Source organism: Flavobacterium sp. W21_SRS_FM6, from assembly GCF_052119645.1.
Lineage (GTDB): Bacteria > Pseudomonadota > Gammaproteobacteria > Enterobacterales > Alteromonadaceae > Paraglaciecola.
In genome coordinates, this window is the sequence record NZ_JBGQOM010000005.1 from 173,015 (window position 1) to 230,685 (window position 57,671).

Below are 57,671 nucleotides of genomic sequence, written 5' to 3' on the forward strand. Positions count from 1 at the left end.
TTTGTGTAAGAAATATTGACAGGTGGTCTCATAAATTTTGACTTAATTTTTTTGTTCAATTTATAAAGTTTATGAAATTGGTTAAATAGAAACTGGATATTGTTATGACTTAACAATTTGATCTTGCATCAGATATCAAGCATTGGGCGCATCATTGAAAACATTGACAGCCGCCTAAACTCTTTAATGATTACCAGTCAAAATGAATACATCAAAAAGTATAATATGTCTTATTAATATCAGATAAGAAGAATGTGGCGTCTTTACAAAGCAATATAATACACATCTTTCTTAACGACGATGATAGATAATAATATGGCGGTTTAATTAATCTAAATACGGACGATGTCTTAGCCTTTACATGCTGCCCCGAGACCATTCAGAATTTAAACAAGTAATAATGATAACCCTGTAGGGTATTATAACTGTGTTTATAAGCTTTGTGCCGGTTTAAGCCGGCGGTGAGCGAACTGACATTTGGTTGGATGCTAAACCTTTAGTCTGTATTATGGGAAAAGCGAATTGAGGGTCAGCTGATCGGGCAGCCCAGATACAGGGATCGATAGCGAGGCCTGATATTTGCGAATAGCGTCAGCCATTGCATCGGTATATTTATTTGTTTCGGATCCAGCGTCAAATCCAGCAGCAGCCAATGCAGCGTGGAGTCGAGGAAGCAATGTCTGATAAAAATATATAGCTTGGCTACCAGCGCGCAGCCTTACAACTTGGCTCTCTTTAGAGAGCCTATCCTCATAGAGGACTTGGGCTAAACTAACCAGCGCAACGTTGAAGACTTGCTTGGGGGATACTTCGCAATATTTGGCGAGCTTCGCCAACAACAATTCAACGCTTTGCCAGCCCGTCAGATCATAGGTGTCTTTGTTGAAATGATTGAAGGCGGTAATGTAGCCATCAACCCAGCCAGCGAATACTCGTAAATTGTCCCCATTCTCTTTTCGTGCAGTTAGAAAGTCAGCACAACTTGCCCTTCCGGCGCCGTCGATTGCGTATTTTCCATCGCGATCAGCTGCTGTTGCAGGGGTGCTCATGGCGGCAAAAACACAGCAAATAAATGTTGTTCGCATTGATAAGGTTATAAAAGCTAAAATTCTTCGTGCCACGCTCTTCTCTCCATAGATAGGCTTTCAGTCATAAAATCATATCGTGTTGTAATCAGAAATAACACATTATTAATAATAAACTTCCATAAATATTCATTTATCTGGGAGAAACTTTAGGTTACCTCTTAAATATTAGATTTAATTAGACCTGCGGGGTCACCCATAAGTCAGCCGGTGTCAATACTGCGAAACAATCCGGAGCGCTCTTTAGCAAACATTCATGTTTGTGCACTCTGAAGCGTTTTCCGGTTTTCATTCGCTAATATGTTTTTCTATTGGTTTTGCTGGATAATTTATCCGCAACAGTCACCCATCTGGCTCTAGTCCTTGGCCTGTTAAGGCCAATTTCCCACGCACCTTGTGCGCCACAAAAACGTCAGTTCCCCATGTTATCCAATGCGATAAACGCACAGAGGTTGTGGCTAGGCTTTTGCCTTCCAGACCCAACTTGGCTTAACATGAGGGCGAACAAAATAAGTCCGGTATCACTCTCCATTCAGAGAAACACTGGTTTGTTATCCAACCCCGCAAACTGGCTGAATGACACCGGGAAACTAGCTAAAAGCGCGTTCGATATCGAAGACCTGTTTGTTCTTTAACATGTGAAATACCGCCCTGGCGATTTTGTGAGCCACAGCCCTAATGGCCACAATGCCATTGAGTTTTTGCTTCTTACGCTCGTAAAAACGTTTGGCTTTGGCATCGAACCGCACAAGGTAATGAGCTGCTTCTGAGAAGGCCCATGACAAATATTTATTACCTGCTTTACGGTTACCAGTCCCTTTCTTCTTGCCGTTACTTTCACGCACACTGTTGACACAACGACAATAAGAGGCGTAATTACCAGCAGCTTCAAATCGCTTGATGTCACCTGTTTCTAACATGATAGTTAAACCCAAAATCGGACCAATACCGGTTACGCTAGTCAACAGTTTGAATTCATCTTTAAGCTCCACCGCTTCCAGTGTTTGTTGCTCTATGATGGCAATCTGTTTGTCTAAGGTCTTGAGTATCATGAGATTGCTATGGGCTGAATGATACAAAAAACTGCCTATCTCGAAAGGTAATTTAAAGTCTTTTTTACGGATATCGACACAACTAACCCGATATCCTAACGAACGCCAGATTTGATTTTGAATGCTTATCACATGGCTGGAAGCATGTTTCACTAATTGCCGACGACGACGTAATAAATCTCTCACTTGTCGATATTCAGGAGGGTAAATATGACCTGTAGGTAAAATCCCTAAGCGCATTAAATGCCCCAGGTGAAAGGCGTCCTGATGGTCACCACTGTATTTTAATCCTTCGTATTGTTTAACTGCTGCTGTGTTGACCAACTTCACTTGATAGCCCTGTTCAATTAAGCCATCAACCAGCCAATACCAATTGAATGTTGATTCAATTGCCACCGCTTTTATCTGCTCTTTGTAAGGCGCGAGCAGCGCAAGTGTGGCGTTCAAATTGTTGTCGATACGCTTATCCACAACCTTATTATCCTCTTCATCGATGACAACCACGACGTGATTGTTTGAATGTAAGTCAATGCCGCAGTAAAGTGACATAACAGCCTCCCGTTTGTGATGGTTTGAGCACCTTTCAGCATAGCTGAACACAAGCTCGGAGGCTGACTTGAGGATTTTCAGAGCCCCTGAAAGGTTGGATTTCATGGCCCACATGCCGTTGTTGTTTTTTAAACTGATAGCACCTGTATCGACCGTAATGCCTTTGCCAGCCAGTGCAATAGGGGCATCGGTGCGGTTACCGCCTGAATATTCCACCACGATTAAACGAAGATCATTAATTGAACCTTTACTTACACCTGTTAACGCGCCCATATTAAGCTTTTGAATGGCAGCTACATCCAGTACGCGAATTTTCACATTGTCGATGCCGTTGAATTTTTGCTTGATAACCTCGACAAAAGCTTGTGGGTATAGGCTTTTTCCGGGTTCAGTCGCAAAGTCTCTGGCCATGTGAACGCCTTCTGCTAGGTATTTAAGATCACTGTTATAGTGATCAATTGCTGCAGTGGCATGCGGGGTAATAAGCTCAATCGTCGAGCTGCGGTCTTCTTTTTTGCTTTTATATTTATCAAAACGGTAATGTCGCATATGGTAGCCATGGACTAGGTGAGCACTGGGGTATCAAGTGCGGTCGCTAACTTATCAACCTGTATCGACAGTGCAAGATCGTTTGATGTATATGCCACACTACTGGCTATTTTTCCGCCCAAGTCTTGTAACTCAGGAGCACTTAATCCATCGTCGTCTTTGCTCTCTACAACCAGTAACGATTTGGTATCGCCGACCAGTTGAAGCGATTAACCAGTGCCTTTTTCGGCATCGAATTTATTTAAGCTAAGTAAGGCCGTGAGCTGACCATTAGATATTTGGTCGACTTTAGCTGCGGCGCCTTCTACGTTATTCGCATCGTTTACAAAAATGACATGCGCCGCTGGGGTTGTTGCGGGTTTGGTTGCTAAAGGTAAACCTTACATTTGCGTGATAAAAGCCAGAAAAGCCAAGAGAACTCAGGGTTAATAGGCCTAAACTCAAGCCATATATAGTGTTGTTTGTGAATATTTTCATCCAGTAATATCCGCAGTCAAGGCGGTGAACCGTGTGCTAAACAGATATTTAAAAGGGAGTGTAAAAGAGGCAAATAATAATAAAAATTCTGTTTAAACTGTTTGATTCATTGGTTTTTTCGAATATTGGGCGCAGGCAAAAGATGGCGGGTTAATCCAGATGTACGGTTATCAGCTTGGTTGTTTTTTGTAGGCTATTTCATCACCATAAGCAGCCCAAAAAGGGGGATCAATAAACCTGCATTTTTAAACAATATGATGCAACCTTCGTGTTGTGTAATTGTCTTATCCTCGATTTTTAAACTATTCATCCAATTTCTATTATTTTTTGTACACATACACGTTTTATTCGATTTGAAATGTGATGAATGAATAATGAGAGAAGGCGTACACATGCAATTAACCGAACAACAAGGCTTCAATGAGGCATTAATTAAACTATCCGTTTTACTCTATCAGGTGGATGGTAAGGTCAGTTTGAGCGAACAAGACTACCTTGATCACGTCATCGATGAGCTGGATTGGGGAAGTACAATTTCCAAGTCGGCGTTTCTGACTGATGCAATATTTCGTGCCCGTGAAGCGGTTGATAACGATGATTGCCAGGGCTTTATTCGCAAGCTCAGTGACGACTTAAATCAAAATGCAAACAAAACCCTAGAAGTGGCAATGACACTGACCGGAATAGATGGGGAGCGCAGCGAACGAGAGGTCGAATTATTGGCTTTTTTGACTAATCGTGTCTTGGCTAAGTCGCTAATGGCACAGGTTGAAGAATTTGATTCTGCAACGCCGATATCCTGATCCTGGCATTGTATTTTTTTGGCTAAATTCAGCCAGACTTTTCCGGCTCTAACCTTAGCGATCCAAATCAGTAAACGGGAAGACAATCATGTGATCTAGCTGTAAGCGAATACCAAAATTTTCGCCCACCTGATGATCATGGTGACTGGGTGTTAAACATAATAAGCGCTGGGGATAATGGGTGTTACTCTCGATAAGCTCGAGGGTATAGAGTATGTGTGAGCCTCGGAATACCCGCTTGATAATGCGGGCCTTGAAGGGGCTCGCATCGTGGTGCTCAATGTCATCAGGACGCACTAATAATGAAAAATACTCTTGGTTTTTAAGATCAGCAGTGTCAGAAAAATGTGCTTTTGATGCGTCGAAATCGCCAATGACGGTATGTAAACTTGCATCATCACGCTTTGCTGCTGGTAAAAACACACTCTCACCAATAAATTTGGCCACAAAGGCGGTAGCTGGTCGATGATACAAATCATAGGCGCTGCCCCATTGCTGCAGTTTACCGCCTTCAAGTACGGCAATTTTGTCGGCCATGGCAAACGCTTCTTGTTGATCATGGGTGACCACAATGGCGGTGATATTCACCTGTTTTAATAGCTGCCTAACCGTCATTGCCAGTTGTTCTCTTAGTTCAACGTCCAGACTTGAAAAAGGCTCATCTAATAAAATAATGGCCGGTTGCGGCGCGATAGCCCTAGCCAAGGCAACCCGTTGTTGTTGACCACCGGACAGTTGGTGAGGAAATTTATCGGCAAAGGCTGCGAGTTCTACTAAGGCCAAACATTCTTTAATACGCGCACGTTTGTCAAGCTTGTTCATGGCGGCTAAACCAAAGCCAATGTTGTCTGCCACTGACATATGTGGAAAGAGGGCGTAATCTTGAAACACCATGCCAATTTGGCGCTCAGTAGCCGGTGTATTGTGTTTGGCTGAACCAACACATTGGCCGGAAATAATAATTTCTCCACCACGGGGTTGGTGAAAACCTGCGATGGCTCGAAGTAGTGTGGTTTTGCCGCAACCTGATGGACCTAGTAAACAGCCAATTTCCCCTTGTTCAAGGGAAAAACTTACTTGTTCTAACACTGCCTTATTCGCGGTGTAACTAACAGAAACATCATTGAGCGATATCACTAAGACCCCTTATTTACGTTATCGAGTGCTTTTGTCAGCCATAAAATAGGCAATAGGCCAACTAGCACAATGGTTAAGGCAGGCAGAGCCGCATCCACTAGCCGTTCATCTGACGCCAGTTCGTAGGTGCGCACCGCCAAGGTATTAAAATTAAAGGGACGCAGTATAAGAGTGGCGGGTAATTCTTTTAGTACATCTACAAACACCAATAATAAAGCACTTAATAAACTGGCTCTAAGTAGAGGGGAGTGGATGGTAACTAAGGTCTTTAATCGACTCGCACCCAATGTCGCAGCGGCATCATCAATTGTGGGGGTAATTCTGCCAAAACCTGCTTCAGTATTTTGTAAAGCAATACTTAAAAATCGCACGCAGTAAGCGAACATGACAGCAAATAAGCTACCTGAAAATATCAGCCCAACGTATTCACCGCTAATTAAGTGACTGAGTTGATTTACCTGACGATCGGCAAAGCCAAACACCACTAATACACCAACCGCGACCACCATGCCCGGCAGGGCATAACCCAAACTGAGAAGGCGAATTTGCCAATAACTGAAGCGGTTGTTGGCCCAGCGCTGCTGATAGCTAAACAGCAGAGCAATACAAACCACCAGTATTGCCACACCAACACCAAGGGAAAACGTTGAGGTGACTAAAGTGAGGTAATCAGCACTCAATAGCGTGTCGAGCTGGCTCATGGCCCATACCACTAATTGCAATACCGGTATAAAAAAACCAAACAACACCGGTAAAAAACAAATAAGGCTCACGGTGATATTTTGCGCGCCTCTGAGCTTTATCCGATCATGACGGCTGTCAATGACAGTGGATGCTTGATAATACTTAATACGCCTGCGGCTATGCTGCTCAAGCACCAGTACCACCAATACAAATAAACACAGAATCCCTGCCAATTGAATGGCTAATAATTGATTACCCATGGCATACCACGAACGAAAAATACCCGTAGTAAACGTATTGATACCAAAATAAGCCACCGTTCCGTAGTCAGCGAGGGTTTCCATCATGGCCAGCGCGACACCGGTAAAAAGGGCAGGGCGAGCAAGAGGTAATACGATGCGATAAAAGTGCTGACTTGCTGATAGTCCTGCCAAGGCAGATACTTCTTTAAAACGAGGAGATTGTTCACTAAAGGCAGTGCGCGCCAAAATATACACATAAGGATAGAGCACTAAAGACATGAGCAGGATGGCTCCGCCAAGGCTGCGAATTTCTGGAAACCAATAATCACCAAATTGCCAGTCAAAAGCCTCTCTTAACGTTGACTGCAAAGGGCCTGATACATCCAATATGCCAGTATAGGTATACGCGATAATATAGGCGGGAATAGCAAGGGGTAAAAGCAATAACCAGCGCATGACTTGGCGTAAACTAAACTCATATTGCGTCATGCACCACGCCGTGGCGGTACCGAGCAGTAAACTGCCACAACCTACGCCGAGGGTGAGTACAATACTATTGAATACATAATCAGACAGTACGGTGTTTATTAAATGCTGCCACGCGGCGCTATCGGGCCATAACAGGCTGGCGATAATAATGACTAGAGGGCTACACAAAAAGGCGCACAATATCAATAATACTGTGCGCCCTGTTAATGCTTGTAGTGTTCTAAGCAACGGTTATTTCCAACCAGCGCGATCCATCAGGCGTAAGGCATCAGCATTACCTTCTCCTACTGCGTCAAGTGACACAGATTGGGCTTTAAACTCACCAAAACCTTGCATCAACTCGCTCCACGGCACGTCTTTATGTACAGGGTATTCGTGATTTTCTTGGGCATACCATTGCTGACTACTTGGCAATAACATATAGGCCAAAAGTTGTTTAGCAGCCTCTGCGTTAGGAGCATGTTTAGCGACTGCTGCGCCAGAAATATTCACGTGGGTACCAAAACTGTTTTGATCTGTCCACAACACCTTAACTTTGCTAGCTTGCTCTCGCTCACTTGCATCGTCTGAGCTTAACATTCCCGCGAGATAATAGGTGTTAGCCACTGCGATTGAACATTGCCCTGCGGCCACTGCTTTTATTTGATCGCGATCTCCGCCTTTGGGCGATCTTGCCATGTTGGCCACCAGTCCTTTGGCCCATTTTTCTACAGCTTCTTCGCCAAGCTCAATTGTCAACGCTGCAATCATTGATTGGTTGTAGATATTACCTGAGGAACGAATACAAACTTGCCCTTTATATTTGGGTTTGGCTAAGTCGAGTATGCTGCTTAAACCATTGACATCAGCTTTGTCAGGTGCATACATGATAGGGCGGGCACGAAGGGTCAAACCAAACCAATGGTGGTCCGTATCACGCAGATTTTGCGGCACAATGTTATCGATGTCAGCAGACACAACTGCCTGAGTCAGACCCGCGTTTTTCGCTCTTACTAAACGGCCCGCGTCAGTGGTAATGAGGATATCAACTGGACTAAATTGCCCCTCATTTTGCATACGTGTAATCAAGGCATCCGCTGAGCCAGTAACCAAATTGACTTTTACGCCTGTTTCATTAGAAAACTTATCTAATAAGGGTTTGATTAATGCTTCTTTACGGGCAGAGTAGACGTTGACTTCCCCAGCCTGGACTGGCGTAACGATACTTATCAATGTGGTGGTGATAATACTAAAAGCAACGAACAGCTTCACATGAACTCCAAATTATTGACCAAAGAGTAATTGATAATAATTCTCATTAAGTTCAAAGGCAACCCTTAGTGAGTCTTGTTTGTAAAAATATGTAACCTTGCCCTCCTTAGTTAACAAAACTCAATTATTTCAAAGGGCTTAGCGAAATCAAAACAGGTGATACGCCCTATAGCAAGTACCTTAAAAAACATCAAAAAAGAGTTTGCTGGCTTTTTTGTGTTTCCATAGTGATAAATATTTTACAGAAGCACTAAGGCTTTAGTTACAATCGTGCCCCGTCTTTTGGGTTTCTGTTACTGTTGGTCATTATGCAGCTTATTAAAATTGATAAATCTCGTTACCGTCGCCATTTAAACATCGTTATTGTAAGTTGTATTGCCGCTTTGTTACTCGGCAGTTTAGTTATTTCACAAAGCCTTATTGCTCTATTTCCTGATGAAAGTGGGAGACATTTCCATTGGAACGCACTCGGCGTATTGTGTTCGAGTATCGCCATTGCTTGGCTGTTGAATACCTACCGATCACATGATTTTATGACCGAAGTGGTTTATGTATGGGAGCTTAAAAAAGCACTGAACAAAATAACCAGAAAACTCTCTAAGCTCAAAGTGGCTGCTGAAACAGGTAATAAAGATGCCTTAATCGCGATGCAATACAGCTATGCTGGCTCCCGTTTGTTATGGCAACTGGACGACAATACGATCATCATGGATGACTTAGCCATTGCCCAAGTTGAGCTGGATAACCTAGCGGCTAAATACCACCTTAGTCTCAATGCCGATGATTACCGTGAGGCGATGTTAAAACAATTTTGATTCGAGCAAGCAGCGCGAAGCCGCCTAAAAAAAATTCCGTCAATAATCGAGCGAGAAGCTGATTGTTGTAACCAACATTAATAGGACATCACCATGACCAGACGTTTACTCCTGCTATTTAAATGCTGCGCACCACTAAGTTTTGTATTATTTTTTTGTAACCAAGCGATAGCAGGCGCAGCCATGACCAATAGTGAATCCATCGTTATTAGTACTCAGTTGGGCGAAGTAGAAGGCAAACGTGCAGGCAATGTTGCGACATTTTACGGCCTGCCTTACGCTAAAAACCCTTTTACTGAAGCTCGTCGCTTTCAAGCGCCTCAGGCAATTGAAGCATGGAGTGAGCGTTATGACGCGAGAACAATGACGCAGCCTGTTCCACAACCGAGCCGAGGTAAAACGACCACCCTAGTTGGTGCCCCCGGTGATTTGACGGTCAATATATGGACACCTGCATCAGCCATTAATACCCAACAAGCGCTACCTGTCATGGTATGGCTACCAGGTGGCGCCTTTATTCGTGAGGATGCCGCTGAACAAGCCTATGATGGCTCGCACTTCGCACGGCACAACGTCGTGATAGTGACCGTTAATTACCGAGTGGGTGTTGATGGGTTTATGCATATTAAAGGGGCACCAGACAATCGAGGCATCTTGGATCAAATCCTCGCTTTGCAGTGGGTACAAGACAATATTCAAGACTATGGCGGTGATCCTGCTAATGTGACCTTATTTGGTCAATCTGCCGGTGCGGGCAGTGTGGCTATTTTACTCGGCACTAAACAAGCCAATGGCCTATTTCATAAAGCGATTATGCAAAGTCCGCCCATGCAAGCGATGACTCAGTCGCAAGCCGCTAGAGTCAGTCACGTTTTTGCAAGTAAACTCAAGGTACCAGCTACTATTGAGGGCTTATCTAGCGTCAAATTCGACGCGCTCGTGGCAGGTGTGGTTGACATGGGTAATAGCATTACCGATAGAAGCGAGTGGGGCATGTTGTCGTGGGGTTGTACTGCATTTTTACCGGTAATTGATAAAGCGCTCATACTGAACTCACCGATGGTTAATTTAGCCGATAACGCCAATCCATCTATGCCCATTATTGTTGGTAGCACTGACCAAGAGTCGAGACTATATCTAGTGCCTGGCGGTGAAATAGATCGAATTAGGGAAGATCAGGTTTCGCTATTTTTGAGGGATTTACAACTAGGTAACGAGGCCGCTAAGGTGTATCAGAAAACTGATGATGCCTCGCACGGGGATATTTATGCTGATATTCAGTCTGACTATACCTTTAGAGTGCCAGCGCTACGCATTGCTGAACTGTTATCAAACAAGGGCAACCCAGTGTGGAAATACAATTTTTCTTGGCAATCTCCTGCCTACGATGGCCGTCTCGGCGCAGGGCATTTTGTTGATGTACCTTTTACTTTTGGCACGATACACAGCGAAGAGGCGGCTAATTTTGTCGGCCAGCAGCCTCCTGAAACGCTAAGTACGCTTATGCAAACGCAATGGCTTCTGTTTGCCAAAACGTCCCAGCCACAGTGGGGCCGTTATAATCAAACAGAGCGTCTAACATTGAGGTTTGATACGCCATCAAAGGAGCTGAAAGATCCAAACAAAGCCGTAAGGACACTGTGGCAAGACTACCCTTTTTAATCCACTAAACTGAGCGACAACTAGGGCCGTTGACCTTGATTTATTGACCCGGCTAACGGCTTTATTATTGGCTGATTTTTCCTAAGTTTTTTAAAATTGTGGGTCTTAACATGGCAATATTAACAGGCTTAGTTAAGTAGTCGTCCATGCCCGCTTTTATACATTTGTCTTTATCACCTACCATGGCATTGGCCGTTAAGGCGATAATAGGAATGTTTCTAACCTTGTTAAAACGCTGATGATGTCGAATGATGTGTGTGGCTTCGAAACCGTCTAATTTCGGCATTTGGCAGTCCATAAGAATAAATGAAAAATTAAATTCAGCTTGCCGCGCCAAATATTCCAATGCTTGTTCGCCATCCCCCGCTATGACGCTCTTTATTCCTAGTTTAGATAGTTGAGATTCAATCACCACTTGGTTTATCTCGTTATCTTCGGCCACTAAGGCTATGCAATTTTCACACAACGTTGATTCAGTCGCAGTAGGACTAGTTTCTTCATCGATATCGCTGGTTTGTGCAATTGGTGTGCTCAAACCCAGTGGTACTGAAAAAGTAAATCGTGAGCCCTTGCCTAGTTCACTCTCTACTGTGATGGTGCCATTCATTAATTCGATTAAATTACGGCTAATAGACAAACCTAAACCGGTACCTTGAGATTTTCTGGTGGCACTTGAATCCACTTGTGAAAAAGGCATAAACAGCAAAATTTGTTGGTCTTTAGCAATGCCAATACCGGTATCAACTACCGTGCACACCAGCGTGGCGGTATCATCTTCATGAGTACTTAACTGCACATCAACATTTACACTACCTTTTTGAGTAAATTTCAGGGCATTTCCGAGTAAGTTATATAATATTTGCTTGAGTCTTAGGGGGTCACCAATGAGTTTTATGGGTTTGTCTTCATTGGTTTTATAATGAAAGGCGATCTGCTTTTCTGCCGCGCGCCGAGCAAAATCAGTGATCAGGTTTTCAGTAAGATCATTAAAATTAAAAACATCATGGGTGATGATGATTTTGTCTGCTTCAATCTTAGAAAAGTCTAAAATGTCTGAAATGATACTGAGTAAATGCTCTGAACTGCTCTTAATTAAGCGCAAGTAATGCTGTTTTTCGTGAGGCTCTAATCCGCTAATTCGAGTATCTTCAAGTAACAAGGTCACTAGGCCTAAAATTCCTGAAATGGGGGTGCGAATTTCATGGCTCATGTTGGCTAAAAATACGCTTTTTTGTTTGTCGGCAGCTTTGGCTTTTTCAGCCATCACTTGTGCCAATTTCGCACTTTCTTGAGCCGCTTCATACGTTGAGGTTAACTCGTTTTTAGTATTTTCAGCGTCAGTGTCATCAATATTGATCCCCGTGGCTTTGATGGGACTGTTATTTTCATCGTAAATAAAATCCGCTAAACCCAGTATGTAACGAGTTTCACCGGCTTCAGTGACAATTCTAAATTTATGCTCAAAGTAAGTATGGGTGCTTATTGCCTTAGATAAAGCGGCTTGTGCTTTCTCCACATCTTCAGGGTGAATACTATCAATCCAATCTTGCGTTTTACCGCGGAAATTTTTACGGCTTATACCGTAGATTTCAAACAAGCGATCATCCCAAATTAGGGTGTCGGAGAGTAGGTCTAGCTCCCATACGCCTATTTTAGCCGCCTTAAGAGCTAAAATAACCCGTTGCTCGAGGCGCTGACGAGCGATATCGTCTTCTTTTTGTTTGGTTAAATCTTTAAATGTTCCATAGTTTCTGACTACCCGACCGTTCATTTTTTCGGAAAAGCCGGTCGCATTAACAATAAGTTGTTTGCCCTGGCTGGTGATAAAGTTTAAATCTTTCGAGTAGGGTTGGCCGGTTTTTTCTAAGTTTTGTAAGGCGTCTTTTAAAGTTTGGATGCAGTCTGGTTGGTAATAGTTAATGCCATCCTCGAGCTTTGGCCGATAGCTACTGGGATCGGTTTCATGCACGCGATGCACCACGTCAGACCAATACAAATAATGGGTATCTAAATCAATTTCCCAATAACCGGTATCGGTTACGGTCTCTAGCGCTTCCAATGCGCGTTTTATGCGTCTAGGTTCAGAAACATCTTCTCCCATAAAATAGATGTCAGTTGAATCTTCATCGGGTACCAGTTGCCACTGGCACCACAAAAAACTGCCGTCGGCTTTTCGCCAACGATGGGTTTGATTTGAGGTAGATAGGTCGTGACCAGAATCGAGAAGCGCTTGAACATTTGCTTGATCATCAACATGAAAATATTGCACGAGAGCTTGCCCCAATAATTCGTTTTTATTCAGCCCTACTACCTGCAGAGTAAAAGCGTTGCAATGCTTAATTTTAAAAGCAGGGTCACATTGAATAAACAAATACGCTAGGTTGTCAAAAAAACGGATGGGGCTGGTCATTATGTATTACCTTAAAAATGCAAAATTAAAGGCGTAAAAACGTCAACACGACCTTCACTTTTAGTCGGTTTATGGCGAATCAAAATGATCGCTTTAGATCAAGTGTAGCTAAAAACCCAAAATTAGTTTTTATATCTAAAAACAAAGGTTTATTTATCCCCTTAACCTAGCAGCTCTAAAAATAAAGCAATTAGAGCGCTAGATGTCAAACCTCCTATCGCTAAGCGCTGATGCTCAAGGATAGCGGACATCACTTAATGAACGGTTAGCCAAGGGCATAGCGTCTGATACAAGCTCAATAACGCTTACGCCTGAACCTTCAGTTTGGCTCAGATTCTGACAGGGTTAATGTCGTGATACTGCTAAGTGCGCTGTCGTACCGACTTCGTCTCTCCCTATCTTTACTCTCTAAGCTTGTGATTTGTAGCGAAAGGTGGGGTAATCATCTAACTGATATTCATACCTGCCTACGTTAAACATTACCCCATCTTTAGTTAATGAAAGGGCTATTATGTCATACCCGTTGGATTCTTTATTCGGCTCTGTTTTTTCCACCCCACCTTGGAATAGCGTACTTCCGGTTCGAGAAGAACTGTTTGGCTTAGAGCGGCTTGAGCAGCACGCAACTAGCTTAGCCGCTGCGCAAACGGTGGCAAAATCAACTCCCCGCGTGGTGCCATTACAAGCTCGACTAAAGCAAAATGCTGCAGTGTTACTTGGGGCCTATCAAGCCAGCGCAAAAGAACTTGAGGCTGGTCACAGTGTGGTGCCTGCCGCGGAATGGTTATTGGATAATTATCATTTGGTCGAGCAACAAATCCGTGATGTGAAAGAAGATTTACCGCCCCGTTATTATCGTCAGCTGCCTAAATTAGCTACCGGCCCATTTGCTGGATACCCACGAGTATTTGGTCTGGCTTGGGCTTTTGTAGCCCATACAGATAGCCGCTTTGATGCAGATAATTTGTGTCGATTTATAAAGGCGTATCAAAAAGTACAGCCACTCACTATTGGTGAGCTTTGGGCAATAGCGATTACCCTGCGAATAGTCTTGATTGAAAACTTACGTCGTTTGGCTGATCAATTTACCGTGGGCCGACTTGCCAGAGCTGATGCCAATCAACTGACGGATAGATTACTCGTATCGGGTTGTGCACATTCAGTATTAGCCGCCGACATTGCTAGCCGTTCAGCAGAGCCCTTAGCAGAGGCCTTTGCGGCGCAGTTAGCTAAACGTTTGCGTGACCAAGATCCTAAAACCACACCTGCTTTAGAATGGTTAGAGCAACGCTTAAATGCGCAAGGTTTGTCGGTAGAAGACGTTGTGCAGCATTCACAACAGCGTCAAGGCGCGTCAAATGTCAGTATTCGCAATGTGATAACGAGCATGCGTTTAATCTCTGATATTGATTGGAGTGTGTTATTTGAGCGGGTCAGTCTAGTCGATCAACATTTACGTAAGGCCAGTGACTTTGCAGCCATGGACTTTGCCACTCGCAATTTGTACCGCAGTGCTATTGAGCAGCTAGCGCGTGGCTCTCTGTATTCTGAACTGGATATTGCCGAGCTGGCGGTGCAAACCGCCCATGAAGCAACAAAACTGACTGACGTTGAAACGGAAAAGCGTCGGTATGGCGACCCCGGCTATCACTTGATTGATCAGGGTCGCCGCAGTTTTGAGCATTCCCTAAAATTCAAAGCCAATTTTGCTCTGTGGTTTAGCCGCTTGCATATCCAAATTGGTCTGGGAGGGTATATTGCTACTATTTTATTGACTGCGTTGGGCTTTGTGGCCCTGTGTTTATATGCCTTTGGTTTTGAACAACTCTCTTGGCCTTGGCTTGTGCTATTAACATTATTTGGATTTTTACCCGCCACTGATGTATCTACCGCTATCGTGAATCGGTCGGTAACGTGGCGTTTGGGCGCTCGTGTATTAGCCGGATTAGAACTTAAAAATGGCGTACCGACATCCTTACGTACCTTGGTTGTGGTACCGACTTTATTGTCTAATGAACAAGACTTAAATGAGCAAGTTGAACAGCTCGAAGTGCATTACTTAGGCGGGATAGAAGGGGATATCAGCTTTGCTCTGTTAGTTGATGGCCTTGATGCTAAACAAGAGAAGCTCGACAGCGATGAACCTTTGTTAATCAATATTGCGCAAAAAATAGAGATTCTGAATCAGCGTTATGGAGTAGGGCCTGCGGGTAAACGTTTTTTACTGTTGTATCGTCGACGACTTTTTAATAGTAAAGAAAACTGTTGGATGGGCTGGGAGCGAAAACGCGGTAAGTTGCATGAGCTTAATCGCTTACTTAGAGGCGCTAAGGACACCAGTTTTAGTCCGCTTTCAGGCTTTGTGTTTGAGGTACCACCAAAGGTGCGTTACGTCATTACCTTAGATGCCGATACTCGCTTACCCCGTGATACTGCGCAACATCTTGTCAGTAAAATGGGTCATCCACTTAATCGTCCTTGTTTTAATTCCCTCACTCAGCGGGTTGAAGCAGGCTATGGGATTATTCAACCAAGGGTAACGCCCTCATTACCTATTGGTGCGGAAGGTTCATTTTATCAACGGGTGTTTTCAAGTCCTGGAGGCATGGATCCTTATGCGGCCGCTACCTCTGATGTGTATCAGGATTTATTCGGTGAGGGCTCTTATACTGGTAAAGGTATTTATGACGTTGATGCCTTCGAAGCCTCATTGGCAGGGCGAGTGAAAGAAAATACCTTGTTGAGTCATGACTTATTTGAAGGGGTATTTGCGCGAGCAGGATTGGTTTCTGACGTCGAGGTAGTGGAAGAGTTTCCTGCCCGTTACGATGTGTTGGCTAAGCGGCAGCATCGATGGATCCGCGGTGATTGGCAATTGCTGCCGTGGATCCTAGGGCGGTTTTCTGGTGCACAGGCTGTGTCGTGGATAGGCCGCTGGAAAATGATAGATAACGTGAGACGCTCATTGGTTGGGCCATTTACGTATTTGGGTTTGATATTGTCGTGGTTTTTGCCGATGCCACTGGCTTTGATAGCCAGCGCATTTCTCATTACTTGTATGATTATTCCCGCATTTATGCCTTGTGTTTTTTCTCTGTGTCCACCCAAGATCAGTGTAAATTTACAGAATCATTTGCGCATGTGGCTACGGGATATCCGGCTGGCGAGTGGGCAAGTATTTTTTAATCTGGCTTTTTTAGCGGATCACAGTTGGCGTACTTTGGACGCAATAAGCCGTACCTTGGTACGGTTGTTTGTCTCTCGTCGCCAACTATTAGAATGGACTAGTACCGCACAGTCGAATGGCCATCCACGCCTAAGTCTGCGCGGATTTTATCATACCATGTGGGCAGGTACGTTATTTAGCCAACTCACATGCTTACTGGTTTTGAGTGTAGTGCCAATGGTTTGGCCAGTGGTATTGCCCTTTGCACTGCTGTGGTTAGCGGCACCACTTTTAGCTTTTTACAGCAGTCGCACTCGGCGCAGAGCCAGTAAAACGGAACTTGCATACTACGCAAGTGAGTTACGCATAACAGCAAGGCGCACATGGCGCTACTTCGAAACCTTTGTCACCATTGAAGATAATATGCTTCCTCCTGATAATTTTCAGGAAGAACCAAAGCCGGTGATTGCTCATCGAACATCCCCCACCAATATCGGTTTGTACCTACTCTCAAGTGTCGCAGCTCGTGATTTTTCGTGGGTGGGATTACTTGAAATTGTCGAGCGCATGGAAGCCACGTTTACAACGCTAAAAGCCTTGCCTCGCTACAAAGGGCATTTTTATAACTGGTACTCCACTGATACTTTACAAACATTAATGCCTGCTTATGTCTCATCGGTAGACAGCGGAAATTTAGCGGGCCATCTGACTGCGTTTGCCAATGCCTGTGATGAATGGCGGGCGCAACCAATACCCAATAATCTTGATGCAGGCGTGCAGGATAATCTGTTTTTACTGCGTGAGGCGATGGTTAAACACACCATGAACAACTTGGCTAATACGCAATTGCTTAATAGCGTAGTGAATGACATTAGCAGCCACGTAGCAAGCTCTCAAAGTGCGGATGTGTATGCGCCTATCGTGATTAGACTGACAGAAAAAGCGGTTAAATTAGTCCAAGAACAGGGACCCGCTCAGCAAGATGACGATGCTCAAGATGTTTGTTTTTGGCTTGGCGCAATCGGCCGTTTATTACGAGAGCAACAACGCGACCAACAAGCGAGTGTGATTGATAATAGTGGCGAGAGTTTACTTGATCATCGACTCAGTCATTTGGCGAAAACAGCAAGAGAGATGGCCAATGCCATGGATTTCGCTTTTTTACTCGACCCCGAACGCAAGTTAATGTCTATCGGTTACGCTGTTGCCGAAAATAGTCTTGATCAGAGTTGTTATGATCTATTGGCGTCTGAAGCACGCTTAGCCAGCTTGTTTGCCATTGCTAAGGGTGATGCAATGACCAAACATTGGTTTAGATTAGGACGCACGGCTACTCCCTTAGGTGCGGGCTCAGCATTGATTTCTTGGTCAGGCTCGATGTTTGAGTATCTAATGCCTTCCTTAGTGATGCGCGCACCGCTGGGCAGCTTATTAGAACAAACAAACCGCTTGGTGGTTGAGCGTCAGCAACGTTATGGACAGCAACTGGGTATTCCTTGGGGGATATCTGAATCAGCTTACAATGCCCGTGATATTGAGTTTACTTATCAATATTCGAACTTTGGCGTACCCGGTTTGGGCTTAAAGCGGGGGTTGTCTGACAACCAGGTTATTGCCCCTTACGCCACGGGTTTAGCCACCATGATAGAGCCTGTAGCGGCCTTACAAAACTTCCGACGCTTGCACAAAATGGGCGCCTGTGGACGTTATGGCTTTTACGAAGCACTTGATTTTACACCGTCACGGGTTCCGCTTAAATCAAACCTTGTGATTGTGCGCAGCTTTATGGCCCATCATCAGGGCATGACCATTGTGGCGATTCTTAACTGTTTACAACAGGGGATTATGCGTGCACGGTTTCATCGAGAGCCCAGTATTCAAGCGTGTGAGTTGTTGTTACAAGAAAGGATGCCCAGAAATGTGGCTATTGGTCACCCTCGAGCCGAAGAAGTAAAAAGTTCAGCCGTGGTCAACACAGCTGAATCTGACACTTTGCGCCGCGTAGACCCGCTGAGTACTCAAGCGCCGCTTACCCATTTATTGTCAAATGGGCGCTATGCCTTAATGTTAACTAATGCGGGGGCGGGGTACAGTCGCTGGCGCGAATTTGCAATTACTCGCTGGAATGAAGACAGTACCTGTGACAGTGCTGGCTCGTACGTATTATTACGGGATATGGACAGCGGTAAACAATGGGCAGCTACCGCTCAACCCTTGGGCGCTCAGGGAGAATTTGCTGCGGTATTATTTGCAGAAGACCACGCTGAATTTTGCATGCATCACGGTAAGCTCAGCACCAAAATGGAGGTGGTGGTGTCTGCTGAAGATGATGGCGAAGTAAGGCGTATATCGGTGACCAACTCTGGGCATTTTAGCCATCAAGTAGCGTTTACCTCCTTTGCTGAATTGGTGCTAGCCAAACCTGCTAACGACAATGCCCACCCGGCCTTTGCTAAAATGTTTGTGCAAACAGAATTTGTGCCTGAGTTTGGTGCATTAGTGGCCACCAGACGTAAGCGCTCTGCTGATGACAGTGATATATGGTGTGCGCATTTTGCCATTGTGGAGGGAGACATTATCGCCGACCCTCAATACGAAACCAGTCGCAGTGCTTTTCTTGGTCGAGGTAATACTATTGCTGATGCAGCAGCGATAAAATGCGCCCTTGCATCAAGTAAAAGTACCTTGTCAAATACCGTTGGTTGCGTACTTGACCCTATATTTTCTTTACGTTATCAACTCAAGATACCACCCGGTCAGGTAGTGCGCGTAGCGTTTTGGACGGTTGTTGCGTCTTCTCGGGCTGAACTTATGGCAATGATCGACCGCCACAATGATATCAGTGCCTATGAGAGAGCAAAAACCTTGGCTTGGACCCAAGCGCAGGTACAACTTCGTCATTTAGGTATAAAAGACGCAGAGGTCAGTGATTTTCAAGCGCTAGCTGCCCCTATTATTTATGCTGATCCGCGCTTTCGATCGTCATCACACACCATCACGCAAGGTATGGCTTGCCAGTCAACCCTGTGGCCTCACGCCATATCCGGTGATTTACCTATTGTGTTAATCCGTATTGATGACATTGAAGATATGGCTCAGGTGAAACAACTGCTGCGGGCGCATGAATATTGGTGCATGAAAGGGCTAGCGATTGATCTCGTTATTATTAATGAACATCCTTCTAGTTACATTCAAGACTTGCAAGTTGCATTAGATACGGCTGTGCGCAGGAGCCAATCGCGCCCGCGTTTCAACAGTGACATTGTAAAAGGCCAGCTTACGTGTGCGGTATATGTATTACGTGCAGATTTAATTTCCAATGCAGTGCGCAAATTGCTCAATGCAGTTGCTCGGGTAGTATTGGTGGCAAGGCACGGGGCAATTAACAAACAAATACGTTTGCGTGCCCAAATCGAGGCCGGGCAGGTAAAGACCGCGACGTGGATAAAACCCCATGGTGTGGCTAAACCAAAGGTTGACCTTACCTTGCCAGCCTTAAAGCGAGCTGAACTAGAATTTTTTAATGGCATCGGAGGATTTGCGAAAAACGGCACTGAGTATGTGATGTATTTAGATAAAGGCAAACATACTCCAGCCCCTTGGATCAACGTTGTGGCCAATCCTCACTTTGGTTTTCATGTTTCAGCCGAGGGAAGTGGTTATACCTGGTCAGAAAACAGTCGAGAAAATCAATTGAGTGCTTGGTCTAATGATGCAGTGTCTGATCCTATCGGTGAAATAATCTATGTGTGTGACGAAGACAGTGGTGATATTTTTACTGCTACCGCACAACCCATTCAAGATGGAGGCCATTACACCGCTTCTCATGGCTTTGGATACAGCTGTTTTGAGCATGACGTTGACGGCTTGAGCTTATCCTTATTGCAATACGTGCCCGTAGCAGATTCGATTAAGATTTCTCGTCTGACAATCCATAACGATTCGGGTCGCAGTCGCAGACTGTCCATCAGCGCTTATACTGAGTGGGTACTAGGCACCACGCGCAATCATACCAGTGCGTTTATTTGCACTGAACTTGACCCAAATACCAACGCTATTTTATTGCGAAATCGCTGGGGTATGGCGTTTCCTGAGCGGGTTGCCTTTGCCGATATGGCTGGCCGGCAAACTCGCTGGACCACCGATAGAACCGAGTTTTTAGGTCGAAACGGCCATAAAAGTGCACCCAAAGCACTCGTGGAGCACAGTCCACTTTCTGGTTTAGTGGGGGCTGGGCATGACCCCTGTACTGTGCTCCAAAATGTTATTGAATTGGCTGAAGGTGAAAGCATTGAATGCGTTGTTTTCATTGGCCAAAGTGACAATCAGCAACAAGCGTCTGAACTGATTTCTCAATACCGCAAGGCTGACTTAAATACGGTTTTTGCTGAGGTTGTGACTCACTGGCAAAACCTATTACAAAAAGTCCAAGTCAAAACGCCCCAACGCGCAATGGATATTATGTTGAATGGCTGGTTACTTTATCAAACCTTAGCCTGTCGAGTGTGGGCACGTTCATCCTTTTACCAAGCCAGTGGCGCCTTTGGTTTTCGCGATCAATTGCAAGATGGGATGGCTCTGACATTTAGTCGCCCCGACATGACCCGAGCGCATATTCTTCACGCCGCCTCGCGGCAGTTTGTAGAAGGTGATGTGCAGCACTGGTGGCTACCACATTCAGGGCAGGGCGTTAGAACTCATATTTCTGATGATAGGGCCTGGTTGGCGTTCGCTACAGCCATGTACATAAAAACCTCGGCCGACATGACTATCCTCACTGAAGACGTCACGTTTTTGGAAGGGCCACTGTTAAAATCCGAGCAACACGATGCCTTTTTTAAACCACAGTTAGCAGATGAGTCTGCCAGCTTGTTTGAACATTGTGCAAGAGCCTTAGATCAGAGTTTGCTGCTAACGGGTGAACATGGCTTGCCACTAATGGGGACGGGTGACTGGAACGACGGCATGAACTTAGTCGGCGCTAAAGGTAAGGGAGAAAGCGTTTGGCTAGCTTGGTTACTGATCCGCACCATTGATTTATTTGCTCCTTTTGCTTTGCAGCAAGGCACCGAAAAAGACAGTCTTCGGGCTACACGCTGGCAAGAGCATGCCAAACGCATTCGTGTCAGTATTGATGAACACGCTTGGGATGGACAATGGTATCGCCGGGCGACCTTTGATGATGGCACGTGGTTAGGTTCGAGAGAAAATGAAGAATGCAGAATTGATTCTATCGCGCAATCTTGGGCAGTATTAGCTCAGGGCTCAGAATCGGAGCGGCTTGTGCTGGCCATGTCTCAGGTTGAAGAACAGTTGATCCGCCATGATGAAGGGCTGGCGTTATTATTTACTCCAGCGTTTGATAAAACTGATCTAAACCCCGGTTATATCAAAGGCTATCCACCCGGTTTGCGAGAAAACGGTGGTCAATACAGTCATGCTGCTATGTGGTTGATTTTCGCCTTTAGTCAACAAGGCGAAGGCGAAAAAGCCACAGCACTTTTTTCTATGCTTAACCCTATTAATCATGCGCTAAACCCAATACAAGCTGAACAATATAAAGTCGAACCCTATGTGGTCGCGGCTGATATTTATTCACGCAAGCCCTATCGCGGCAGAGGAGGTTGGACGTGGTACACCGGTGCCGCAGCGTGGATGTATCGTGCAGGGATTGAGGGTATTTTAGGGCTGCGCCGAGAAGGAAAAATGCTGATTATTCAGCCTTGTATTCCTGCCGATTGGCCCGCTTACAATGCGAGTGTAGAGCTGGAAAACGCACACTTTGAGATATACGTTAATAACCGGCCTCCTTTGGCTAAGCGCAATATTCAGGGCCGGTTAGACGGCGTTTTGCTCGACGGTGTAGAACCTTATTTGCGCCTTGAGTTTGAAGCTGGGACGCATCGTTTAAGCATCAATGCGGTTGAAGTAAAGGCGTAAGTGGAGTGTGCTCCAGCGCACAGAAAAGTAAATCCAGCTATCCAATACTTTGACTACACCTGATTGGATTCACTATGTAACTGTTTATAGAATGCTTTTTACCTTTGGTGAGGCTCGTTCTGCAAAACATCTACGCGTAAGAGGACAGCAGCACCATGATAATTAAGCCTATAAAGGTATTATTAGTATTACATGAACCCTTGCTAGCAAAACGTATTCGCTATGCACTCGCTGATGAGCGGCTGATTAATTTCACTGTTGTGTGGGTGCAGCAATTGGCTGATGGTGCACAGCGGATGAATAACGCACAGATAGATGTCGTGCTGCTTGACTTGTCTTTATCCAATGGGCAAAGCGCCGAATTTGTTGAACACCTGTTGTACCTCAATCCTAGTGCTCTGATCATTTTGTTATGCACCAGTACTGATAGTGTTTATGCCCATGAGGCCATGGCGCAAGGTGCCTGTGATTGTGTCGATAAAAAAGGCTTAGACAAAAACTGGCTTAGGCGCGTAATTGGCTATAATTTGATGCTTGATAAAGCAGATAAAATACACAATATTAACGTGGCAAAACTAAGGGCGATTGGTAGCGCCGCTTCACATGGTATTATGGTTTCTGACGTGTGTGGCAATATCACTTATACCAATCAAGCCTATCAACAACTTACCGGATTCAGTGCCGATACCTTGCACCATCAGCATTGGGCTAGTGCTATTCATGCTGACGACCGTTCACGATTGAGACATGAATGGCGAAATGCCTTACAACGACAGCATGTTTTTCACTCCGAGTTACGGCTGACGTGTCAAGATAAGTCTAGTTGCAGAGTCACCATGACCGGCGCGTTTATAAAAGATGCCAGAGGGTTTTATGGCCATGTGCGAACTTTTGAGAGGCTTGAAGACTTGTCAAGCGATGTGCCTTTACAACTGCCTTTATTGACCACAAATCAGACTCGTTTGCCCTTATCCGCAGCACAATTGACGTTAGATGATATGAATAATGCTGTGTTGTGTACGGATATCAATGGCAATGTGGCGTATTTGAATCATGCAGCAGAGCGACTTACGGGTTGGAAGAGTAACGATGCGCTTGGCTGCGTATTAGCTCAAATATTACACATTAAAGCATTAGACAATACTAAGCCTCCCCTTAAAAAACGAAAACTTGAGCAGGTCAGTGACAGTCTGCTTATTCGTAAAGACGGTGGAGAAACCTTAATTGAGGAATCTGTTTCGCCCCTACACAATGAGTATGGGCAAGTGGTTGGCGATGTATTTGTTTTTCAGGATGTGAGTAAGTCGCGGGTGAAGAGTATCAAAATGACTCATTTGGCCCAACATGACTCGCTAACCGGCTTGCCTAATCGAATCTTATTAAATGAACGGTTAACTCAATCGATAAAATTAGCTAAAAGGCATAATAAGTTATTGGCTTTGTTGTATATCGATATTGATTCATTTAAACAAGTTAATGATCAAAATGGCCATGAAATGGGCGACAAATTACTGTGCTCAATCGCCAAGCGCATGAGTGATACGGTCAGAAATAGTGATACGGTGTGTCGCCAAGGCGGGGATGAATTTGTCTTATTGCTGTCGGAAATTGAACATGCCAACGATGCAGCAAACTTATCCAGTAAGTTACTCGCCAGTATTAGTCAGCCTCATCTGATTGATGGTAAAGAAATACTGGTCAGCTTAAGTATAGGGATTGCCATTTTCCCTCACGATGGGACAGTCAACAAAACATTGATCGATAATGCAGATAATGCGATGTTTCATGCTAAAGCCAATGGCCGCAATGCTTATCAGTTTTTTAAAGAATCGATGCATGCTGCTACAAGGCACCGAATGAATACAGAAGAGAGAATTAAGCGGGCGTTGAAAGGGCAGGAGTTTGTGCTGCACTATCAAGCGCAATTTGATCTTATCAGTCGTAAAGTAACTGGTGCTGAAGCCCTGATCCGGTGGCAAGATCCTGAACTAGGTTTGCTTTATCCTGCTGAATTTATACCGGTGGCTGAACAATCACAGTTGATTTGTGCCATCGGTGATTGGGTAAGATCGCAAGTGTGTCGGCAGCAAACAGTATGGCAAGAGAGGGGGCTTGCAATTGTTCCTGTGATGATTAATACCGCTGCAATCGAATTTTCTGAACCGCATTTTATCCATAATATTACGTCGCTTTTACAAACCACTGGGCTGACTCCGCATTACCTAGGCTTAGAGGTCATACAGCAAGATATAACGCTTGAAGCGTATCCTGTGATCAAAGAACTTAAAGCCTTAGGGCTAAGTTTAGCCTTAGATGATTTTGGTTTGGGCACTAGTCACTTGAGTTTGTTACAAAATTTGGCCTTTGACACGATAAAAATAGCGCCACAGTTGTTGCCAGTGTCCGGGGCAGAAAACGACGAGGTAAAAATTGCCAGAGCGACAATTGGTTTAGCAGAAAACCTTGGCCAATATATGGTGGCTAAAGGCGTTGAAAATCAACAACAACTTAATTTTCTACAACAGCATCGTTGTTATGCGGCACAAGGTTTTCTGTTGGCTCGTCCCACTGCGGCCGAGACGTTTGCGCAATTACTCAGTAACACCAGCGTTCAACAGAAAACCGCTATCAAAAATGAGCAATGAAATAGATACGGTATTGCTTGGCTTTACGAGTAATAGAGCTCAGACTGAATTTTCCTGTTCTTATGTCTGTTAGCGAACATATCAAGTTGTTAGATTTCGTTACGCTAAACCTTACGTTGCCACAAGGGAGAAAACTGCCGTGATGGCATGTTACTGTTATGAATAAAGTCGATAATCGCAGGATCCTATACGATTGCCAGGACTTAGCGACACACGCTAGCTCAAATCTCATTAATCCACATTGGCCAAAAGTGCTTGTCACAGGGGCAATGAAAAATAGCCCGCAGGCGAACCTTCCTTCTTCTGAACACCACAAGAACCAATTGCTTCCCCAAGCCTTAGCGCCTTCGTTTAAGCGCCAAGGAGCACACTTGGCGTTAAAGTGTATCGATATCTGCAGACGAATATTAGGCAGTAAACAAGTAGTGAAACATGATTAAACCTACCGACAATAAACTATTACGAGCCTTATCAGAACAAAGTAAAAGCCGCTTAATACCTCAGCTAAAGTTAGTTGAGTTGCCTTTGGGTAAAGTTATTTATGAATCGGGGCAAACCCTTGTTAGTGTTTATTTTCCAACTGACAGTATCGTATCGCTGCTGAATGTGATGGAGGATGGTGCATCTGCAGAAATATCGGTGGTGGGCAACGAGGGCGTCGTTGGAATTGCAGTGTTTATGGGCGGAGAAAGCACACCTAACCGTGCGATTGTGCAAAGTGCAGGCTCGGCTTATCGTTTAGCCGCATCGGTGCTGCGCAACGAATTTAACAACGAGCCTACTCTTCGTATGTCTTTACTACGCTACACGCAGGCGCTCATCGCGCAAATGGCGCAAACTGCCGTGTGTAATCGCCACCACTCTATTGACCAACAGTTGTGTCGCTGGTTATTGTTATCTCTTGACCGCTTACCTAGCAATAAGCTAACCATGACCCAAGAATTAATTGCCAACATGCTCGGCGTGAGAAGGGAAGGAGTCACTGAAGCCGCTGGTAAGTTACAAAAACTCAAAGTTATTCACTACAAACGAGGCCATATTGCCGTTATCAATCGGCAAAAATTGGAAGAGCTGTGCTGTGAATGTTATGCGGTGGTAAAATGCGAAACCGATCGTCTCGAGGCACATTTAGCACAGCATAAGTGAGGGTAAGGGATAAGGTATTTTGTACTTTTCTCGAGCTTTTTTTAACTTGTTGATGGCTCAATCAAACTTTACGGCAACAATGAAGCGTCGCTAGGGCTTAATTGTTCACCGTTTTGCGCAGGCGATACTAAAACTAGTTCAATAATTCACTTTTTACTGTGGCATATTCTTGTTGTTTTATTTCACCACGCGCATAACGTTCGTTGAGAATGTCTAATGCACTTTTTTGTGCCAGGCCATACTTACGATGAATTCGATAGCTATAACCCCAATTGCCAAAACTGGATATAAACAAAAACCAAAAACCAATCCAAAAAAGCCATCCCCATACTGAATGATCCATACTATTCTCCTCGGTTATGTGCGACGTACTGGTGTCTAAGGCGGACACTTTATGCTGCTATATTGGCGCTCGTTATACGTATTGTCTGTACGCTACAACACAGAGAGAAAGATCAAACATGTACAGGTTATGTTGGGAGTTCTTGCTGTGAATAAGCAAGGTAAAAACGGTACCAACAACCGCGATTTGTTCGCCAGCGAACAGACTTTATTAGGACAAAAGTTGAGGATAGACGAGCTAAATATTGTTCACATGTATCGTAAGCAGGAGTGAGCAAGCATACCTTTTAAAGGAAATTGATATGGGCAATACCAGCTACCAGCAAGCCACTAATGCACAGGTTGATGCCGCGGAACACTTGCACCGTGTTTTGGTATCATTATGTCGAGAATTAGCCGCAACAGATGACAACACCTTAGGGCCATTGACTGATAATATCGATGACCTAAAAGCTCATGCAGCAATTTTATGTGAGTGGCTCAAAAGACAAGATGCGAGTTTTGACAATTTGCTGATAGATGGCTTGATGATGTATCAAGAGGAGGCTTAAGAAACCAGCAGCTCAGTAGATTTAACTCACGGCATCAACACTGCTCTAACGGGGTTTCACTAAGGCTTCAAACCCTGTAATAACATCAAACAATTCTTCATCAATGCTGTTTTGTCGCATACGGTGAAATGTTGCATGGAGGTTTGCCAAGAGTGCTTGGATGTTTTTGTCGGCTCGCTGCATAGCCGCAAGACGGCTAGCATTTTCACTTGCTAATGATTCGGCCGCTGCGCGAAAAAGTGAAACAAATAGGTATTCGCGGATCAGTGCTTGTAAAGTTGTTCGTGGGTCACCGAGCAATTCAGGTAAGTTTTTTGTTGGCCAAGCGTGGGCCCGCAATTTGTTTAGCCAGTGTGTGTCTAAGGGTAACAGTTGCTGACAAACGGGCTGGTATATTTCACTTTCACTTGGGCTGTTATAGAAAAGGTGCAACTCGCTGGCATTATCCAAGGTTTGTGGTGTTGCTGTATGCAGCAAAATTTGTCCAACCAAGGGTGTAATGGCATTGACTGATAATGGCACATTAAAAGGAGCCATTAGGGGCAAAGCCGATTCGCCAAGGCGCGCATGCACCCGACTGCCCACCGCCCAAAGCTGCACCTTGCCGGGTAATGAAGGCAGTGCCGCAAGGGCAAAACGAGCAATGGCGTCATTGAATTGTCCTACCAACCCCTGATCTGAACCAAACACGACTACATGGCAAACAGTGGCATGATTTTGTCGAGGATTGGGCTGTTGCTGTGGAAGGGGATCAAAGAAGGGAAGTCCGGGATGGGCTAAACCGATGCTCAAACCCAACTCTACCGTTCGGTAATAATCGGCTAAGGCGTGAACGGATTGTTCGTACTGTCCGATATTGGCCCCCGCCAAGGTTTTCATGGTGCGCACTACGGCGTGTAAATCACCTGCACTGCTTATTTTGCGGCGCACACTTTCTAGGGTATCGCTCACGCTAAATCTGCCTTAGCATTGTTTTCAGCCTCTGTCATAAAGGGCGTAATAGCGCCCCGAGCCAAAGCAATGATGGCATCGCGGTCGTCATCTTGTAATGTATCAGGACTGACAAAACGGGCGCTTATTTGTGCTGAAATATTCACTGCCGCCTGAATAACGGCCTGTTGCGCTGCGGTCATCTTATCTATGCTCACATCGTCAAACAGTTTAGCGCTTAATGCCTGTAAAATAGCGATTTGCGCAGGAACAGATACGGGCGCCGATTCGGACTGTTTAAGACAGGCACGGATCCGCTGCCCATGGGTAATTGTACTGCGGGTATCTTCGTCTAAACGTGCACCAAAGCGTGCAAAGGTTTCGAGCTCTTCAAATTGAGCGTAGGCTAGTTTAAGGTCACCGGCGACCGCTCGGTAAGCTGCCCGCTGTGCTTTTCCGCCCACTCGTGACACCGATTTACCTACATCAACTGCAGGCAGTATACCCAGCTCGAAAAGGGACGGTGATAGATAAATTTGTCCGTCAGTAATGGAAATTAGATTGGTGGGAATATAGGCAGAAATATTCTGCGCCTCGGTTTCAATAATAGGCAGGGCAGTAAGCGAGCCACTGCCACGCGCCTCATTTAAATGGGTAGCCCGTTCAAGCAGGCGCGAATGAATATAAAAAATGTCACCGGGAAAGGCTTCGCGTCCAGGTGGGCGGCGTAAGAGTAAGGATAATTCTCGATAGGCGCGAGCATGGTGAGTTAGATCATCATAGACGATGAGTACATCACGGCCGGCTTCCATAAAATACTCAGCAATGCTGGTGGCTGCGTAAGGCGCGATATACGTAAGGCCAGGAGGATTATTGCCTTCGGTAACGATGACAACGGTGTAATCCATTGCGCCCTTTTCTTGTAATGTAGCTACCACATTCGCTACCGCAGAGGCCCGCTGACCAATGGCACAATAGACACACAATACGTTTTGCCCACGCTGGTTGAGAATGGTATCAATGGCAATGGCTGTTTTACCGGTTTGCCTGTCACCTAAAATTAATTCTCGTTGACCACGGCCAATGGGTATCAAGGCATCAATCACCTTTAAACCTGTTTGCAAGGGGACGGTAACCGGTGCCCGATCCATGATGGCAGCGGCAGGGCGCTCGATGGGCAAACGATGACTACTATGTAATGAGCCTTTATTATCAAGTGTTCGACCAAGTGGATCGATAACCCGACCCAACAAACTGTCGCCCACCACCACGTCCATGACTCGGCCTGAGCGCTCAACCTCATCCCCCGCTTGCAACAGCCAACTTTCACCCAACAGTACTACGCCAATTTCATCTTCATCCACATTAAAGGCAATACCAAATACACCACCAGGAAAAATGAGTAATTCTTCAAAACCTACATTAGGCAGCCCTGATACCATGGCAATACCGGTAGATACCGAGGTAATTGTGCCAATTTCGCGAGGACTAAATGGGGGGTGAAAATGTTGTCTCCCTAGAGCTAAATCACTAAATACCTCAGAAAAAATGTCTTGTAACGCGAGGTCTACCATGTCTAATTTTCCTTGGCTGACAGGGTGATGTCAGTGCTTGCTTGAGACTCAGCTTTGTTCTGGTTTTTGGTTTTAGTTTGCGCAGTATCTTTTGGCTTTTGCTGAGCGCTGATGAGATGAGTCATGTTTTGTTCCATTTCGTGTAAATAACTATCAATTGACCAAGCCAGTTTTTCGCCATTAGCTAATAAGACAAGACCACTGACAAGTTGTGGAGAGGTTTCAAAACATAATGCAATATCTGCATGAAATGCTTCATTGAGGCTTTTTTGAATAATACATTGCTGATCTTGAGGCAGTGCAAAAGCACTGCGTACGATAGCGGGCTTGCTTGTGGTAAGAGATTTATCTGCGCCGCTTAATGCGTGAGCGAGTTTAGTTTTAGCACCATCTGTTAGGGCACTTAATTGGGTGCAGAAGATTTTAACAATGGCTTGTTCAAGCTCAGCACTGGCTAATTCAGATAAGGTTTTCCGTGTTATCGCAAATACCTCTTCTTTAGTTTGCTGACGCAAGGTGAGTGACAATGTCTGTGCCTCGTTTTGCAGTGCTGCCATGCGTTTGTTTGTTAAGTCATCGGCTGCTTGACCGGCTTCTTTGAGCAGGCGCTCTTGCTCAGTTTTTAGCGCTTCACTCATTTCATTTTGTCGTTTAGCTCGTTCTTGTTGAAATTGGGCATTTTTTTGCTCAAATTCAGTACGTTCTTGCTTTGCCAATGTCTGTTGGCTTTGGGCATCTGCGAGCTTTTTTGCAATTAAGGTTTCTCGGGCGTCAATCGCATTGAGGATAGGTTGGTACAAAAAGCGTTTCATTAACCACACTAACAACAAAAAATTAAGGGCTTGTGCGCCAACAGTGAACCAGTCAATTAGCATGGTTTAATGTCCTGCCCCAAGCGCAATGGCGAAGTTCCAAAATGGATTGGCAAAGATCAAAATCATGGAGACCACAAAACAATAAATCGCGGTAGATTCGATCATGGCTAAGCCGACAAACAGGGTGCGGGTAATCGTTGCTGAGGCATCAGGTTGCTGGGCCAAGGCGCTTAAGGCCGTGGCAACAGCTTTACCTTCGCCCAGAGAGGGGCCGATAACACCTATGGCTATGGTGAGTCCGGCGGTGATGATCGAAACCATCGCGATTAGGGTCATGCTATCCATTTATTGTCCTTAAGTCTTGGGTTGATTGAATGATGTTTTGCCTTGAAGCGTTGGGTTTTTAACTTGGGTTGCTGCAGCGATATATACCGCCGCCAAAATACTAAAAATATAAGCCTGAACCATTCCTGTAAGTAGGCCGAGTAGGGTCATCACGATAGGAAAGATAAAAGGGGTAATGGTGAGCAAAATGGCCAGAATCATGCCACCACTCATCATGTTGCCAAATAAACGCACCGCCAGCGCAAGAGTGCGGGATATTTCGCTGATAATGTTAAAAGGCAACATTATCATGGTGGGTTGCATATAAGATTTGAGGTAAGCGCCTAAGCCTTTCTCAGCTATGCCATAAAGCGGCGCTGCCACGAAGACACACAGCGCAAGTGCTATGGTAGTGGATAAGGAGCCTGTGGGGGGCTCATATGCTGGAAAAATGGTGAGTAATGCCGCTGTGGCAACAAATAAAAAGAGAGTTCCCAGAAAACCTAGGTATTTTTTGCTGTTTTGTAGTCCTACCTCTTCGATTTGTGTTCCGATTGAGGTCACGATTATTTCTAATAAGTTTTGCCAGCGTGATCGTTGATGGTTTACAGACAGGTTGCGGGTAATAAGTGCTGAACTCACCAACAGAATGAGCATTATTACCCAAGTAAATACGATAGTGCCATTGAGCGTAAGCCACCCAAATTGCCAAAATATCATCTGATCAGGACTAAGGCGCATGTCTGACCTCCCGATTTTTTAAAGGGGGATGTGTTGATGATGAAGTGCCTAGCCAATGGAGTAAAACAAAGCGCATGATGATAAAACCGAGCATAGCAACAGCGATGCGCGGCCACTGATTTTGTCCAATCCAGTAGAGCAGCCCAATGACCAACGTGCTGCGCAGTAAAAAGCTAATCATGAGCCACAGCCCAGTGAAACTAGACTGTAAACCTTGCTTAATAGTGAGCCTGACGGTGAATAACAAACCCGCAAAAAAGAATAGGCTAAGTAGGCCTCCTGCCACAAAAACCAAACTCAGAGTGAGCAGGGTGTTCATAGAAGTGGCCTTTGGTTTCTATTAATTTTGCGGGTTGTTATCATTGCTGTCCTCCTGTTGTTCATGCATGGCTTTATCTTCTTTTGCTACCCAGTGCCAGGCGTTAAAACACCCTATCGTTAAACCGGCAGCAAGCAGGGCAAGCGTCCAAGAGTGTTGGCCTATTTGTTGATTATCTATCCATACACCAAGAGCTGCGCCAAGGAGAGTGGGGACGGTTACCGACCAACCAATCAGCCCCATCATGCCTAAGCCAAACCAGACATTTGTTGACTTGTTATCCTGAGCCTGCAGTTTACGGATTACTTTTTTCCTAAACTGGTGAGCAAAGTCTTGCTTGTTATTATTTTCTCGGTTTGCTTTGTTATCTTGAGCATTCATTGTTGGTCGAAGCTTGAGAAGCGTCGTAAAAAGCCACTTTCTAACTTAGCCATGACCGAGCGCATGCTTTGCTCTTCTTCATTCACGCTCTGATATTCTTGCTCAACCAACTCATGTAGTTGCCTAAGATCAGAGCTTATAAGGGCACGACGCACTGAAATAAAAACCTCAGAACCAGTTTTGATTAATATCCCTTCATCGATAGCGACCCATTTTTCGCCATCGGTGGCGCTATGGTAGATCAAAATACTCGGAACCAACGTTGCGACACAATCTAAGCGATGAGGTAGTAGCCCAAAAGAACCCTTGCTGGTTTCAGCAACAATCCTTAACACCTGACTTTGCGCTAACAGGATCTTAAAAGGCAGTAGTATTTTAAGCTGCATGGTGGCCGGCACCCTCTGTTGTTTTACCGTGCTCTTTGGGACTTTTATTTGTGCCAGAATTAGGCTGTTTTTGGGATGCGGCCTTTGCCATGGCTTCATCCACTTTGCCTATCATGTAAAAAGCACTTTCGGGTAAATTTTTAAACTCATCGTTAAGAATTCGCTCGCAGCCGCCTAGCGCATCTTCAAGGCTAACAAGCTGCCCTTTGATTCCGGTAAATTTTTCGGTGGTGAAAAAGGGTTGACTTAAAAATCGGTCGAGTCTGCGCGCACGGGCAACCAAATTACGGTCTTCGGTAGAGAGTTGTTCAAGTCCAAGCATGGCGATAATGTCTTTAAGTTCAGCATACTGGGCGAGGGTACGACGCACTTGTTGAGCTAACTGATAGTGACGTTCACCCACTATTCCTGGCGTGGCCATTTTAGAGCTAGATTGCAAGGGATCAATCGCCGGAAATAAGCCTTCACTGGCACGTTTACGGGATAAGACTATCGAGGCGGATAGATGAGAAAAGGTATGCACCGCTGCAGGATCAGTAAAATCATCTGCAGGCACATAGACCGCTTGAATTGAGGTAATCGCACCACTATCGGTATTAGCAATGCGCTCTTCGAGTTGCGAAAGTTCGGTGCCCATAGTGGGTTGATAACCCAAGCGTGAAGGCATTTGCCCCATGAGACCAGACACTTCCATACCTGCTTGAATAAACCGAAATATATTGTCAACCAGCAGCAAGACGTCACGATGTTCATCGTCTCTAAAATATTCAGCCATAGTCAGCGCGGCGTGTCCTACACGAAATCGAGCACCAGGCGGCTCGTTCATTTGCCCAAACATCATCACCATATTTGGCAGTACACCGGCAGCTTTCATTTCACGGTATAACTCTTCACCTTCACGGCAGCGCTCACCAATACCACAAAAAATACTGACGCCCTGTTGATGGCCAATCATGTTGTGGATCATTTCGGTCAGTAATACGGTTTTACCCACGCCAGCACCACCAAATAAGCCCGCTTTACCGCCGCGTTCAAGTGGCATTAAAATATCGATGACCTTGATACCAGTGACAAAAATTTCAGACTGAGTTGAGCGCCGAGCCAGGGGCGGCGGAGCACGATGAACTGAGCGCCATGCGATGTCCTGTAGAGGTTCTTGCTGGTCGATAGTATTCCCAAAAACATCAAACATGCGTGATAAAATGGCTTTGCCCACGGGAGCTTTTAAGGGGCCTTGCGTATCTTCTACCAACATACCTCGGGCCAAACCTTGGGTGGGGGTTAGGGCAATACCGCGCACCACATGAGCGTTTTGCTGAGCCAATACTTCAATCGTAATGCCTTGGTTTGCACCCGCGTGCAATAGGGTATGAATGGCCGGAAGATGTTTATCAAAACGCACGTCTACCACACTTCCACGAATTGAAATCACCACACCTTGATTCATTTCATTGTTTGGTGAAATGTCTTCATGTTGTTCTGATTGCGTTGATAAAAGTTTGTTTTTTGATTTGGCTAAAGGCGTCATATCGTTCCATCCCCCAAAGAGCTTATTACTATTTTTTCGACGAGCTTTGTGTAAACCCACGTTTTACCCATAAATCATGACGAGTAGAGACGATAAAGTCGGTACGCCATCGCACATAGGAAAGTAAAAGGTGATACCCATTGAGCTAAAAACAGAATAAATACGCGAGGTATAAAATAGGCAGTTGGTGCGCTTGAGCTAAAAAAGGTCTAAACCGTAATGTAGAATATCGATAGGCGAAGAAACTGGTAGATTGATGTGCTGTGAAGCGTATGCAAGTTGGCTGAAGTAAACTGGCAGAAATTTAGGTGTAAATCAGGAATTTTAGCAAACTATGCGAGGGCTGAACGCCTTTAGAATTGGTACAACCGAGTGGACTCGAACCACCGACCCCTACCATGTCAAGGTAGTGCTCTAACCAACTGAGCTACGGTTGTATTTTGCAGATGCTTGTTGGTCTGTTCCCCTCTAAGCGGCGCGTATAATAACGATGCACTTTAGTCTCTGCAAGTTCTTTTTACACTAAAGTAGATTAGTTGCTGGACAATTAAACGATTTACTAATTTTCGCGCGTTAATAAGGGATGACGAACGCGATTTGAGTTTGCGTTAACTCATTTTCCTGGTTTGAGATGACACGAGCGGTACAGTGTTTGCCAATATTCAATATGTTTTTTCATTGCTACTTGATAGTGGCCGAAGTGTTGATGGTGTTGTAGTGCAATATAGTGAGTGAATGACTTGGATAGGTGTGGATTTTGTATCAGTCGGTCAAGGACAGGATTAAGCTGATAGTGGTAATAGTTGACCTGACTTGCTACTACTTGAATTTTTTCTATAAAGAATAACTGAAACACGTTATTTAAGTAGGAGATTTTTTGTTTATTGTGTGACGATTCGGTGGTGCACATCTCTCCAACTGCCTGTTGTTCGAGCCACTTGGTGGTATTTTCAATATTGTTGGCAAGTAAGGTTTGACTGCGCCACAATTTAGCCAACAATGAAAGTTGAGCGAACTTTTTAAGATGGCTTTCTAATTCAGCTGAGCTGAGATCAGTGCTTTCAATACTTTGTTCAAAAAAAGTCAAAGCCGCGATGGTGTCACTTAAACCATCATTTTCATCTCCCTCAATAAAACCATTATTGGCACTCATTCCTTGTTTTATTTCTGAGCTGGTCTGCAGCATGTCAGTCCAAGCATGTCTGACACTTTGTTGTTTGCGGTTTAACCAGATATTCAGTTTTGCTTTTAAGTCTGTATCTCGTGTTTCTAAAATGCAGGCTTCCAGAGCTTTAGTAACTGTTTTCTCGTAGATAAATCGTGTAGAAGGCAGTTGTACTTTACCCAGAGTGGTGTTGCGCACCGCTATGACACTGGAAAGCTGACAATGTTTTAATTCGTAAAACTCAGTGAGTTTTATAGAGGTGTTTTGGGTCTGTTGACGCAGCTCTGTTAAGGCAGGATATGGCGGTAAAAGGACGTCATTGAAGTTGGCTTCAGTTTGTTCAAGTACTGAGGCCATTCGCTGCTGATAGCTTTGTATATTATTAGCTAATTGATGCTGTGAATTGCAGGCTACCAATATACTGGCTGATAACCATAAAAGAATGTATTTAATGTGTGATTGGTGTGTCGCTTTAATATAATTGCTCGTCATCTGCACTCACGGCTAGTTCTAATTTCTTAGACAGGTCATTTATATGCATATTGAGGTGAATTGGACTAAAGCAATTTGCGCAATCTTCAAAATAGTCTTGATCTCCTTCACAAAAATCAAGATCTAGATGCACCGGGTGGCCACAGTGAGGGCAACTAATAATGGTGTGTTTCATATTCATGTTATTTACCTCTGCTTATGCTTTTTCATTAGAAGCGATGCTTCGACCTCCGTCTATGGTTAAGATTTGGCCGGTGACATAACTTGCATTGACCAAATACTCGATCCCTTTAGCAATGTCGATCATTGACCCTAATTTTTGCAGGGGGATCTGTTTGAGTATTTTTTCTTTTTCCTCATCCAGTAAGGAGGATTCTGGCCACAAAATTGCGCCAGGGGCAATACCATTGACTCTTACCTTTGGGGCCAGCTCTTGCGCTAAGGATTGGGTCATAGTGATTAAAGCCGATTTAGCCATGCAATAAAGAGTATGGCTTCTTAGTGGATGACTTGCATGGATATCGACCATGTTTATTATTGCCCCATTATTTTGCTGTAAACTGGGTGTGCAGTATTGCGCTAAAAACAAAGGGGCTTGCATATTACTGCCCACTAGATTTAGCCAATCATTTTCAGTGATTGAACCGATGGGGGTGGGATAAAAGGCTGAAGCATTATTAACTAGCGCATCTAATTTACCGTAGGCATTTATTGCCTGAACAGCCACCGCTTCGGTGTCAGCAATAGTGGATAACGAGCCTTGTACGACTTTGACTGAATTGGCTCTCCCTGCGTTTAACTCTTCACTTAGGGCGAGGGCTTGTTCTTTAGAATGATTGAAATGTAAGACGATATTCCAACCTAATTGGTGGAAATATTGGACGGTAGTGGCGCCGATTCGTTTTGCACCACCGGTAACTAACATCACTTTAGGACTCATTAATTTGGCTATATTTGGTTAATATAACGCTAGGATAACGTGACATCCTTTTAAGAATAAAGTCATTTTATTGTTCCATATTTTTTAAGATAGCTTGGGCTGACTGAATATAGTGCTCACCAAAAATTAGCGCATGGTTGAGCACGTGGTAAAGCTGATACACAGGTTTACGATATTCGTAACCCGGATCCAAAGGCCATGTTGCTTGGTAACCCTCATAAAAAGCGGTGGGTAAGCGCGCAAATAGTTCACTCATGGCAATATCGGTTTCACGATCACCGTAGTACAAAGCGGGATCAAAAAGGGTGGGAAGACCTTTATGAAATCCACTGTTACCTGACCAAAAATCACCGTGTAACATACTGGCAACAGGCACATGTCCGGCAAGTAATTTGAAAACTGCGGCGACTATCTTATCGATATTAGCCAAGTTTTTGCCTTTTTCTGCCAATAACTGCAGCATAAAACCGATGCGTTGCTCAGCAAAAAACTGACACCACTTTTTATTCCACTTATTGGGCTGCGGGCTTAAACCGATATAATTATCTTCTTGCCAACCGTACATATTTTGCGTGTGCGTTTGGTGTTGTTGTGCGAGTAGTTGACCGAATTGGAACCAGTTTTCTGTAGTACCTTCGCTTAGGGTCAAAAACTCTAAGACCAGAAAGGCTTTATCAGCAACAACACCTGAGCAAATTATTTTGGGTAGCCTAAATAGCTGGGCTTTGGAAAGATGCGTTAAACCATCTATTTCAGATTCAAAATGGGGCAAATAGGATTTTTGATTCGTTTTCACAAAGTATCGAGATCTACCATCTGTGATTTTGAATGCCTTGTGTGAATGACCAGAGCTGATTTCTCTGATGTCGTCACAAATAAAATCTTTGTTGATACTTTTAGATATTTCTTCGCTAATAAAATGCCACATAATTTGCTCCAGCAATAAGCGTTTTGCCTAATTATGGTCGAGCTTTCATTTTTGTATGTTCGATTACGCTATTTCAAGGTAGTTCATTAGATTAAGGAGTAATTAGGCCTCTCTGATAGCTCTGCTCGGTTATGATCTTGTTTAATCGCAAAAATGTCGAAAACGTTGAATCAACTAATACTTTATTGGCAAGCCAGGTTGGCACTTTGCCAGAAGCATTACCTGAACCTTGATACGTTATTCTGACTAGCTCTTGGGATAATTGCGTCACAGTCCACAAGCCGCGAATATGAGTCATACGCACAGTGTTATTTTGTTCAGGGTACAGCTGACCTGCATCTGTTACTTCTATGAAAATAGAGTCCGCATTAACCTTGGTCACTGATTGAATAACCATATCCCGGTTTTGTAATGGCCACGGCGCAGCAAAAGTACTTCTTACTATTTTAGTATTTGAAGTAGCTCCCGCTAGTACTTTTACCTCTAAGCAGTTGTCTATCCATTCAGGGGCGTTGGCTGTGTCATCTAACAATGCTAGTAAAGAAGCGCTTGACGCTTTGACTACCGTTGTTGCTTTCACTTCTTTTTCGGCTTGCTTCTCGCTGTTTTCGACCAATTGACGACTTGAAATCTGGGTTTGTCCAGAAGATTTTTCTATTTGCCACTCTTGACTATGGGCGCTCATAACGAGACTAAAATACAACAGCAAAATCGCTATCTTACTGCTAAACGTGATTGTGCGTTGCATCGGGTACTCTCTTATTTGTATAATCACATTTTGCTCTGATGGTAACAGAGCGTGTTATCTTAACACCCTAAAAGGGTGTTTTTTTATGAATAGCAATAAGAGTTGAGCTCTCGATGCTTTCCCATTTGCACGTGGCGCTTGGTAGGTGTCACCACTGCGTAAGGAATTTATATGCCCATAATTACACTTCCCGACGGTAGTAAACGTCAATTCGATAAGTCTGTATCTACTTTAGATGTTGCCCTTGATATTGGTCCAGGTCTAGCTAAAGCCACCGTTGCTGGCAAAGTAAATGGTAATTTAGTCGATGCCTGTGACTTGATAGAGCAAGATGCGACCTTGCAAATCATTACCGCTAAAGACCAAGAAGGGATCGAAATCATTCGACATTCTTGTGCTCACTTAATTGGCCATGCAATCAAGCAACTTTATCCAGATGTTAAAATGGCAATAGGTCCAGTTATCGATAACGGCTTTTATTATGATGTTGACTTAGAAACACCGTTAAATGAAGCGGATTTAATCAAGATCGAAAAACGCATGCTTGAATTGGCAAAGACAAATTACGACGTTGTTAAAAATGCCGTGAGTTGGCAGGAAGCACGCGATACCTTCGAGCAGCGCGGTGAGATGTATAAGATGCAAATCTTGGATGAAAATATACCAAAAGACAGCTCACCCGCTTTGTATCATCATGAAGAATACACTGATATGTGTCGTGGTCCTCACGTGCCTAATATGCGTTTCTGCCAACACTTTAAATTGATGAAAGTAGCCGGTGCTTATTGGCGTGGAAATAGCGACAATAAAATGTTGCAACGAATTTATGGCACAGCGTGGGCAGATAAAAAACAACTAGCGGCATATTTACAACGTTTAGAAGAAGCTGAAAAGCGTGACCACAGAAAAATTGGTAAGGCTTTAGACTTATTCCATTGGCAAGAAGAAGCACCCGGTATGGTGTTTTGGCATAACGATGGTTGGACTATTTACACTCAGCTCGAAAAATTCGTGCGGGAGAAACTAGGTAACTACGATTACGACGAAGTTAAAGGTCCGTTAATGATGGATCGGTCGTTGTGGGAACGCTCAGGTCACTGGGAAAAATATGCTGATGCGATGTTTACCACCACATCAGAAAAACGTGAATACGCTATTAAACCCATGAACTGCCCAGGTCATGTGCAAATCTTTAACCAAGGTTTGAAGTCTTATCGTGATTTACCGTTGCGTATGGCTGAGTTTGGCTGTTGTCACCGTAACGAACCCTCTGGGGCCTTGCATGGTTTAATGCGAGTCCGTGGTTTTACCCAAGATGACGCACATATATTCTGTACCGAAGAACAAGTGTTGGCAGAAGTCGGCGGTTGTATTGATATGATCTACGATACGTACAAGACCTTTGGTTTTGAAGAAATCGAAGTGAAATTGTCTACTCGCCCAGAAAAGCGTGTCGGTAGCGAAGAAATGTGGGACAAAGCAGAGCTCGCTTTAGCTGACGCATTGAAGAGCAAAAACATTGAATTTAGCTATTTACCGGGCGAAGGTGCTTTTTATGGACCTAAAATAGAATTTACTTTGCATGATTGTTTAGATCGCGCTTGGCAATGTGGTACAGTACAGCTCGATTTTTCCATGCCAGGTCGTTTAGGGTCAACTTATGTGGCTGAAAATGGTGAAAGAAAAGTTCCAGTAATGATCCACAGAGCAATACTGGGTTCGATTGAACGTTTTATTGGTATTTTAACTGAAGAGTATGCGGGGCTGTTTCCTTTATGGTTGGCTCCTACTCAAGCAGTCGTAATGAATATTACCGACAATCAAGCTGAATATTGTCAAAATGTGGTAAAAAAACTGAAAGAAAGTGGATTTAGAGCAAAGTCTGACTTGAGAAATGAGAAGATTGGCTTTAAAATCCGCGAGCATACGCTCAAGCGTGTCCCGTATTTGTTAGTAGTTGGTGATAAAGAAATGGAAACCGGCGAAATTGCAGTGCGTTCACGCAAGGGTGATGACCTTGGAAAGATGTCTATAGAGGCATTTATACAGCACGCAGGTGCTGAGGTCGCAAACAAACAAATCCGATAAATTTCGTGGAGGAATGACATATTAAAGGCGCTAACATTAAGGCTAAAGATCCGAATAAAGCTCGGATTAACGATGAAATAACGGCAAAAGAAGTCCGTTTGGTTGGTAAAGATGGTGAGCAAATTGGCGTAGTGTCGATTCGTGAAGCGATTGAAACTGCTGAGCAATCAAGTTTAGACTTGGTTGAGATTAGCCCTAATGCAGAGCCGCCCGTATGCAAAGTAATGGATTACGGGAAATTCATCTTCGAAAAAAGTAAGTCTCTTAAAGAGCAAAAGAAAAAACAGAAGCAAATTCAGGTCAAGGAGATTAAATTTCGCCCTGGCACTGATGAAGGCGATTACCAGGTAAAACTGCGCAACCTGCGTCGCTTTCTAGAAGGGGGTGATAAGGCTAAAGTAACGATTCGTTTTCGCGGACGTGAAATGGCTCACCAAGAGATCGGCATTAATCAATTAACTCGAGTTAAAACCGACTTAGCTGATATTGCAAACTGCGAATCTTTCCCAAACAGGGTAGAGGGTCGTCAGATGATCATGGTGCTCGCCCCAATTAAGAAGTAGTTAAGGTCTACAAGTAATCAGGATTCTGCCCCCTGGCTCACCTTACTACATTGTAATCACAAGACTTATCGTTTCTGCAAAACTTTAAGTCATTAACAATGCGGAGTTTTAGCAATGCCTAAAATGAAATCAAACCGTGGAGCAGCCAAGCGTTTTAGAAAAACCGCTTCAGGCCGTTTCAAAAGCAAGCAGTCTCATTTGCGTCACATTTTGACAAAAAAGAGCTCTAAACGTAAACGTCACTTACGTGGCAAAAAATTAGTTCATACGTCGGATACAGCACTTATCCAACGCATGTTACCGTACGTTTAAGAGGAGACTGAACAATGGCAAGAGTAAAACGTGGTGTTGTAGCACGTGCCCGTCACAAAAAGGTACTGAAGCAAGCCAAAGGTTATTACGGAGCTCGTAGTCGAGTTTATCGTGTTGCTGTCCAAGCAGTAACTAAAGCAGGTCAATATGCATATCGCGACCGTCGTCAGAAAAAACGTCAATTCCGTCAATTGTGGATTGCACGTATTAACGCTGCCGCTCGTCAAAACGGTTTGTCTTATAGCCGATTCATCAATGGTTTGAAAAAAGCCTCTGTTGAAATCGATCGTAAGATTTTGGCCGATATCGCGGTTCATGACAAAAATGCATTTAGCGCATTAGTAAATGCTGCTAAAGGTGCATTAGCTTAATATTAAACATTAAGTTTAAGTTCTTTCGGAAAACGGCGAGCATGATGCTCGCCGTTTTTCGTTTTGGAACTGGAAAAAGTAAAAATTGCTGTTAGAGCGTTAATTTATCAAGACTTTTTATTTTTAGCGGTGGCGAGCTCACATCGTGATCGTGTAGAATTGCCGGTCATTTTTAAGTATCTAGATCAGATACGTATTATCTAATTCAAATTGGGGAAACTATGGATCTCAATGCCATAATTGCACAAGCCGAAGCACAGATTAATGAGGCACAAGATGCGGTGTCTTTGGATTTAGTACGTGTTGATTTTATGGGTAAAAAGGGGCTGTTAACTGAGCAGCTTAAAAGCCTTGGAAAATTAACTTCGGAAGAACGTCCTGCGGCTGGCCAGCGCATAAATGACGCGAAACATCTTATTCAGCAATTAATTCAAGCTCGAGGGGATTTACTTCGCAGCGCTGAGCTAGAAACGAAATTAGCCAGTGAGAAAATTGATGTGAGTTTACCCGGTCGTGGTTTAGGCATGGGTGGACTACATCCGGTTACCCGCACAATTAATCGCATTGAGAGTTTCTTTAATGAATTGGGTTTTCAAGTTAAAACCGGCCCTGAAATTGAAGATGGGTTTCATAACTTCGATGCTTTAAATATTCCGGCTAACCATCCAGCCCGCGCTGACCACGATACTTTTTATTTTAACCCAGATGTGATGTTAAGAACTCAAACCTCTGGCGTACAGATAAGAACAATGGAAACCGAAAAGCCGCCTTTACGCATTATTTCGCCAGGCCGTGTATACCGAAACGACTACGATCAAACACACACACCGATGTTTCATCAAGTAGAAGGGTTGATGGTTGATAAAAATGTCAGTTTTGCCGAACTAAAGGGCATCTTGCATGATTTTCTGAATAACTTTTTTGAAGCTGATTTACAGGTTCGTTTTCGTCCTTCTTATTTCCCTTTTACCGAGCCGTCAGCAGAAGTTGACGTGATGGGTAAAAATGGCAAATGGTTAGAAGTATTGGGCTGCGGTATGGTGCATCCCAATGTGCTTAGAGCAGTGAACATTGATCCTGAAATCTATACAGGTTTTGCTTTTGGTATGGGTGTAGAGCGCCTAACTATGTTGCGTTATGAGGTCAATGATCTACGTGCATTTTTTGAAAATGATTTACGTTTCCTTAAGCAATTTAATTAAGTCGAGTTGAGCATATGAAATTTAGTGAAAAGTGGTTAAGGGAATGGGTCAACCCAAATATTAGCAGTGAGCAGTTGTCAGACCAACTCAGTATGGCCGGTTTAGAAGTCGATGGTATGAATGCTGTCGCTGGTGAATTTAGTGGTGTAGTGGTTGGTGAGGTTGTTGAGTGTGGCCAACATCCTGATGCAGATAAACTGCGTGTGACTAAAATCAACGTTGGTGAAAACGAACTGATTGATATTGTTTGTGGTGCGCCTAATTGCCGTCAAGGCCTAAAAGTAGCTGTTGCCAGAGTAGGGGCAATTTTACCGGGTGATTTTAAAATCAAAAAAGCCAAATTACGTGGTCAGCCTTCAATGGGAATGTTGTGCAGTTTTTCTGAATTAGGTATTTCAGATGATCACAATGGCATTATTGAATTGCCCCTCGATGCGCCAATTGGCGTTGATATTCGCGATTATTTGCAATTAGACGATATTTCCATTGAAGTGGATTTAACACCCAACCGAGCAGATTGTCTTGGAATTAAGGGCTTAGCTCGTGAAGTTGGTGTACTTAATAGCTCAGAGGTATGTTCACCTTCAGTAGACGCTGCTACCGTCACTATTGAAGAGACTCGTAATATTGTCCTAGATGCGCCAGAAGCCTGTCCACGTTATCTAGGGCGTGTCATTAAAAATATTAACGTAGATGCAATTACTCCCTTATGGATGGTTGAAAAATTACGTCGTTCAGGTGTAAGAAGTATCGACCCGGTAGTTGACGTGACTAATTTTGTCTTACTAGAGTTAGGTCATCCTATGCACGCTTTTGACAATGATAAGCTGCAAGGTGATGTGGTTGTCAGGTACGCTGAGCAAGATGAGAAGCTTACCTTGTTAGACGAAAGTGAAGTGACATTAAAACCTGAAACCCTTGTTATTGCAGATGAAAAACAAGCTTTAGCTATGGCGGGCATTTTTGGCGGGCTGAACTCTGGGGTCACCGAAGCGACTCGAAACATCTTTTTAGAAAGTGCTTTTTTTGCACCTGACTTAATCCGTGGCAAGGCAAGACTGTATGGATTGCATACCGATGCCTCTCATCGTTACGAGCGTGGGATTGATCCACAATTGCAGCGCACTGCGATGGAAAGAGCGACCACTTTGTTACTTAATATAGTGGGCGGTCAGGCAGGACCTATTGTTGAAGCTGTGAGTGAAAAGAACGTCCCGCAAGAAAAGCAGGTCAGTTTACGCCAATCACGTTTAACAAAAGTATTAGGCCTGGAAATTGCTCAAACAAAGGTGACTGAGATTTTAAGCCGACTTGGTTTTGCGGTTACATTTAAAGATGCAACATGGACTGCAATCGTTCCTGCTTATCGTTTCGATATTAGTATTGAAGAAGACCTGATTGAAGAAATTGCTCGGGTATATGGCTACAACCAAATACCTAACATTGCACCAGTTGCCAGTTTACAGATGTCTAAACATCAGGAACAAGCGATTCAAATAAATCAGTTAAAACAAAGTTTAGTGGATAACGACTACCAAGAAGCGATTACCTATTCGTTTGTTGATCCCAAAATTCAAGGTTTATTGTTTCCTGAATTATCAGGCCTAACTTTGCCTCACCCCATTTCAGTGGAAATGTCTTGCATGCGCGTAAGTCTGTGGACGGGTTTGTTGCAGGCTGTGTCTTACAATCAAAAACGCCAACAAGGCAGAGTTAGACTGTTCGAAGCAGGCTTGCGTTTTATCCCTGACTCGTCTGAAAAAACCGGTGTCGTGCAACAAGCTGTAATTGGTGGTGTGGTAAGTGGGCTAGTTAGCGACGAACACTGGGATAAAACGACTCGGCCGGTGGATTTTTTCGACCTCAAAGCAGATGTTGAACGTTTACTGGCTGTTACCGGTCGCAAGGATTTCAGATTTGAAGCATGTAAACACAGTGCTTTGCATCCAGGGCAATCTGCTGCCATATTTAGTGGCGACTTATGCCTTGGGTACATGGGCGCTATTCATCCTCAATTTGAGAAAAAATTGGGTATTAATGGCCGAACTTTTGTTTTTGAATTAGAAATTGCTCAGCTAGGGTTAAAAAAGCTACCTCAAGCGAAAGAAATTTCAAAATTTCCAGCAAATCGACGTGACATTGCAATCGTAGTAGACGATGATAAAGTTATTGGCGAAATATTGACTTGTATTGAAAAATTTGGCGCAAATCAATTAGTTGGCCTAAACTTGTTCGATGTGTACAGAGGTAAGGGAATTGCTCCGGGCTTTAAGAGCTTAGCAATATCTTTAATATTACAAGATAAAACCAGAACACTTGAAGAACAAGAAATTCAAACATTTGTTGATGGTATTCTGACGGAATTGTCAGAGAAATTTGGGGCATCTTTGAGGGATTGACGATATGGCGTTAACCAAAGCCGAAATGGCTGAACACTTATTTGAAAAGTTGGGTATTAATAAACGAGATGCAAAAGATCTTGTAGAAACTTTTTTCGAAGAAGTGCGTGAAGCTTTAGAATCTGGAGAGCAAGTTAAATTATCAGGCTTTGGTAATTTCGATTTGCGCCAGAAAAATGAAAGACCTGGACGTAACCCAAAAACAGGGGAAGACATTCCGATTAAAGCACGTAGGGTAGTGACATTTAGACCAGGGCAAAAGCTCAAAAGTCGTGTGGAAAATACTAAACCAGTTGAATAATAAAATCTTGTAATAAAAAACCGGCTCATTATGGCCGGTTTTTTAATGCTCAAATGTTAATTTTACAACACTGAAACCAGTGATTTGGCTAAGCTGTCTACATTTTTTAAGCTGATGCCGGCGATATTGACTCGACTAGACTCAACAAAATAAACGCTGTGCTTATCACGCATCGCTCTTACTTGCTCTGGGGTAATACATAAATAAGAGAACATGCCTTTTTGACGATTAACAAAATCAAAATCACGTTTAGCACCATATTCTTTCAACTTGCTGACTAAAAGTGCTCTCAAATCCTGCATACGGTTACGCATCATATCCACTTCGCTGATCCACTCGGCACGCAATTCAGCAGTGTTTAATACGATATCAACTAAAGCACCACCGTACGAAGGGGGCATGGAGTATATTGCTCGTGCAATTGATTGGATCTGAGTTTGAATCGCGTTTCGTGTCGTACTATTTTGCGTGACCATCAACGCTAAACCCACTCGCTCGCGGTACAAACCAAAGTTTTTAGAACATGAAGCGGCAATAATAACTTCAGGAAGGTTGTTTACTAACAAGCGAGTACCGTAAGCATCATCTTCTAAGCTATCACCAAACCCTAAATAGGCCACGTCGATAAAAGGGATAAACCCGGTTTTCTGGGCTAATTTTAGAACCACCTGCCATTGCTCTTTGGTTAAATCAGCTCCCGTTGGGTTGTGGCAGCACCCGTGTAAAAGTACGACATCACCTGATTTTACATTTTCAAGAGATTCAACCATGGCATCAAAACGTATACTGGCTTGGTCTTTATCGAAATAAGGATAGGTTTCAATTTTTAAACCCGCATTACCGATCAATGGAATATGATTAGCCCATGTTGGATCGCTCACCCACACTGTCGTCTCTGCATTACAGCGCTTGATTAGCTCAGATAAAATACGCAGCGCTCCACAACCGCCAGGAGCTTGTACCGCAGCGACACGGTTTTCTAATACGGCTGGATTTGCTTTACCAAGCAACAATTCAGTTAAGCCGTCAATATAACCTTGTACGCCCTGTGCAGGTATATAAGTCTTAGATGTTTCGGTCTCGAGCAAAATCTTTTGTGCTTTAGCGATGGCGGTGACAATCGGGGTTTGGCCATTTTCATCTTTATAAACACCTACACCTAAATCAATCTTTAGGGGGTTGGGATCAGCCTTGAATGCAGCTGATAGGCCCAATATAGGATCGGCGGGAAGTTGTGGTAGTACTTCAAACATAGGGTTCCTCAAAAACTCAAGATGATAGGCAGGTTAGGGCGGTCATTATGCCATCGACATTAAAAATTTCGAGAGAAATAGTAACTAATTTATATCAAATTGGTAGTTTTGTTCAGAAATACACACAGCGCCGCTGTTGTAGGTATGCTCGCACCAGCTTACTTTCTGATTTGTATCAATTTTTAATACTGTCGAGGCGCGAGTCCCGTAATGATCGGCCTGAATAAATATCGATGAGAGTTTGCGCTCCCATTCCATCGGGATACCTGTCTTAGGTAACTCATTTTCATTGGCTTTGTTGGGGTCTCGTAATAGTTCAAATAGTTGCTTATCAATAATATGCTCTGGATCTTGGGTTGTATTCTCAAAGTAGGTTTTTAAGCGAGCGAGCCCCTTTACTAATTTAGGCCAAGGGCTGTTTAAACTGGCGTTTGATAAACCGTAAAAACCTTTTTTTAAGTGAGTAAGATGATTGAGATGGTTATTATAAACGTAAAGATTCTTCCAGTGTCCGAAGAGTAAGTTGTAGCCGTTGAAGTCTTGTCGTGATTGTTCCAAAGCTTGCTGATAATTAGTAGTAGGCTGTTGAAGATAGTGACTTACCAATTCGCCACGACTTTTGACATGTGGCTTGAGTGTCTGTGGTGCTCTAATATTGGTTAAGGCAGCCAAATAACCCGCTTTATTTACGCCCATCCATGTACCGCCAGCTTCCTGATCAATGCCTGATACTATATTACGAGATGGTCCCCAAACATGGGATGGGAGAGTGGGGCGATTAAAAAACTCATCCCTATTAGCCGCAATAATGAGCGGATAACGTGGATGCTGTTCAATCGCCACAAAAACGATACACATAAATGATCGCTGGCTATAACTCTTTTTGTTTGTCTACACGGCTAAATAACGATTCGCTGCTTTCTATGAAAGCGCTTGTTTCAACAGAGCCCGTAATATTGTATGCGGGTGGTAGCAGCGTTAAATCGTAATCAGGGCGGCTACTGAAGTCTTCTTCATTGAAAAAGCCAAAAAGGACTAAGGGAGCAAGTATTAAAGTGGACATAAATAAAGTAATGGCATTGCGCTTAGCTGTGGGTTGATGGAAGGCCACAAACAAGCTAAGCCAAATAAAAGCCATTATAATGAAGGCCACGATGAGCAATTCTACCCACGCAAACCAACTTCCCGGATTGACGTTAAACATGAAAAATGACTGCAACAAATTCAGCACAAAAAACACTAAGGTGACAATCAAAGTCAAATTTATTTGGTTTATTAAGTGACTCTCTTTTTTCACTACTTTAGCCAATACTGCAAAGGTCAAAGGCCATAAACTAATGACAGCCAGTTGGCCTAACTCACTGGGTAAGGCGGCAATTAATTTAAACTCGGCCACGGTGTTGATGTATTTAGAGAATAATAAATAGCCTAAACACGCGATACTTAAACTCATCGCTAGAGTGGCTTTGTTCAACCAACTTAAGTTTTCTTCCAACTCACTCAGTGGCATTGCCTTGGGTAATTGCGCCTTAGTATCAATGATTCTGAGGCGTGTTCGGCCAATCTTAATTATATCGTTAGGTTTAAGTGTTGATTGATTCACAAACTTATTATTGATTTTAATGCCATTGGTAGATTGGCAATCATTAACCATTAACAAGCCTGATTCTGGATCAACAGCAACCAGCATGTGACTGGGACAAACATAAGGATCATCAAGTCTTAGGTCATTGTTAAAATCCCGACCTACGCACACATAGTCTTGCTCAAATTTGTAATGCTTAAGGGGAATGTTTTTGCGTGATAAAAGCTCTAATACTATTGCCATTCTACAGCATCCATAAATTGTTTGATGAAACGTAACGCAGAGTCTTTGGCAACACCAGCTAAGGTAAAATGACTAATCAGTCCCTGTTCTTTATGATCCAAGGTTGCTCCAACAAACAAGACATCATAAAGCCCATCAAATTCTTTGTACGCTCTGATACATAATACTGTTTTACTCGTGACATTATGTTTGTTGGTCACTTTATTATTTTTACACTGGTAGTTTGTTACATCGGTTTTGGTCGCTGCATTACCTGCGCCCGCGCCGATAACACTGCTGTTATACAAGGAGTAAAAACGGTTTTCACCGAGCTTTTGGCCGTTTAGCCACTCAAATTCCAACTCAATCCCACCACTGCGTAAACCGCTATGTAAAAATATTTGCTCATCTAAACGGCAGCGGTTTTCAACGGATAAAAACAAAGCGTCTTCGTCGTTGGTATTAGAATCACCCCAGCACGATAAAAATTCTCCTACTTTAGCTGGAATAGTGGCTCGGCCTAATGGGGCCATTTGCCATGCTGCATTTTGTAATTTACTAAACAACTCGGTTTGGTTAGCCAAAAGCTGTTGCGCTATTGCAGTTTTAAATTCATCAATAGGTAGAGGTGCATCAGCGTGTTTGGCGGCAAGATGTTCAATTTTGCTCAGAGGGATCAAAAAACCTATTTGGTTCCCGGCCGTTGCTACATTTACGCCCATCACCTGACCATTTTCGTTCACTACTGGCCCCCCGCTCATGCCTGGGTTGATGGCGCCGGTAAAATGGATGCGTTGATAAAAGCTATTTTTCTTAATGCCATTAAAGGTGCCAGGCACCACAATCATACCTAAATCATGCGGATTACCCAGTGAATATATGGTGGTACCTTGATCGGGCAGCGTAGTCGCCAATGGTAAAATATCTTCTGTTTCTCCAAGTTCGGTTTTTCTAACAAGGGCCAAATCGTTAACAACATCAAAATTAATCAGTTCGAGAGGGCCGCTGTCACCGTTTATGGTTAGATATTCAATCCGATATTTATCAGGGTTATAAACGTACTCAGATACCACATGGTAATTAGTGACCATGTTGCCTTGAGCATCAATTTGAAAACCAGAGCCAATCGATGATTTGTTACCCGACTCTAATTCTATTATTCGAATTTGATAGAGAGCCGACTGATATTGACTAAATAGATTTTGGGCGGTTTGTTGACTGTGGGCAAATGCACTAAAAATAAACAATAAAATTAAAAAACGTCTCAATATCATCTTCCTGTAAATTAAATAACGTCAATTACCTACGACTTGCTTAGCAATAAGACGGGGCTGCGGCTCGACAAAATGTATTAGTTAAGCGAACATTGTCCTAGTTTAAATTGCACAAGCAAAGAATTAAATGGGCAAACCATTAAATATCCCTGTCCTAGCAGAAGAAATTCCTAGAATAGGCAATAAATTTAGTTGTTGGTTGGGCCAACGAGTCCTAAACGTAATGGGGTGGAGTTTTTCAGGGGAATTTCCTCGACATCCTAAAATGATCATTGCCGTTGCACCTCATACATCAAACTGGGATTTTGTTATTGGTATAGCCGTGGCGTTTTCATTGCGCTTGAAAATCACTTTTTTTGGAAAACACAATTTATTTGTTCCCCCCTTTGGTTATTTTATGCGGCGTTGGGGCGGGGTGCCCGTAGAGCGTTCAAAATCCCATGGCGTAGTCGAACAAATGGCTGATGCAATGCGCAAGGCTGATAAAATGGTTTTGTGTTTAGCGCCAGAGGGCACTCGAAGTCGTGTCGAGCGTTGGAAAACAGGATTTTTACACATTGCCTATAAAGCTCAAGTGCCTGTTTTTTTAGTGGCATTTGATTATAAGAAAAAACAGATTGAATTTGGTCCTTCGCTGATTATCGGTGATGATATTCAATATGAGCTAAATCGCATTTATACATATTTTAATGATGTTGAGGCCAAGTTTCCTGACAAAGTGGCCACCATCGTTGTACCTCAAATTGGAGATAAAGATTGAATAACAAAGGCTTCACCACTCGCCTGATCCACGCAGACCGTTTAATAAATCAACCTGAAAGTGGCGCTGTTCATCAAGCGACAAATAATTCAGTACTATTTGAATTTAAACGTGCTCAAGAGTTGGTTGATGTATTTCAAGGAAAACAAACTGGACATGTTTATTCTCGTTCATCATCGTCTTCAACAGTGGCACTACAAAATATTCTCAATAATTTAGAAGGTGGTGCAGGGGCGGTTACGTTTGCAACCGGCATGGCCGCTATTACCGCGACTATGCTGAGTCTTTTCAAAGCTGGCGATCATCTCATTCTAAGTCGGTTTTTATTTGGCAATACCCGTAGTTTAACCGAAACAATGGAAAGCTTAGGGATATCACTTAGTTTTGTAGATGTGACTGATTTAACAAAAGTTGAAAAGGTCCTACAAGTCAATACTAAAGCGGTGTTTCTAGAAACTATCGCTAACCCTGTTACGCAGGTTGCAGATTTGACTGCTATTGGACGGTGGTGCTCAGCGAATCAACTGTTGTTTATTATTGATACCACGATGACACCACCCAATTTATTTGATGCAAAATCAGTATTGGCTTCGCTGACTATCAGTTCTTTGACTAAGTATATCGCTGGACATGGCAATGTTTTAGGCGGTGCAGTCGTAGATTGTGGGACGTTTGATTGGTCAAAATTCGACAATATACTCGACATTTATCGAGGAGCCGCTGTGGCGCAATGGGGATTAACCCAAATTCGCAAAAGGGGCTTACGAGATATGGGCGGGACGCTTGCCCCTGACTCCGCTCATGCTATTTCGGTAGGTTTAGAAACGTTAGTACTCAGAACACAAAGAATTTGTGATAACGCTTTGCGTTTAGCAAGGTATTTACAGTCACATCCTAAAATAGCCAAGGTGTATTATCCTGGGTTAGCTGACCATCCCCAGCACGCTCGTGCTAAAGAGCTGTTTAAAGGCTTTGGTGGTATTCTGAGTTTAGATTTAGCCGATGGAATCGATCCGATTGCGTTTTTAGATCAATTAAAATTAGTTATCTGCGCAACTCACTTAGGCGATACCCGCACCTTAGCTTTACCGGTTGCATCTACCATTTATTTTGAGAGCAGTGCAGAGCAGAGAAAGCAAATGGGGGTTAACGACAACATGATCCGCATGTCTATTGGTATTGAAGACTTTGAGGATTTGGTCAGTGACTTTGACCAGGCCTTTAGTCATTTTTAAAAAAAAGGCCATTTGTGTTACGTTGGACGTTTTTGATGTAGTCTCATCAGACCTGCAAACGTCCACCTTACCTAAATGGCATATAAACCGCTGTAAAAATGAAGGGTAAAGCTCATCAGGCCCTAGGCGAGTTCTATTTCAATATCTGTCGTTGGATAGCAGCAGCAAGGTAGAATTTCATCGTCGTCAATGTAGGCGAGTGGAAAGTTAGGATACTCAACTTTTCCGCTTAATAATTTTGTACGACAAGCCCCACAGTAACCCTCTCGACAATGAAAGTGCACATCAATTTGGTGCACTTCAATACTTTCTAATAAGGTACGCTGGGGCTGATGCAGAACAGTTTTATGTTGCTTAATATTGACCTGCAAACTGTCCTTGTTGTTACTCATAATTAATTAAAGATCAAAATCACCAAAGTCGTCAGCATTAACTTCAGAGTCGATTTGACCCACTAAGTAAGAGCTAATTTCAGATTCTTGTGGAGCGACTTGCACGTTGTCTGAATTCAAATAATTGTTCATCCATGGTAAAGGGTTGCTCTTTATATCAAAAGGTTGGCCCAAACCAATGGCTGACATGCGATGATTGGCAATAAATTCAACATATTGGCACAAAATTTCTTTATTCAAACCAATCATTGAGCCTTGTTGGAACAAATAAGCAGCCCATTCTTTTTCTTGTTGCACAGCATTCAAAAAGATTTGGGTGGCTTCTTCCTTACACTCTTCAGCAATTTCGGCCATTTCTGGATCGTCTTTGCCTTTAGCCCACAAATTGATGATATGTTGGGTTGAAGTCAGATGTAGATTTTCATCACGAGCGATGAGACGAATAATTTTAGAATTACCTTCCATCAACTCACGCTCTGCGAAAGCAAAAGTACAAGCGAATGATACATAAAAACGAATAGCTTCTAAAGCGTTGACTGAGTTCATGCACAAATACAATTTTTTCTTCAGTTCACGCATAGAAATAATGTGAGTCACACCATTTATAGTGTGTGAGCCTTCGCCCAAGGTTTGCCATAATTGGGTCGCAAATATAAGGTCGTCATAATATTTTGAGATATCTGAGGCACGTTTTTTTATCTCTTGATTTTCAACGATATCGTTGAAAATACTGCTAGGATCGCCAAACAAATTTCTTAAAATATGCGTGTATGAGCGTGAATGTATGGTTTCAAAAAATGACCATGTTTCTACCCACGTTTCTAACTCAGGAATCGAAATAATCGGTAAAAAAGCAATATTAGGGCTTCGGCCTTGAATAGAATCAAGCAGGGTTTGATATTTTAAGTTTGAAATAAAAATGTGTTTTTCAGATTCACTTAACTTTTGAAAGTCAACTCGGTCTTTACTGACGTCAACTTCTTCAGGACGCCAAAAGAAACTAATCTGTTTCTCAATCAATTTTTCAAAAATTTGGTGTTTTTGTTGGTCGTAACGTGCCACATTGACAGGATTACCAAAAAACATTGGCTCAGTCAGAGGATTGTTATTAATTTGATTAAAGGTTGTATATTTCATAGTAGATTGATTCGGCCATCTCAGATTAAAACCAAGTCCACTCTGAAGAGGTCACTTCAGAGTGGTGCTGTTAGTTGTTAAATTTTACAAGCGCCACCTGCGCACTCATCATCTTCTTCAACAACCACTTCTTGAGCTACTGATCTATTGGCTGGTAAGGCTTGCTGTGATGCATCAGTTGCACCGTCACGGGTGTTGTGATAATACAAGGTCTTAATGCCCAATTTATAGGTAGTAAGTAGATCTTGAAGTAATAACTTCATAGGTACTTTACCGCCTTCATACTTGTTAGGATCATAACTGGTGTTAGCGGAAATAGTCTGGTCAATAAATTTCTGCATAATACCGGTTAGCTGCAAATATCCTTCGTTAGAGGGCAGATCCCATAACAATTCATATTGGTCTTTTAGGCGCTCGTATTCAGGTACAACTTGTTTTAATACGCCGTCTTTACTTGATTTAACACTGATATGGCCACGTGGTGGTTCAATACCATTTGTTGCATTAGATATTTGTGATGAGGTTTCAGACGGCATTAATGCCGACAAGGTACTGTTACGCAAACCATATTGTTTTATATCTGCGCGAAGGCCTTCCCAGTCACAATGCAATGGCTCACTACAAATTTTATCTAACTCTTTTTTGTAGGTATCGATTGGCATTAAACCTTGGTAATAAGTGGTTTCGTCAAACTTAGGACATGCCCCTTTTTCCTTCGCCAAATTACACGATGCCCGCATTAAATGGTATTGCATGGCTTCAAATGTTCTGTGAACTAAGCCATTTGCACTACCGTCAGAGTATTTCACGCCATTTTTAGCAAGATAATAAGCAAAGTTAATCACACCTATTCCGAGAGTTCGGCGACCCATAGTGGCGTTAAATGCGGCAGGTACCGGATAGTCTTGGTAGTCCAGTAAGCTATCTAAAGCTCTTACCGATAAATCTGCCATTTCGGCGAATTCGTCAAGGCTCTCAATTGCTCCTAAATTAAAGGCAGATAAGGTACAAAGCGCAATTTCACCGTTTTCATCATTAACGTGCTGTAAAGGTTTAGTGGGCAGAGCAATTTCTAAACACAAGTTGCTTTGACGCACAGGCGCTAATTTAGGGTTAAACGGACTGTGGGTATTACAGTGGTCAACGTTTTGTAAGTAAATACGACCCGTACTCGCACGTTCTTGCATAAACAAACTAAAAAGCTCAATCGCTTTGATTTGTTTTTTGCGGATGCTTGGGTCTTGTTCGTATTTTACATACAGTTTTTCAAATTCATCTTGATCAGCAAAAAATGCGTCGTACAGTCCAGGCACATCAGATGGGCTGAACAAGGTAATGTACTGATCTTTAATTAAGCGTGTGTACATCAGTTTGTTAAACTGAACACCATAATCGAGATGACGAACTCGGTTTTCTTCTACGCCGCGATTATTTTTAAGCACCAAAAGCGACTCAACTTCTAAGTGCCACAAAGGGTAAAACAATGTAGCAGCACCGCCTCTTACACCACCTTGTGAGCAACTCTTAACGGCAGTTTGAAAGTACTTATAAAAAGGAATACAACCTGTATGGTATGCTTCGCCTCCACGGATAGAGCTACCTAGGGCTCTAATACGACCAGCATTTACACCAATTCCGGCACGTTGGCTTACATATTTAACGATGGCACTCGCCGTTGCATTAATGGAATCTAAGCTGTCTCCAGCTTCAATTAAAACACATGAGCTAAATTGACGAGTGGGTGTTCTTACCCCAGACATAATCGGAGTAGGTAAGGAAATTTTAAATTTAGAGGTGGCATCATAAAAACGCTTGATGTAGTCCATCCGCGTTTCTTTTTCATAGTTAGCAAATAAACAGGCTGCCACTAAAATATAAAGGAACTGTGCGCTCTCATAGATCTCACCCGTCACACGGTTTTGTACTAAATATTTGCCTTCTAGCTGCTTCACGGCCGCGTAGCTAAAATCCATATCACGCCAATGATCGATATGTTTATCCATTTCGGCAAATTCAGCTTCACTGTAGTCTTTGAGTAAATGTTCATCATATTTACCTTTTGCGACCATGCTTTTAACTTGCTCAAATAAGGTGGGTGGTTCAAATTTTCCGTAGGCTTTTTTACGTAGATGGAAAATTGCCAAACGTGCGGCCATGTATTGATAATCTGGTGTTTCTGTCGAAATTAAATCAGCGGCTGAACGAATCAACGTTTCATGAATATCTGCGGTTTTAATGCCGTCATAAAACTGAATATGTGCTTTTATTTCGACTTGTGAAACCGAAACATTGTTCAAACCTTTTGCAGCCCACTCAAGTACTTGGTGGATTTTGTCTAAATCGATAAGTTCACGTTCGCCGTTTCGTTTAGTGACGTAGAGATCATTAGTCATGTTTTTGCCGTTTTTGTTTTAGTTTAGCGTGAAAATGGAGAGGATTTTGTGCATCCAAGCCCGTGATTTTTAGTGTTGTTGTTCGATCCGTTTTATTAACGACTATGCCAATATTGGCCGTTTTTTGTTCTAAGAGTATTTAACAACGGAACACAAGATAGTGAGGTTTTGACTCGAATGCAACCCAATATATAGTGTTCGAGCGCCCACATTTAGTGCATGTCAATTTAGGTTAGTATTGACTCACCTAAAAAAGCGTTTCTTAGAGCGACTAAGGCAATTGCAAGTAAAATTTTAAACTAATTTTAGGCTTAAAATATTTTAGATCTAAAAAATCTGGTTTTATGAATTAACGATATATAGTGTTTTAAGCAAGACGAAACCACTATATATCGTATTTTGATGATTGAACGCCTTTTAAACACTTACGAATTTAAGGCGTCTAATTCTTGCTCGAATCGAGATCTTTTTATTCACAAGTGCAGGCTATTTACAACAAGTCGGCCTTACTCAAACTGAAGAGTGCGTTGCTATTACCTGCTGGTCCTTTGTTCAAATCCTAAAGACTATTTTGGCAGTGTATAATGTAATTCACGTCCACATTTTGAGCAGATAAATAATACTCTCTGGTCATCGGATTAAGATGAAGTCCTGTTATGTGCTTTATTAAAAGAGGAGTGTTATCGATCCACTTCATCAATTCACTTGGCTTAATAAATTTATCATGCTGGTGAGTACCTTTAGGTACGAGACCAAGTAGATATTCCGCTGCGACGATTGCCATTAAATAGGACTTTATATTGCGATTAAGTGTTGAGAAAAACACATGACCACCTGGTTTCACTAATTTATAACACGCCGCGACGACCGAAGCGGGGTCGGGTACATGTTCTAACATTTCCATACATGTCACTACGTCAAATTGTGCAGCACGCTGTTCGGAGAATTCTTCGGCAGTTGTTTGCTGGTAGTCAACGTTAACGCCAGTTTCTAAACCATGTAGGCGGGCTATTTCAAGAGGCGCTTCACCCATATCGATGCCGCTTACATTAGCACCTTGTTTCGCCATACTTTCTGCAAGGATCCCCCCGCCACAGCCTACATCGACAACCGTTTTACCCGTTAAGCCCCCGGTGTGTTGCACAATGAAATCGGTGCGCAATGGGTTAATCTGATGCAAAGGTTTAAATTCCCCAGTTAAGTCCCACCAACGATTGGCAAGTTCAGAAAATTTTTGAATTTCAAGCGGGTCAACGTTTTGCTGATTAGTCATTTATATATCCTGTTTCAAACTGACACCATTATAGCCAGCTAGTGATTTCAGTATCCACTATAAAAAGCGCTACTAGCTAACTGACTGCGCACTATATGAGCGATCTCTGACTGTTTATTTTTCTCAGTCAATGCTAGAATCGCTCGGATGTTTAACGAAGTATTTTAGCTAACATGTTTATATCTTTTCAAAATCCTAGCTTAGTAGATATAACGCGAAAACTTCTCAATTAATACTCCAATAATAATGACTAGGGACAAGGCTGTATATGACTGATAACGCCCAAGAAATTCTTCCAGTAAATATCGAAGAAGAACTAAAAAACTCTTATCTTGATTATGCGATGAGCGTTATTGTAGGCAGGGCGCTGCCTGACGTGCGAGATGGTTTGAAACCGGTACATCGCCGCGTTTTATTTGCCATGAATGAGCTCAAAAATGATTTCAATAAACCTTACAAAAAATCTGCCCGTGTGGTGGGTGATGTTATAGGTAAATACCACCCACATGGTGACTCAGCGGTTTACGATACAATTGTTCGTATGGCGCAGCCGTTCTCTTTAAGGTACATGTTGGTTGATGGTCAAGGAAACTTCGGCTCGGTCGATGGTGACTCCGCGGCAGCAATGCGTTATACCGAAATCCG

General features: G+C 43.4%; 47 protein-coding genes and 1 tRNA gene (1 of these 48 cut by a window edge). 18 read left to right on the forward strand and 30 right to left on the reverse strand.

From position 1 onward, the window contains the following. Positions 1-506: 506 nt before the first annotated feature. Together ACEN2L_RS10455 and ACEN2L_RS10460 are read right to left on the reverse strand one after the other, a co-directional pair. Positions 507-1,121 (reverse strand): peptidoglycan-binding domain-containing protein, encoded by a 615-nt coding sequence (locus ACEN2L_RS10455; protein WP_441743557.1) that lies wholly within the window; start codon positions 1,119-1,121, stop codon positions 507-509. Positions 1,122-1,675: 554 nt separating this feature from the next. Continuing rightward, positions 1,676-3,235 carry an IS110 family transposase gene (locus tag ACEN2L_RS10460; RefSeq protein WP_441743558.1) on the reverse strand — a complete coding sequence of 520 codons (1,560 nt, stop codon included), beginning with the start codon at positions 3,233-3,235 and terminating at the stop codon, positions 1,676-1,678. Positions 3,236-4,104: 869 nt separating this feature from the next. Here ACEN2L_RS10460 and ACEN2L_RS10465 point away from each other — a divergent pair. After that, positions 4,105-4,515 carry a TerB family tellurite resistance protein gene (locus tag ACEN2L_RS10465; RefSeq protein WP_306023271.1) on the forward strand — a complete coding sequence of 137 codons (411 nt, stop codon included), beginning with the start codon at positions 4,105-4,107 and terminating at the stop codon, positions 4,513-4,515. 54 nt (positions 4,516-4,569) lie between these two features. Here ACEN2L_RS10465 and ACEN2L_RS10470 read toward each other — a convergent pair whose 3' ends face one another. From ACEN2L_RS10470 to ACEN2L_RS10480, 3 genes are read right to left on the reverse strand one after another with little or no spacing between them, the layout of a single operon-like run. Next, positions 4,570-5,652: an ABC transporter ATP-binding protein gene (locus ACEN2L_RS10470; RefSeq protein ID WP_441743559.1), complete on the reverse strand. Its 1,083-nt coding sequence runs from the start codon at positions 5,650-5,652 to the stop codon at positions 4,570-4,572. Continuing rightward, entirely contained in the window at positions 5,652-7,295 is a 1,644-nt protein-coding gene (locus ACEN2L_RS10475; RefSeq protein ID WP_441743560.1) for an ABC transporter permease, read from the reverse strand. Before ACEN2L_RS10475 ends, ACEN2L_RS10470 begins: the two co-directional genes overlap by 1 nt. Positions 7,296-7,298: 3 nt before the next feature. After that, positions 7,299-8,318 (reverse strand): extracellular solute-binding protein, encoded by a 1,020-nt coding sequence (locus ACEN2L_RS10480; RefSeq protein WP_441743561.1) that lies wholly within the window; start codon positions 8,316-8,318, stop codon positions 7,299-7,301. Between the two features lie 308 nt (positions 8,319-8,626). On the opposite strand from ACEN2L_RS10480, the gene ACEN2L_RS10485 reads away from it, so the two are divergent. Together ACEN2L_RS10485 and ACEN2L_RS10490 are read left to right on the forward strand one after the other, a co-directional pair. Continuing rightward, on the forward strand, positions 8,627-9,133 hold the full coding sequence (locus ACEN2L_RS10485) for a DUF3087 domain-containing protein (protein WP_441743562.1): 507 nt from the start codon (positions 8,627-8,629) through the stop codon (positions 9,131-9,133). Positions 9,134-9,226: 93 nt separating this feature from the next. Then, the gene (locus ACEN2L_RS10490) at positions 9,227-10,795 is read left to right on the forward strand and encodes a carboxylesterase/lipase family protein (protein WP_441743563.1); all 1,569 of its coding nucleotides are present in this window, start codon (positions 9,227-9,229) and stop codon (positions 10,793-10,795) included. 64 nt (positions 10,796-10,859) lie between these two features. On the opposite strand, the gene ACEN2L_RS10495 is transcribed toward ACEN2L_RS10490, so the two are convergent. Further along, the gene (locus ACEN2L_RS10495; RefSeq protein ID WP_441743564.1) at positions 10,860-13,205 is read right to left on the reverse strand and encodes a PAS domain-containing protein; all 2,346 of its coding nucleotides are present in this window, start codon (positions 13,203-13,205) and stop codon (positions 10,860-10,862) included. 511 nt (positions 13,206-13,716) lie between these two features. On the opposite strand from ACEN2L_RS10495, the gene ACEN2L_RS10500 reads away from it, so the two are divergent. From ACEN2L_RS10500 to ACEN2L_RS10515, 4 genes are all read left to right on the forward strand, one after another. Further along, a complete protein-coding gene (locus ACEN2L_RS10500; RefSeq protein WP_441743565.1) occupies positions 13,717-22,311 on the forward strand; it encodes a GH36-type glycosyl hydrolase domain-containing protein in 8,595 nt (2,864 codons plus the stop codon). 155 nt (positions 22,312-22,466) lie between these two features. Then, on the forward strand, positions 22,467-24,956 hold the full coding sequence (locus tag ACEN2L_RS10505; protein WP_441743566.1) for a two-component system response regulator: 2,490 nt from the start codon (positions 22,467-22,469) through the stop codon (positions 24,954-24,956). 158 nt (positions 24,957-25,114) lie between these two features. Then, positions 25,115-25,396: a hypothetical protein gene (locus ACEN2L_RS10510; RefSeq protein ID WP_441743567.1), complete on the forward strand. Its 282-nt coding sequence runs from the start codon at positions 25,115-25,117 to the stop codon at positions 25,394-25,396. Next, on the forward strand, positions 25,389-26,102 hold the full coding sequence (locus ACEN2L_RS10515; protein ID WP_441743568.1) for a Crp/Fnr family transcriptional regulator: 714 nt from the start codon (positions 25,389-25,391) through the stop codon (positions 26,100-26,102). Before ACEN2L_RS10510 ends, ACEN2L_RS10515 begins: the two co-directional genes overlap by 8 nt. 133 nt (positions 26,103-26,235) lie before the next feature. Here ACEN2L_RS10515 and ACEN2L_RS10520 read toward each other — a convergent pair whose 3' ends face one another. Beyond that, positions 26,236-26,445 (reverse strand): SHOCT domain-containing protein, encoded by a 210-nt coding sequence (locus tag ACEN2L_RS10520; RefSeq protein ID WP_441743569.1) that lies wholly within the window; start codon positions 26,443-26,445, stop codon positions 26,236-26,238. 301 nt (positions 26,446-26,746) lie between these two features. On the opposite strand from ACEN2L_RS10520, the gene ACEN2L_RS10525 reads away from it, so the two are divergent. Then, complete coding sequence (locus tag ACEN2L_RS10525; RefSeq protein WP_441743570.1) at positions 26,747-26,995, forward strand: hypothetical protein; 249 nt, start codon at positions 26,747-26,749, stop codon at positions 26,993-26,995. 45 nt (positions 26,996-27,040) lie between these two features. Here ACEN2L_RS10525 and ACEN2L_RS10530 read toward each other — a convergent pair whose 3' ends face one another. The 15 genes from ACEN2L_RS10530 to ACEN2L_RS10600 form a co-directional block, all read right to left on the reverse strand. Then, complete coding sequence (locus ACEN2L_RS10530; RefSeq protein ID WP_441743571.1) at positions 27,041-27,946, reverse strand: F0F1 ATP synthase subunit gamma; 906 nt, start codon at positions 27,944-27,946, stop codon at positions 27,041-27,043. Next, positions 27,943-29,499: an alternate F1F0 ATPase, F1 subunit alpha gene (locus ACEN2L_RS10535; protein ID WP_441743572.1), complete on the reverse strand. Its 1,557-nt coding sequence runs from the start codon at positions 29,497-29,499 to the stop codon at positions 27,943-27,945. The genes ACEN2L_RS10530 and ACEN2L_RS10535 overlap by 4 nt, the downstream gene beginning before the upstream one ends. A 2-nt stretch (positions 29,500-29,501) precedes the next feature. Continuing rightward, positions 29,502-30,374: a F0F1 ATP synthase subunit B family protein gene (locus ACEN2L_RS10540; RefSeq protein WP_441743573.1), complete on the reverse strand. Its 873-nt coding sequence runs from the start codon at positions 30,372-30,374 to the stop codon at positions 29,502-29,504. Positions 30,375-30,377: 3 nt separating this feature from the next. Then, complete coding sequence (locus ACEN2L_RS10545) at positions 30,378-30,659, reverse strand: F0F1 ATP synthase subunit C (RefSeq protein WP_441743574.1); 282 nt, start codon at positions 30,657-30,659, stop codon at positions 30,378-30,380. A 9-nt stretch (positions 30,660-30,668) separates the two neighbouring features. Continuing rightward, the gene (locus ACEN2L_RS10550; protein WP_441743575.1) at positions 30,669-31,379 is read right to left on the reverse strand and encodes a F0F1 ATP synthase subunit A; all 711 of its coding nucleotides are present in this window, start codon (positions 31,377-31,379) and stop codon (positions 30,669-30,671) included. Beyond that, positions 31,369-31,698, reverse strand: a complete 330-nt coding sequence (locus ACEN2L_RS10555) for an N-ATPase subunit AtpR (protein ID WP_441743576.1) — start codon at positions 31,696-31,698, stop codon at positions 31,369-31,371. The genes ACEN2L_RS10550 and ACEN2L_RS10555 overlap by 11 nt, the downstream gene beginning before the upstream one ends. Positions 31,699-31,719: 21 nt before the next feature. After that, positions 31,720-32,079, reverse strand: a complete 360-nt coding sequence (locus ACEN2L_RS10560) for an AtpZ/AtpI family protein (RefSeq protein WP_441743577.1) — start codon at positions 32,077-32,079, stop codon at positions 31,720-31,722. Further along, complete coding sequence (locus tag ACEN2L_RS10565; RefSeq protein WP_441743578.1) at positions 32,076-32,465, reverse strand: F0F1 ATP synthase subunit epsilon; 390 nt, start codon at positions 32,463-32,465, stop codon at positions 32,076-32,078. Before ACEN2L_RS10565 ends, ACEN2L_RS10560 begins: the two co-directional genes overlap by 4 nt. Further along, a complete protein-coding gene (atpD, locus tag ACEN2L_RS10570; protein ID WP_441743770.1) occupies positions 32,455-33,912 on the reverse strand; it encodes a F0F1 ATP synthase subunit beta in 1,458 nt (485 codons plus the stop codon). The genes ACEN2L_RS10565 and atpD overlap by 11 nt, the downstream gene beginning before the upstream one ends. Positions 33,913-34,353: 441 nt before the next feature. Then, positions 34,354-34,430: transfer RNA gene (locus ACEN2L_RS10575), tRNA-Val, on the reverse strand. Positions 34,431-34,606: 176 nt separating this feature from the next. Beyond that, the gene (locus ACEN2L_RS10580) at positions 34,607-35,650 is read right to left on the reverse strand and encodes a DUF3080 family protein (protein WP_441743579.1); all 1,044 of its coding nucleotides are present in this window, start codon (positions 35,648-35,650) and stop codon (positions 34,607-34,609) included. Continuing rightward, positions 35,631-35,831 carry a CPXCG motif-containing cysteine-rich protein gene (locus ACEN2L_RS10585; RefSeq protein WP_372340914.1) on the reverse strand — a complete coding sequence of 67 codons (201 nt, stop codon included), beginning with the start codon at positions 35,829-35,831 and terminating at the stop codon, positions 35,631-35,633. Before ACEN2L_RS10585 ends, ACEN2L_RS10580 begins: the two co-directional genes overlap by 20 nt. Positions 35,832-35,846: 15 nt before the next feature. Continuing rightward, positions 35,847-36,590 (reverse strand): pteridine reductase, encoded by a 744-nt coding sequence (locus ACEN2L_RS10590; RefSeq protein ID WP_441743580.1) that lies wholly within the window; start codon positions 36,588-36,590, stop codon positions 35,847-35,849. A 67-nt stretch (positions 36,591-36,657) separates the two neighbouring features. After that, positions 36,658-37,518 carry a fructosamine kinase family protein gene (locus ACEN2L_RS10595; RefSeq protein ID WP_441743581.1) on the reverse strand — a complete coding sequence of 287 codons (861 nt, stop codon included), beginning with the start codon at positions 37,516-37,518 and terminating at the stop codon, positions 36,658-36,660. Between the two features lie 91 nt (positions 37,519-37,609). Continuing rightward, a complete protein-coding gene (locus ACEN2L_RS10600) occupies positions 37,610-38,266 on the reverse strand; it encodes an START domain-containing protein (protein ID WP_441743582.1) in 657 nt (218 codons plus the stop codon). A 171-nt stretch (positions 38,267-38,437) separates the two neighbouring features. On the opposite strand from ACEN2L_RS10600, the gene thrS reads away from it, so the two are divergent. From thrS to ihfA, 7 genes are all read left to right on the forward strand, one after another. After that, positions 38,438-40,354, forward strand: coding sequence for a threonine--tRNA ligase (gene thrS, locus ACEN2L_RS10605; RefSeq protein ID WP_441743583.1), 1,917 nt, complete (start codon positions 38,438-38,440; stop codon positions 40,352-40,354). A 65-nt stretch (positions 40,355-40,419) separates the two neighbouring features. Beyond that, entirely contained in the window at positions 40,420-40,917 is a 498-nt protein-coding gene (gene infC / locus ACEN2L_RS10610) for a translation initiation factor IF-3 (protein WP_441743772.1), read from the forward strand. Positions 40,918-41,031: 114 nt separating this feature from the next. Then, positions 41,032-41,229, forward strand: a complete 198-nt coding sequence (gene rpmI / locus ACEN2L_RS10615) for a 50S ribosomal protein L35 (RefSeq protein ID WP_068375755.1) — start codon at positions 41,032-41,034, stop codon at positions 41,227-41,229. 14 nt (positions 41,230-41,243) lie between these two features. After that, entirely contained in the window at positions 41,244-41,600 is a 357-nt protein-coding gene (gene rplT, locus ACEN2L_RS10620) for a 50S ribosomal protein L20 (protein WP_068375759.1), read from the forward strand. Between the two features lie 221 nt (positions 41,601-41,821). Continuing rightward, positions 41,822-42,802, forward strand: coding sequence for a phenylalanine--tRNA ligase subunit alpha (gene pheS / locus ACEN2L_RS10625; RefSeq protein WP_441743584.1), 981 nt, complete (start codon positions 41,822-41,824; stop codon positions 42,800-42,802). A 14-nt stretch (positions 42,803-42,816) separates the two neighbouring features. Beyond that, complete coding sequence (pheT, locus tag ACEN2L_RS10630; protein ID WP_441743585.1) at positions 42,817-45,201, forward strand: phenylalanine--tRNA ligase subunit beta; 2,385 nt, start codon at positions 42,817-42,819, stop codon at positions 45,199-45,201. A 4-nt stretch (positions 45,202-45,205) separates the two neighbouring features. After that, positions 45,206-45,502: an integration host factor subunit alpha gene (gene ihfA, locus ACEN2L_RS10635; RefSeq protein WP_306022215.1), complete on the forward strand. Its 297-nt coding sequence runs from the start codon at positions 45,206-45,208 to the stop codon at positions 45,500-45,502. Positions 45,503-45,564: 62 nt separating this feature from the next. Here the strand turns inward: ihfA and ACEN2L_RS10640 are convergent, their stop codons facing one another. From ACEN2L_RS10640 to ACEN2L_RS10655, 4 genes are all read right to left on the reverse strand, one after another. Then, positions 45,565-46,755 carry an amino acid aminotransferase gene (locus ACEN2L_RS10640; RefSeq protein ID WP_441743586.1) on the reverse strand — a complete coding sequence of 397 codons (1,191 nt, stop codon included), beginning with the start codon at positions 46,753-46,755 and terminating at the stop codon, positions 45,565-45,567. Positions 46,756-46,839: 84 nt separating this feature from the next. Then, positions 46,840-47,613, reverse strand: coding sequence for an NRDE family protein (locus tag ACEN2L_RS10645; RefSeq protein ID WP_441743587.1), 774 nt, complete (start codon positions 47,611-47,613; stop codon positions 46,840-46,842). A gap of 13 nt (positions 47,614-47,626) precedes the next feature. Next, on the reverse strand, positions 47,627-48,583 hold the full coding sequence (locus tag ACEN2L_RS10650) for an FHA domain-containing protein (RefSeq protein ID WP_441743589.1): 957 nt from the start codon (positions 48,581-48,583) through the stop codon (positions 47,627-47,629). Next, a complete protein-coding gene (locus ACEN2L_RS10655) occupies positions 48,574-49,830 on the reverse strand; it encodes a S1 family peptidase (RefSeq protein ID WP_441743591.1) in 1,257 nt (418 codons plus the stop codon). Before ACEN2L_RS10655 ends, ACEN2L_RS10650 begins: the two co-directional genes overlap by 10 nt. 133 nt (positions 49,831-49,963) lie before the next feature. Between ACEN2L_RS10655 and ACEN2L_RS10660 the strand changes: the two genes are divergently transcribed. Both ACEN2L_RS10660 and ACEN2L_RS10665 read left to right on the forward strand, forming a co-directional pair. Continuing rightward, positions 49,964-50,596 (forward strand): lysophospholipid acyltransferase family protein, encoded by a 633-nt coding sequence (locus ACEN2L_RS10660; protein ID WP_306022220.1) that lies wholly within the window; start codon positions 49,964-49,966, stop codon positions 50,594-50,596. Next, entirely contained in the window at positions 50,593-51,831 is a 1,239-nt protein-coding gene (locus ACEN2L_RS10665; protein WP_441743593.1) for a cystathionine gamma-synthase family protein, read from the forward strand. Before ACEN2L_RS10660 ends, ACEN2L_RS10665 begins: the two co-directional genes overlap by 4 nt. A 122-nt stretch (positions 51,832-51,953) precedes the next feature. Here the strand turns inward: ACEN2L_RS10665 and yfaE are convergent, their stop codons facing one another. The 4 genes from yfaE to ubiG form a co-directional block, all read right to left on the reverse strand. Beyond that, positions 51,954-52,223 (reverse strand): class I ribonucleotide reductase maintenance protein YfaE, encoded by a 270-nt coding sequence (gene yfaE / locus ACEN2L_RS10670; protein ID WP_306022222.1) that lies wholly within the window; start codon positions 52,221-52,223, stop codon positions 51,954-51,956. A 6-nt stretch (positions 52,224-52,229) separates the two neighbouring features. Continuing rightward, positions 52,230-53,360 (reverse strand): class Ia ribonucleoside-diphosphate reductase subunit beta, encoded by a 1,131-nt coding sequence (nrdB, locus tag ACEN2L_RS10675; RefSeq protein ID WP_306022223.1) that lies wholly within the window; start codon positions 53,358-53,360, stop codon positions 52,230-52,232. Positions 53,361-53,437: 77 nt separating this feature from the next. Then, positions 53,438-55,753: a class 1a ribonucleoside-diphosphate reductase subunit alpha gene (gene nrdA / locus ACEN2L_RS10680; RefSeq protein ID WP_441743595.1), complete on the reverse strand. Its 2,316-nt coding sequence runs from the start codon at positions 55,751-55,753 to the stop codon at positions 53,438-53,440. 559 nt (positions 55,754-56,312) lie between these two features. Beyond that, the gene (gene ubiG / locus ACEN2L_RS10685; protein WP_306022225.1) at positions 56,313-57,026 is read right to left on the reverse strand and encodes a bifunctional 2-polyprenyl-6-hydroxyphenol methylase/3-demethylubiquinol 3-O-methyltransferase UbiG; all 714 of its coding nucleotides are present in this window, start codon (positions 57,024-57,026) and stop codon (positions 56,313-56,315) included. A gap of 268 nt (positions 57,027-57,294) precedes the next feature. Here ubiG and gyrA point away from each other — a divergent pair, with 268 nt between their 5' ends. Next, positions 57,295-57,671 carry the 5' portion of a DNA topoisomerase (ATP-hydrolyzing) subunit A gene (gene gyrA, locus ACEN2L_RS10690; protein WP_441743597.1) on the forward strand. Its footprint extends 2,311 nt past the window's final position, so only the first 377 of its 2,688 coding nucleotides appear in the window; its start codon is at positions 57,295-57,297; the stop codon falls past the right edge of the window.

Coding starts and splice junctions, on each gene's coding strand:
- ACEN2L_RS10460 (WP_441743558.1), bottom strand. CDS start 3,235: ATGCGACATTACCGTTTTGATAAATATAAAAGCAAAAAAGAAGACCGC.
- ACEN2L_RS10465 (WP_306023271.1), top strand. CDS start 4,105: ATGCAATTAACCGAACAACAAGGCTTCAATGAGGCATTAATTAAACTA.
- ACEN2L_RS10485 (WP_441743562.1), top strand. CDS start 8,627: ATGCAGCTTATTAAAATTGATAAATCTCGTTACCGTCGCCATTTAAAC.
- ACEN2L_RS10490 (WP_441743563.1), top strand. CDS start 9,227: ATGACCAGACGTTTACTCCTGCTATTTAAATGCTGCGCACCACTAAGT.
- ACEN2L_RS10495 (WP_441743564.1), bottom strand. CDS start 13,205: ATGACCAGCCCCATCCGTTTTTTTGACAACCTAGCGTATTTGTTTATT.
- ACEN2L_RS10500 (WP_441743565.1), top strand. CDS start 13,717: ATGTCATACCCGTTGGATTCTTTATTCGGCTCTGTTTTTTCCACCCCA.
- ACEN2L_RS10505 (WP_441743566.1), top strand. CDS start 22,467: ATGATAATTAAGCCTATAAAGGTATTATTAGTATTACATGAACCCTTG.
- ACEN2L_RS10510 (WP_441743567.1), top strand. CDS start 25,115: ATGAATAAAGTCGATAATCGCAGGATCCTATACGATTGCCAGGACTTA.
- ACEN2L_RS10515 (WP_441743568.1), top strand. CDS start 25,389: ATGATTAAACCTACCGACAATAAACTATTACGAGCCTTATCAGAACAA.
- ACEN2L_RS10520 (WP_441743569.1), bottom strand. CDS start 26,445: ATGGATCATTCAGTATGGGGATGGCTTTTTTGGATTGGTTTTTGGTTT.
- ACEN2L_RS10525 (WP_441743570.1), top strand. CDS start 26,747: ATGGGCAATACCAGCTACCAGCAAGCCACTAATGCACAGGTTGATGCC.
- ACEN2L_RS10535 (WP_441743572.1), bottom strand. CDS start 29,499: ATGGTAGACCTCGCGTTACAAGACATTTTTTCTGAGGTATTTAGTGAT.
- ACEN2L_RS10540 (WP_441743573.1), bottom strand. CDS start 30,374: ATGCTAATTGACTGGTTCACTGTTGGCGCACAAGCCCTTAATTTTTTG.
- ACEN2L_RS10545 (WP_441743574.1), bottom strand. CDS start 30,659: ATGGATAGCATGACCCTAATCGCGATGGTTTCGATCATCACCGCCGGA.
- ACEN2L_RS10550 (WP_441743575.1), bottom strand. CDS start 31,379: ATGCGCCTTAGTCCTGATCAGATGATATTTTGGCAATTTGGGTGGCTT.
- ACEN2L_RS10555 (WP_441743576.1), bottom strand. CDS start 31,698: ATGAACACCCTGCTCACTCTGAGTTTGGTTTTTGTGGCAGGAGGCCTA.
- ACEN2L_RS10560 (WP_441743577.1), bottom strand. CDS start 32,079: ATGAATGCTCAAGATAACAAAGCAAACCGAGAAAATAATAACAAGCAA.
- ACEN2L_RS10565 (WP_441743578.1), bottom strand. CDS start 32,465: ATGCAGCTTAAAATACTACTGCCTTTTAAGATCCTGTTAGCGCAAAGT.
- atpD (WP_441743770.1), bottom strand. CDS start 33,912: ATGAATCAAGGTGTGGTGATTTCAATTCGTGGAAGTGTGGTAGACGTG.
- ACEN2L_RS10580 (WP_441743579.1), bottom strand. CDS start 35,650: ATGACGAGCAATTATATTAAAGCGACACACCAATCACACATTAAATAC.
- ACEN2L_RS10585 (WP_372340914.1), bottom strand. CDS start 35,831: ATGAATATGAAACACACCATTATTAGTTGCCCTCACTGTGGCCACCCG.
- ACEN2L_RS10590 (WP_441743580.1), bottom strand. CDS start 36,590: ATGAGTCCTAAAGTGATGTTAGTTACCGGTGGTGCAAAACGAATCGGC.
- ACEN2L_RS10595 (WP_441743581.1), bottom strand. CDS start 37,518: ATGTGGCATTTTATTAGCGAAGAAATATCTAAAAGTATCAACAAAGAT.
- ACEN2L_RS10600 (WP_441743582.1), bottom strand. CDS start 38,266: ATGCAACGCACAATCACGTTTAGCAGTAAGATAGCGATTTTGCTGTTG.
- thrS (WP_441743583.1), top strand. CDS start 38,438: ATGCCCATAATTACACTTCCCGACGGTAGTAAACGTCAATTCGATAAG.
- rpmI (WP_068375755.1), top strand. CDS start 41,032: ATGCCTAAAATGAAATCAAACCGTGGAGCAGCCAAGCGTTTTAGAAAA.
- rplT (WP_068375759.1), top strand. CDS start 41,244: ATGGCAAGAGTAAAACGTGGTGTTGTAGCACGTGCCCGTCACAAAAAG.
- pheS (WP_441743584.1), top strand. CDS start 41,822: ATGGATCTCAATGCCATAATTGCACAAGCCGAAGCACAGATTAATGAG.
- pheT (WP_441743585.1), top strand. CDS start 42,817: ATGAAATTTAGTGAAAAGTGGTTAAGGGAATGGGTCAACCCAAATATT.
- ihfA (WP_306022215.1), top strand. CDS start 45,206: ATGGCGTTAACCAAAGCCGAAATGGCTGAACACTTATTTGAAAAGTTG.
- ACEN2L_RS10640 (WP_441743586.1), bottom strand. CDS start 46,755: ATGTTTGAAGTACTACCACAACTTCCCGCCGATCCTATATTGGGCCTA.
- ACEN2L_RS10645 (WP_441743587.1), bottom strand. CDS start 47,613: ATGTGTATCGTTTTTGTGGCGATTGAACAGCATCCACGTTATCCGCTC.
- ACEN2L_RS10650 (WP_441743589.1), bottom strand. CDS start 48,583: ATGGCAATAGTATTAGAGCTTTTATCACGCAAAAACATTCCCCTTAAG.
- ACEN2L_RS10660 (WP_306022220.1), top strand. CDS start 49,964: ATGGGCAAACCATTAAATATCCCTGTCCTAGCAGAAGAAATTCCTAGA.
- yfaE (WP_306022222.1), bottom strand. CDS start 52,223: ATGAGTAACAACAAGGACAGTTTGCAGGTCAATATTAAGCAACATAAA.
- nrdB (WP_306022223.1), bottom strand. CDS start 53,360: ATGAAATATACAACCTTTAATCAAATTAATAACAATCCTCTGACTGAG.
- nrdA (WP_441743595.1), bottom strand. CDS start 55,753: ATGACTAATGATCTCTACGTCACTAAACGAAACGGCGAACGTGAACTT.
- ubiG (WP_306022225.1), bottom strand. CDS start 57,026: ATGACTAATCAGCAAAACGTTGACCCGCTTGAAATTCAAAAATTTTCT.